The 57,328-nt window shown below is 63.9% G+C and carries 52 protein-coding genes, 1 tRNA gene and 1 riboswitch (2 of these 54 cut by a window edge); of the genes, 36 read left to right on the forward strand and 17 right to left on the reverse strand.

Annotation, left to right across the window (positions count from 1 at the left end):
- From nuoI to LB551_RS16470, 13 genes are all read left to right on the forward strand, one after another.
- A protein-coding gene (nuoI, locus tag LB551_RS16410) for an NADH-quinone oxidoreductase subunit NuoI (RefSeq protein ID WP_140495584.1) crosses the window boundary here: on the forward strand, positions 1-465 show its 3' portion. The gene continues 27 nt to the left of window position 1, outside the view; the window shows 465 of its 492 coding nt (coding positions 28-492); its start codon lies off the left edge, out of view; its stop codon occupies positions 463-465.
- A gap of 226 nt (positions 466-691) precedes the next feature.
- On the forward strand, positions 692-1,312 hold the full coding sequence (locus LB551_RS16415) for an NADH-quinone oxidoreductase subunit J (RefSeq protein WP_140495585.1): 621 nt from the start codon (positions 692-694) through the stop codon (positions 1,310-1,312).
- 1 nt (position 1,313) lies between these two features.
- Positions 1,314-1,622: an NADH-quinone oxidoreductase subunit NuoK gene (gene nuoK, locus LB551_RS16420; protein ID WP_019858930.1), complete on the forward strand. Its 309-nt coding sequence runs from the start codon at positions 1,314-1,316 to the stop codon at positions 1,620-1,622.
- Positions 1,623-1,632: 10 nt separating this feature from the next.
- Entirely contained in the window at positions 1,633-3,606 is a 1,974-nt protein-coding gene (nuoL, locus tag LB551_RS16425) for an NADH-quinone oxidoreductase subunit L (protein ID WP_224659863.1), read from the forward strand.
- Positions 3,606-5,111, forward strand: a complete 1,506-nt coding sequence (locus tag LB551_RS16430) for an NADH-quinone oxidoreductase subunit M (RefSeq protein WP_224659864.1) — start codon at positions 3,606-3,608, stop codon at positions 5,109-5,111. Before nuoL ends, LB551_RS16430 begins: the two co-directional genes overlap by 1 nt.
- A 19-nt stretch (positions 5,112-5,130) precedes the next feature.
- Entirely contained in the window at positions 5,131-6,567 is a 1,437-nt protein-coding gene (nuoN, locus tag LB551_RS16435; protein WP_224659865.1) for an NADH-quinone oxidoreductase subunit NuoN, read from the forward strand.
- 4 nt (positions 6,568-6,571) lie between these two features.
- Positions 6,572-7,393, forward strand: a complete 822-nt coding sequence (locus LB551_RS16440) for a biotin--[acetyl-CoA-carboxylase] ligase (protein WP_224659866.1) — start codon at positions 6,572-6,574, stop codon at positions 7,391-7,393.
- A gap of 93 nt (positions 7,394-7,486) precedes the next feature.
- On the forward strand, positions 7,487-9,157 hold the full coding sequence (locus tag LB551_RS16445; protein ID WP_140495590.1) for a ribonuclease J: 1,671 nt from the start codon (positions 7,487-7,489) through the stop codon (positions 9,155-9,157).
- A gap of 101 nt (positions 9,158-9,258) precedes the next feature.
- Positions 9,259-9,663, forward strand: a complete 405-nt coding sequence (gene mce, locus LB551_RS16450) for a methylmalonyl-CoA epimerase (RefSeq protein WP_224627754.1) — start codon at positions 9,259-9,261, stop codon at positions 9,661-9,663.
- The gene (locus LB551_RS16455) at positions 9,660-9,944 is read left to right on the forward strand and encodes a DUF1467 family protein (protein ID WP_140495592.1); all 285 of its coding nucleotides are present in this window, start codon (positions 9,660-9,662) and stop codon (positions 9,942-9,944) included. The genes mce and LB551_RS16455 overlap by 4 nt, the downstream gene beginning before the upstream one ends.
- Before the next feature lie 633 nt (positions 9,945-10,577).
- Entirely contained in the window at positions 10,578-11,906 is a 1,329-nt protein-coding gene (proS, locus tag LB551_RS16460; protein WP_224659867.1) for a proline--tRNA ligase, read from the forward strand.
- Positions 11,903-13,189: a lipoprotein-releasing ABC transporter permease subunit gene (locus LB551_RS16465; protein WP_224659868.1), complete on the forward strand. Its 1,287-nt coding sequence runs from the start codon at positions 11,903-11,905 to the stop codon at positions 13,187-13,189. The genes proS and LB551_RS16465 overlap by 4 nt, the downstream gene beginning before the upstream one ends.
- Entirely contained in the window at positions 13,189-13,869 is a 681-nt protein-coding gene (locus tag LB551_RS16470; protein WP_140553648.1) for an ABC transporter ATP-binding protein, read from the forward strand. Before LB551_RS16465 ends, LB551_RS16470 begins: the two co-directional genes overlap by 1 nt.
- A 78-nt stretch (positions 13,870-13,947) precedes the next feature.
- On the opposite strand, the gene LB551_RS16475 is transcribed toward LB551_RS16470, so the two are convergent.
- On the reverse strand, positions 13,948-14,145 hold the full coding sequence (locus tag LB551_RS16475; protein ID WP_224627757.1) for a hypothetical protein: 198 nt from the start codon (positions 14,143-14,145) through the stop codon (positions 13,948-13,950).
- Positions 14,146-14,566: 421 nt separating this feature from the next.
- On the opposite strand from LB551_RS16475, the gene LB551_RS16480 reads away from it, so the two are divergent.
- On the forward strand, positions 14,567-15,814 hold the full coding sequence (locus tag LB551_RS16480; protein ID WP_224659869.1) for a site-2 protease family protein: 1,248 nt from the start codon (positions 14,567-14,569) through the stop codon (positions 15,812-15,814).
- Between the two features lie 16 nt (positions 15,815-15,830).
- Here the strand turns inward: LB551_RS16480 and lipB are convergent, their stop codons facing one another.
- Positions 15,831-16,574 carry a lipoyl(octanoyl) transferase LipB gene (gene lipB / locus LB551_RS16485; RefSeq protein WP_140896111.1) on the reverse strand — a complete coding sequence of 248 codons (744 nt, stop codon included), beginning with the start codon at positions 16,572-16,574 and terminating at the stop codon, positions 15,831-15,833.
- A 180-nt stretch (positions 16,575-16,754) separates the two neighbouring features.
- Between lipB and LB551_RS16490 the strand changes: the two genes are divergently transcribed.
- From LB551_RS16490 to LB551_RS16500, 3 genes are all read left to right on the forward strand, one after another.
- Positions 16,755-16,839, forward strand: a tRNA-Leu gene (locus LB551_RS16490).
- A 194-nt stretch (positions 16,840-17,033) separates the two neighbouring features.
- Positions 17,034-18,452: a magnesium transporter gene (gene mgtE, locus LB551_RS16495; protein WP_224659870.1), complete on the forward strand. Its 1,419-nt coding sequence runs from the start codon at positions 17,034-17,036 to the stop codon at positions 18,450-18,452.
- Positions 18,453-18,577: 125 nt separating this feature from the next.
- Positions 18,578-18,964: a MerR family transcriptional regulator gene (locus LB551_RS16500; protein WP_006203215.1), complete on the forward strand. Its 387-nt coding sequence runs from the start codon at positions 18,578-18,580 to the stop codon at positions 18,962-18,964.
- 250 nt (positions 18,965-19,214) lie between these two features.
- On the opposite strand, the gene LB551_RS16505 is transcribed toward LB551_RS16500, so the two are convergent.
- Both LB551_RS16505 and LB551_RS16510 read right to left on the reverse strand, forming a co-directional pair.
- A complete protein-coding gene (locus tag LB551_RS16505; protein WP_224627763.1) occupies positions 19,215-19,691 on the reverse strand; it encodes a methyltransferase family protein in 477 nt (158 codons plus the stop codon).
- Positions 19,688-20,692 (reverse strand): DUF1624 domain-containing protein, encoded by a 1,005-nt coding sequence (locus tag LB551_RS16510; protein WP_224659871.1) that lies wholly within the window; start codon positions 20,690-20,692, stop codon positions 19,688-19,690. Before LB551_RS16510 ends, LB551_RS16505 begins: the two co-directional genes overlap by 4 nt.
- Before the next feature lie 231 nt (positions 20,693-20,923).
- Between LB551_RS16510 and LB551_RS16515 the strand changes: the two genes are divergently transcribed.
- A complete protein-coding gene (locus LB551_RS16515) occupies positions 20,924-22,123 on the forward strand; it encodes an MFS transporter (protein ID WP_140639084.1) in 1,200 nt (399 codons plus the stop codon).
- Positions 22,124-22,126: 3 nt separating this feature from the next.
- On the opposite strand, the gene LB551_RS16520 is transcribed toward LB551_RS16515, so the two are convergent.
- Positions 22,127-23,296 (reverse strand): aromatic ring-hydroxylating oxygenase subunit alpha, encoded by a 1,170-nt coding sequence (locus LB551_RS16520; protein WP_224659872.1) that lies wholly within the window; start codon positions 23,294-23,296, stop codon positions 22,127-22,129.
- A gap of 134 nt (positions 23,297-23,430) precedes the next feature.
- Positions 23,431-23,627: riboswitch (cobalamin riboswitch) on the forward strand.
- Positions 23,628-23,662: 35 nt separating this feature from the next.
- Between LB551_RS16520 and LB551_RS16525 the strand changes: the two genes are divergently transcribed.
- The 4 genes from LB551_RS16525 to cobO are packed head-to-tail and all read left to right on the forward strand — an operon-like array spanning position 23,663 to position 25,779.
- Complete coding sequence (locus LB551_RS16525) at positions 23,663-23,842, forward strand: CbtB domain-containing protein (protein ID WP_224659873.1); 180 nt, start codon at positions 23,663-23,665, stop codon at positions 23,840-23,842.
- 15 nt (positions 23,843-23,857) lie between these two features.
- Positions 23,858-24,655, forward strand: a complete 798-nt coding sequence (locus LB551_RS16530; RefSeq protein ID WP_224659874.1) for a CbtA family protein — start codon at positions 23,858-23,860, stop codon at positions 24,653-24,655.
- Positions 24,648-25,163: a bifunctional adenosylcobinamide kinase/adenosylcobinamide-phosphate guanylyltransferase gene (gene cobU / locus LB551_RS16535; RefSeq protein ID WP_224659875.1), complete on the forward strand. Its 516-nt coding sequence runs from the start codon at positions 24,648-24,650 to the stop codon at positions 25,161-25,163. Before LB551_RS16530 ends, cobU begins: the two co-directional genes overlap by 8 nt.
- A 1-nt stretch (position 25,164) precedes the next feature.
- Positions 25,165-25,779, forward strand: coding sequence for a cob(I)yrinic acid a,c-diamide adenosyltransferase (gene cobO, locus LB551_RS16540; RefSeq protein WP_224659876.1), 615 nt, complete (start codon positions 25,165-25,167; stop codon positions 25,777-25,779).
- On the opposite strand, the gene cbiB is transcribed toward cobO, so the two are convergent.
- Positions 25,776-26,747 (reverse strand): adenosylcobinamide-phosphate synthase CbiB, encoded by a 972-nt coding sequence (cbiB, locus tag LB551_RS16545; protein ID WP_224659877.1) that lies wholly within the window; start codon positions 26,745-26,747, stop codon positions 25,776-25,778. The genes cobO and cbiB overlap by 4 nt on opposite strands.
- Between cbiB and cobD the strand changes: the two genes are divergently transcribed.
- Together cobD and LB551_RS16555 are read left to right on the forward strand one after the other, a co-directional pair.
- A complete protein-coding gene (gene cobD / locus LB551_RS16550) occupies positions 26,746-27,792 on the forward strand; it encodes a threonine-phosphate decarboxylase CobD (RefSeq protein WP_224659878.1) in 1,047 nt (348 codons plus the stop codon). The two genes, cbiB and cobD, sit on opposite strands and share 2 nt — an antisense overlap.
- Positions 27,789-28,298 (forward strand): tyrosine phosphatase family protein, encoded by a 510-nt coding sequence (locus LB551_RS16555; RefSeq protein ID WP_224627787.1) that lies wholly within the window; start codon positions 27,789-27,791, stop codon positions 28,296-28,298. The genes cobD and LB551_RS16555 overlap by 4 nt, the downstream gene beginning before the upstream one ends.
- A 4-nt stretch (positions 28,299-28,302) precedes the next feature.
- Here the strand turns inward: LB551_RS16555 and LB551_RS16560 are convergent, their stop codons facing one another.
- Complete coding sequence (locus tag LB551_RS16560) at positions 28,303-29,103, reverse strand: creatininase family protein (protein ID WP_224627789.1); 801 nt, start codon at positions 29,101-29,103, stop codon at positions 28,303-28,305.
- Positions 29,104-29,158: 55 nt separating this feature from the next.
- Positions 29,159-29,542 (reverse strand): RidA family protein, encoded by a 384-nt coding sequence (locus LB551_RS16565; RefSeq protein ID WP_140639074.1) that lies wholly within the window; start codon positions 29,540-29,542, stop codon positions 29,159-29,161.
- 268 nt (positions 29,543-29,810) lie between these two features.
- On the opposite strand from LB551_RS16565, the gene LB551_RS16570 reads away from it, so the two are divergent.
- From LB551_RS16570 to LB551_RS16600, 7 genes are all read left to right on the forward strand, one after another.
- Positions 29,811-30,815: an ABC transporter substrate-binding protein gene (locus LB551_RS16570; RefSeq protein ID WP_224659879.1), complete on the forward strand. Its 1,005-nt coding sequence runs from the start codon at positions 29,811-29,813 to the stop codon at positions 30,813-30,815.
- An 11-nt stretch (positions 30,816-30,826) separates the two neighbouring features.
- Positions 30,827-31,648 carry an ABC transporter ATP-binding protein gene (locus LB551_RS16575; protein ID WP_224659880.1) on the forward strand — a complete coding sequence of 274 codons (822 nt, stop codon included), beginning with the start codon at positions 30,827-30,829 and terminating at the stop codon, positions 31,646-31,648.
- Positions 31,635-32,483, forward strand: coding sequence for an ABC transporter permease (locus LB551_RS16580; RefSeq protein ID WP_224659881.1), 849 nt, complete (start codon positions 31,635-31,637; stop codon positions 32,481-32,483). The genes LB551_RS16575 and LB551_RS16580 overlap by 14 nt, the downstream gene beginning before the upstream one ends.
- 91 nt (positions 32,484-32,574) lie before the next feature.
- A complete protein-coding gene (locus tag LB551_RS16585; protein ID WP_224659882.1) occupies positions 32,575-33,876 on the forward strand; it encodes a cytosine deaminase in 1,302 nt (433 codons plus the stop codon).
- On the forward strand, positions 33,876-35,279 hold the full coding sequence (locus LB551_RS16590; RefSeq protein WP_224660000.1) for an FAD-binding oxidoreductase: 1,404 nt from the start codon (positions 33,876-33,878) through the stop codon (positions 35,277-35,279). Before LB551_RS16585 ends, LB551_RS16590 begins: the two co-directional genes overlap by 1 nt.
- Positions 35,280-35,484: 205 nt before the next feature.
- Complete coding sequence (locus tag LB551_RS16595; RefSeq protein WP_224659883.1) at positions 35,485-36,066, forward strand: NAD(P)H-dependent oxidoreductase; 582 nt, start codon at positions 35,485-35,487, stop codon at positions 36,064-36,066.
- A complete protein-coding gene (locus tag LB551_RS16600; protein WP_140639067.1) occupies positions 36,066-36,653 on the forward strand; it encodes an NAD(P)H-dependent oxidoreductase in 588 nt (195 codons plus the stop codon). Before LB551_RS16595 ends, LB551_RS16600 begins: the two co-directional genes overlap by 1 nt.
- A 170-nt stretch (positions 36,654-36,823) precedes the next feature.
- On the opposite strand, the gene LB551_RS16605 is transcribed toward LB551_RS16600, so the two are convergent.
- The 4 genes from LB551_RS16605 to LB551_RS16620 are packed head-to-tail and all read right to left on the reverse strand — an operon-like array spanning position 36,824 to position 43,488.
- Positions 36,824-39,283 (reverse strand): FAD-dependent oxidoreductase, encoded by a 2,460-nt coding sequence (locus LB551_RS16605; RefSeq protein ID WP_224659884.1) that lies wholly within the window; start codon positions 39,281-39,283, stop codon positions 36,824-36,826.
- The gene (locus tag LB551_RS16610) at positions 39,280-40,461 is read right to left on the reverse strand and encodes a pyridoxal phosphate-dependent aminotransferase (RefSeq protein ID WP_224627808.1); all 1,182 of its coding nucleotides are present in this window, start codon (positions 40,459-40,461) and stop codon (positions 39,280-39,282) included. Before LB551_RS16610 ends, LB551_RS16605 begins: the two co-directional genes overlap by 4 nt.
- The gene (locus LB551_RS16615) at positions 40,461-42,914 is read right to left on the reverse strand and encodes an FAD-dependent oxidoreductase (protein ID WP_224659885.1); all 2,454 of its coding nucleotides are present in this window, start codon (positions 42,912-42,914) and stop codon (positions 40,461-40,463) included. Before LB551_RS16615 ends, LB551_RS16610 begins: the two co-directional genes overlap by 1 nt.
- Before the next feature lie 31 nt (positions 42,915-42,945).
- Entirely contained in the window at positions 42,946-43,488 is a 543-nt protein-coding gene (locus LB551_RS16620; protein WP_181172510.1) for a helix-turn-helix domain-containing protein, read from the reverse strand.
- A 224-nt stretch (positions 43,489-43,712) separates the two neighbouring features.
- On the opposite strand from LB551_RS16620, the gene LB551_RS16625 reads away from it, so the two are divergent.
- The gene (locus LB551_RS16625) at positions 43,713-44,417 is read left to right on the forward strand and encodes a nitroreductase (protein ID WP_181172497.1); all 705 of its coding nucleotides are present in this window, start codon (positions 43,713-43,715) and stop codon (positions 44,415-44,417) included.
- Positions 44,418-44,445: 28 nt separating this feature from the next.
- Here the strand turns inward: LB551_RS16625 and LB551_RS16630 are convergent, their stop codons facing one another.
- From LB551_RS16630 to LB551_RS16650, 5 genes are all read right to left on the reverse strand, one after another.
- Positions 44,446-45,888 (reverse strand): MFS transporter, encoded by a 1,443-nt coding sequence (locus tag LB551_RS16630; RefSeq protein ID WP_224659886.1) that lies wholly within the window; start codon positions 45,886-45,888, stop codon positions 44,446-44,448.
- Between the two features lie 159 nt (positions 45,889-46,047).
- Entirely contained in the window at positions 46,048-46,635 is a 588-nt protein-coding gene (gene soxG, locus LB551_RS16635; RefSeq protein WP_224627816.1) for a sarcosine oxidase subunit gamma family protein, read from the reverse strand.
- Positions 46,628-49,621 (reverse strand): sarcosine oxidase subunit alpha, encoded by a 2,994-nt coding sequence (locus LB551_RS16640; protein WP_224627825.1) that lies wholly within the window; start codon positions 49,619-49,621, stop codon positions 46,628-46,630. Before LB551_RS16640 ends, soxG begins: the two co-directional genes overlap by 8 nt.
- Positions 49,618-49,914, reverse strand: coding sequence for a sarcosine oxidase subunit delta (locus LB551_RS16645; RefSeq protein ID WP_140551334.1), 297 nt, complete (start codon positions 49,912-49,914; stop codon positions 49,618-49,620). The genes LB551_RS16640 and LB551_RS16645 overlap by 4 nt, the downstream gene beginning before the upstream one ends.
- 50 nt (positions 49,915-49,964) lie before the next feature.
- Positions 49,965-51,224, reverse strand: a complete 1,260-nt coding sequence (locus tag LB551_RS16650) for a sarcosine oxidase subunit beta (protein WP_224627827.1) — start codon at positions 51,222-51,224, stop codon at positions 49,965-49,967.
- Between the two features lie 440 nt (positions 51,225-51,664).
- Between LB551_RS16650 and LB551_RS16655 the strand changes: the two genes are divergently transcribed.
- From LB551_RS16655 to LB551_RS16670, 4 genes are all read left to right on the forward strand, one after another.
- A complete protein-coding gene (locus tag LB551_RS16655) occupies positions 51,665-54,154 on the forward strand; it encodes a mechanosensitive ion channel family protein (RefSeq protein ID WP_224627829.1) in 2,490 nt (829 codons plus the stop codon).
- A 153-nt stretch (positions 54,155-54,307) separates the two neighbouring features.
- Positions 54,308-54,571: a hypothetical protein gene (locus LB551_RS16660; RefSeq protein ID WP_140551337.1), complete on the forward strand. Its 264-nt coding sequence runs from the start codon at positions 54,308-54,310 to the stop codon at positions 54,569-54,571.
- 205 nt (positions 54,572-54,776) lie between these two features.
- Complete coding sequence (locus LB551_RS16665) at positions 54,777-56,210, forward strand: UbiA family prenyltransferase (protein WP_224659887.1); 1,434 nt, start codon at positions 54,777-54,779, stop codon at positions 56,208-56,210.
- Between the two features lie 2 nt (positions 56,211-56,212).
- Positions 56,213-57,328: the 5' portion of an FAD-dependent oxidoreductase gene (locus tag LB551_RS16670; RefSeq protein WP_224659888.1), read on the forward strand. 237 nt of this gene lie beyond the right edge of the window; the window shows 1,116 of its 1,353 coding nt (coding positions 1-1,116); the start codon lies at positions 56,213-56,215; the stop codon falls past the right edge of the window.

The raw sequence follows: 57,328 nt of genomic DNA on the forward strand, positions 1-57,328 counted from the left end.
TCGCTGCTGCTGAAGGATTTCGTCAGTGCTTTCTTCTTGTCGATGCGCCAGTTCTTCGCGCCGAAGGAGACGATCAACTATCCGCACGAGAAAGGGCCGGTGAGCCCGCGCTTCCGCGGCGAGCATGCACTGCGCCGTTATCCCAATGGCGAGGAACGCTGCATCGCCTGCAAATTGTGCGAGGCGATCTGCCCGGCGCAGGCCATCACCATCGAGGCCGGCCCGCGCCGCAATGACGGCACGCGCCGCACGGTGCGCTACGACATCGACATGGTGAAATGCATCTATTGCGGCTTTTGCCAGGAAGCCTGCCCGGTCGACGCCATCGTCGAGGGGCCGAATTTCGAATTCGCGACCGAGACGCGCGAGGAACTCTACTACGACAAGGACAGGCTGCTGGCGAATGGCGACCGGTGGGAGCGCGAACTGGCGCGCAACATCTCGCTGGACGCACCGTACCGCTGATATCGCATGGACAGGGGCGAGGGCCCTTGTCCGGGGATGGCCCGAAGCATTTCAGGCAAAGTCATCCCTCAGGACTTCAGAGTTGCCCATGTTTCTTTGCGCCGGGTCTTTCAACCCGGTTGGAACATGGGCTAGGACAACGCGGCTTCGCACCGGAGGCGGAACGAAGCCACAGACAACAAACAGGACGAACGTCCTGTTTGGACAGGAACCCGGGGGAACCCCAATGCTGAGTGGACTAGAGGCGGCCTTTTTCTACCTCTTCGCCTTTGTCGCCGTGGCGTCGGCGTTCATGGTCATTTCGTCGCGCAACCCCGTGCATTCGGTGCTGTTCCTGATCCTGACCTTCTTCAACGCCGCCGGCCTGTTCATGCTGACAGGCGCCGAGTTCCTGGCGATGATCCTGCTCGTCGTCTATGTCGGCGCTGTCATGGTGCTGTTCCTGTTCGTCGTCATGATGCTCGACGTCGATTTCGCCGAGATGAAGGAAGGCGCCCTGCAATATGCGCCGATCGGCGCGCTGGTCGGACTGATCCTGGCGGCGGAACTGATCGTGGTGCTCGGCGGCTATACATTCGCGCCGCAGCTCGCCTCGACGGTATCGAAGCCGATTCCCGATCTCGCGGCGCGCTCGAATACGGCAGCGCTGGGCGACATCCTCTATACGGACTACCTCTACTACTTCCAGATCTCGGGCCTCGTGCTGCTGGTGGCCATGATCGGCGCCATCGTTTTGACGCTACGTCACAAGGAAGGGGTCAAGCGGCAGTCGATCGCGGCCCAGGTCGCCCGCACTGCGGCGACGGGCATGGAAATCCGCAAGGTCAAGTCGGGCGAAGGAGTCTGAGATGGTCGTCGGCATCGCACATTATCTGACCGTATCGGCGATCCTGTTCACGCTCGGCGTGTTCGGCATCTTCCTGAACCGCAAGAACGTCATCGTCATCCTGATGTCGGTCGAGTTGATCCTGCTTGCGGTCAACATCAATTTCGTCGCCTTTTCGGCGGCTCTCGGCGACCTGGTCGGCCAGGTGTTCGCGCTGTTCGTGCTGACGGTCGCGGCGGCGGAGGCCGCCATCGGACTTGCCATTCTCGTCGTCTTCTTCCGCAACCGCGGCTCGATCGCGGTCGAAGACGTGAACATGATGAAGGGTTGACGGAACCACCATGTACCAGGCCATCGTCTTCCTTCCGCTGCTCGGCTTCCTGATCGTCGGCCTGTTCGGCACGTCGCTCGGCGCCAAGGCGTCCGAATACATCACCTCCGGCTTCCTGGTGATCGCGGCCGCGCTGTCATGGGTCGCTTTCTTCACCGTCGGTTTCGGGCATGGCGAGGTGTTCACCGTGCCGGTGCTGCGCTGGATCCAGTCCGGCGGACTGGAGGCGTCCTGGGCGCTCAGGATCGATACGCTGACGGTGGTCATGTTGGTGGTGGTCAACACCGTGTCGGCGCTGGTCCATATCTACTCGATCGGCTACATGCACCACGATCCGAACCGGCCGCGTTTCTTCGCCTATCTGTCGCTGTTCACCTTCGCCATGCTGATGCTGGTGACGGCCGACAACCTCGTGCAGATGTTCTTCGGTTGGGAAGGGGTGGGCCTGGCGTCCTACCTGCTGATCGGTTTCTGGTACAAGAAGCCCTCGGCCAACGCCGCGGCCATCAAGGCCTTCGTCGTCAACCGCGTCGGCGATTTCGGCTTCGCGCTCGGCATCTTCGGCGTGTTCGTGCTGTTCGGCTCGGTCAATCTCGGCACCATCTTCGCCAATGCGGCGACGTTCATCCCGGCTGAAGGCGCCCCGCAGGGCGCGGCGGTGCTGACCTTCCTCGGCCATGCGCTGGACAAGCAGGCGGCGATGACGATCGTCTGCCTGCTGCTGTTCATGGGCGCCATGGGCAAGTCGGCGCAGGTGCCGCTGCACACCTGGCTGCCGGATGCCATGGAAGGCCCGACGCCGGTCTCGGCGCTCATCCATGCCGCCACCATGGTGACGGCCGGCGTGTTCATGCTGGCGCGGCTGTCGCCGCTGTTCGAGCTGTCGCATTCGGCGCTGACGGTGGTGACCTTCATCGGCGCCTTCACCGCCTTCTTCGCGGCGACCGTCGGCCTCGTCCAGAACGACATCAAGCGCGTCATCGCCTATTCGACCTGCTCGCAACTTGGCTACATGTTCGTGGCGCTCGGCGTCGGCGCCTATGGCGCGGCGATCTTCCACCTGTTCACGCATGCCTTCTTCAAGGCGCTGCTGTTCCTCGGCTCGGGGTCGGTCATCCACGCGGTTTCCGACGAGCAGGACATGCGCAAGATGGGCGGACTGAGGACGCTGATCCCGACCACTTATTGGATGATGGTAATCGGCACGCTGGCGCTGACCGGCGTCGGCATTCCGGTCACCGTCATCGGTACCGCCGGGTTCTTCTCCAAGGACGCCATCATCGAGACGGCCTTTGCCGGGCATAATTCCGTGGCGGGCCTCGCCTTCGTGCTTTTGGTGATCGCCGCCGGCTTCACCTCCTTCTATTCCTGGCGGCTGATCTTCATGACCTTCCACGGCAGGCCGCGCGCGAGCCATGAGGTGATGCACCATGTCCATGAATCGCCGCCGGTGATGCTGGTGCCGCTGTTCGTCCTGGCTGCGGGCGCGCTGTTTGCCGGCATCATCTTCCACGGTGCCTTCATCGGCGAGGGCTATGCCGAATTCTGGAAGGCGTCGCTGTTCACGCTGCCGGACAATCACATCCTGCACGACATCCACGAACTGCCGCTATGGGTCGAGCTGTCGCCGTTCATCGCCATGCTGATCGGCCTGGCGTTGGCGTGGAAGTTCTACATCCGGTCGCCGGAGGTGCCGGTCAACCTGGCCGCCCAGCATCGCGGGCTCTATGCCTTCCTGCTCAACAAATGGTATTTCGACGAGCTCTATGACTTCCTGTTCGTGCGGCCGGCCAAACGCCTCGGTTCCTTCCTGTGGAAGACCGGCGACGGCACCGTCATCGACGGTCTCGGGCCTGACGGCATTTCGGCACGCGTCGTCGATGTCACCAATCGCGTCGTCAAGCTGCAGACCGGCTATCTCTATCACTATGCCTTCGCCATGCTGATCGGCGTTGCCGCATTCGTCACCTGGATGATGCTCTGATGACCGCCTGGCCAATTCTGTCACTGGTCGCCTTCCTGCCGCTGGTTGGTGTGCTGCTCATCCTGTTCATCAACGACGACAGCGAAAACGCACGCCGCAACATCCGCGCCATCGCGCTGCTGACGACGACGTTCACCTTCATCGTCTCGCTGTTCATCTGGACCGGCTTCGACAACTCGCAAGCCGGCTTCCAGTTCGTCGAGAAGGTCGCCTGGCTCGATTCCGGCATCTCCTACCATATGGGCGTCGACGGCATTTCGATGCTGTTCGTCATCCTGACGACATTCCTGATGCCGCTCTGCATCCTGGCGTCGTGGGAAGCGATCGAGAAGCGCGTCAAGGCCTATATGATCGCCTTCCTGCTGCTCGAGACGCTGATGATCGGCGTGTTCTGCGCGCTCGACATCGTGCTGTTCTACGTCTTCTTCGAAGCCGGCTTGATCCCGATGTTCATCATCATCGGCGTATGGGGCGGCAAGCGGCGCGTCTATGCCTCCTTCAAGTTCTTCCTCTACACGCTCGCCGGCTCGGTGCTGATGCTGCTCGCCATCATGGCGATGTTCTACCAGTCCGGCACGACCGATATCCCGACACTGTTGACGCACAATTTCCCCGCCAACATGCAGACATGGCTGTGGCTCGCCTTCTTCGCCTCCTTCGCCGTGAAGATGCCGATGTGGCCGGTGCACACCTGGCTGCCGGATGCGCATGTCGAGGCGCCGACGGCCGGTTCGGTGATCCTGGCCGCCATTCTGCTGAAGATGGGCGGATACGGCTTCCTGCGGTTCTCTCTGCCGATGTTCCCGCTGGCATCCGAGATGTTCGCGCCGCTGGTCTTCGCGCTTTCGGTCGTCGCCATCATCTACACCTCGCTGGTGGCGCTGATGCAGGAGGACATGAAGAAGCTGATCGCCTATTCGTCGGTCGCCCATATGGGCTTCGTGACCATGGGCATCTTCGCCATGAACCAGGAAGGCGTGCAGGGCGCGATCTTCCAGATGCTCAGCCACGGCCTGGTCTCGGGCGCGCTGTTCCTGTGCGTCGGCGTCATCTACGACCGCATGCACACGCGTGAGATCGCCGCCTATGGCGGCCTGGTCAACAACATGCCGAAATACGCCACCGTGTTCCTGATCTTCACCATGGCCAATGTCGGCCTGCCGGGCACGTCAGGCTTCGTCGGCGAGTTCCTGACTATGCTCGGCGTGTTCCGGGTCAATACCTGGGTGGCGTTCTTCGCCGCCACAGGCGTCATCCTGTCGGCGGCCTACGCGCTTTGGCTCTACCGCCGGGTGATCTTCGGCGCGCTGACCAAAGACAGCCTCAAGGGCCTGCTCGATCTGTCGACACGCGAGAAGGCGATCATCTATCCGCTGGTCGTGCTGGTCATCTTCTTCGGCGTCTATCCCGCTCCCGTCTTCGACGCGACGGCCCAGTCGGTCAAGTCGCTCGTCACCAATGTCACCGCATCCATCGGCGCCGCGCAGACCGCGGCGGCGAACTGACCCAGGGGTTTTGCGAACCATGACGCCGGACCTTCTCTCCAGCCTGTCGCTCTCGACGCCCGAGCTGATCCTTGCCATCGGCGCGCTCGCGCTGCTGATGGTCGGGGCCTACTCGCGCGCCAACACCGCCAACACCGTGACCGGCCTTGCCGTCGCCGTGCTGGTGATATCGGGCGCCTGGCTGATCTTCTCCACCGGGCAGGGCAGTGCCTACGGCAATGCCTTCATCCAGGATTCCTTCGCCCGCTTCATGAAGCTGCTGGCGCTGGTGGGCTCGGCGGTGACGTTGATCATGTCGATGCGCTTTGCCAAGGCGGAGCGGTTCGACAAGTTCGAATATCCGGTGCTGATCCTTTTGTGCACGCTCGGCATGATGCTGATGATCTCGGCCAACGGCATGATCGGGCTCTATCTCGGCCTCGAGCTGCAGTCGCTGGCGATCTATGTCTTGTGCGCGATCAACCGCGAGAATCTGCGCTCGACCGAGGCGGGCCTGAAGTACTTCGTCCTCGGCGCGCTGTCGTCGGGCATGCTGCTCTACGGTATCAGCCTGGTGTATGGCTATACCGGCAACACCGGCTTCCAGGAGATCGCGACGGCGCTGGGCGGCGGTGAGCGCCAGCTTGGCCTCGTCTTCGGCCTGGTCTTCGTGCTGGCCGGCCTCGCCTTCAAGATCTCGGCGGTGCCGTTCCACATGTGGACGCCCGACGTCTATGAGGGCGCGCCGACACCGGTGACGGCCTTCCTGGCGGCGGCACCCAAGATGGCGGCTATGGCGCTGATCGTGCGCGTCACCATGGGCGCGTTCAAGCCGATCGCTTCCGACTGGCAGCAGATCATCGTCTTCATCTCGATCGCTTCGATGGCGCTCGGCTCTTTCGCGGCGATCGGCCAGACCAACATCAAGCGCCTGATGGCCTATTCCTCGATCGGCCATATGGGCTACGCGCTGGTTGGCCTTGCCGCCAACAGCCAGGCCGGCGTGCGCGGCGTCGCAATCTACATGCTGATCTATCTGGTGATGACGCTCGGTACCTTCGCCTTCATCCTCGCCATGCGGCGCAAGGAAGGCAATGTCGAGCAGATCAGCGACCTGGCAGGCCTGTCCTCGACCAACCCGATCATGGCGACGATCCTGACCATCCTGATGTTCTCGCTGGCCGGCATCCCGCCGCTCGCCGGCTTCTGGGGAAAGTGGTACGTCTTTCTCGCCGCCATCAATGCCAACCTCTACGCGCTGGCGATCATCGGCGTGCTGGCCTCGGTAGTGGGCGCCTATTATTACCTGCGCATCATCAAGATCATGTGGTTCGACGAACCGGTCGGCGGCTTCGTGCCGATGGCCAGTGAATTGCGCCTCGTACTCGGTGTCTCCGGCGCTTTCGTGCTGTTCTATGTGCTGGTCGGCGGGCCGATCGGCACCTATGCCGAAGCCGCCGCCAAGACATTTTTCTGACGGGATGGCATTTCGGCTGGCTCCAACCTCGGCGTCGGAAGGGTTCCGGCTGGAGGCGCATGACAGTGTCGGCTCCACCAATGCGCTGGCGCTGGATCATGCCCGGGCGGGCGACCCCGGTAGATTGTGGGTCGTTTCCAAGAAACAGGAAAGCGGGCGCGGGCGGCGCGGCCGCGTCTGGGCGACACCCGAGGGCAATCTGGCGGCGACGCTGCTCGTCCTCACCGGGGGCGAGCTTCGACTCGCCGCGACGCTCGGTTTCGTCGCCGGCCTGGCGCTGGCCGATGCGCTCGACGCCGTGGTGCCGAAGGGCCGGATCGCCATCGGCCTCGACGGCGGCAGTGAAGGCAAGAACCGTTTCGAGCTGAAATGGCCGAACGACGTGCTCGCCTCCGGCGCCAAGCTCGCCGGTATCTTGCTGGAATCGGCCATGCTGGACGGCGGCCGTTTCGCGGTGGCGGTCGGCATCGGCGTCAATGTTGTGGCATACCCTGAGGATTTGCCGTATCCCGCGACGTCGCTTCACGCATTGGGTGCGGCATGCGATGCCGAAACGCTGTTCCTGGCGCTGTCGGATGCCTGGAGCGAGAATGCCCGCCTGTGGGACGACGGGCGCGGACTTGCCGCCGTCAGGCGACGCTGGCTGGCACGCGCGGCAGGGCTTGGCGGCGAGGTTGCTGTCAGAATTGACGGTAATGTGGTGCGCGGGGTGTTCGAGACCATTGACGAGGACTGCCGTTTCGTGATCCGCGACGATGAGGGCCGGGTTTTGACGATCGCCGCCGGCGATGTGCATTTCGGCGCGGTCGCATCCGCCCGGGCATAGTTTTGTTTTTGCGCAATTCCAGACGGAAACCGTTACAGACTTTTCGCGGAATTGCTTCAATGGCTTGGCCTGAGGGCCAGGAAGGAAAAAATCATGGCGAAAGCGGAAAACGCCGAACTCGTCTTCGTGCCGCTGGGCGGCGTCGGCGAGATCGGTATGAACTTCGCTCTCTACGGCTATGGCCCGCCGAGCGCGCGCGAGTGGATCGTCATCGATGTCGGCGTCACCTTTCCCGACGCGGCGCATCCGGGCGTCGACCTGATCCTGCCCGACACGCGCTTCATCGAGGAGAACATCGCCAACCTGCGCGGCATCGTGATCACCCATGCGCATGAGGACCACTATGGCGCGCTGCTCGATATCTGGCCGAGGCTCAAGGCGCCGGTGTGGATGACGCCGTTCAGCGCCGGGCTGCTGGAAGCCAAGCGCCAGGGCGAGCAGGGCGCGCCGAAGATCCCGCTGACCATCTACCGCGCGGGCGAAAAATTCACCGTCGGTCCGTTTGAAATCGAGGCGATCCCGGTCGCGCATTCGATTCCCGAACCGATGTCGCTGGCCATCACTTCGCCGGCAGGCACCGTCATTCACACCGGCGACTGGAAGATCGACCCGGCGCCGACGATCGGACCCAAGACCGACGAAGCGCGGTTCCGCGCCTATGGCGACAAGGGCGTGCTGGCGCTGGTCTGCGATTCGACCAATGCGATGCGCGAAGGCGAATCGCCATCGGAAGTCGCGGTCGGCGAGGGGCTGAAAGGGGTTATCCAGGCCGCCAAGGGCCGCGTCGCCGTCACCACCTTCTCCTCCAATGTCGGCCGTATCGTTTCCATCGCCAAGGCGGCGCGCGATGCCGGCCGCCAGTGCCTGGTGCTCGGCCGCTCGCTGAAGCGCGTCATCGATGTCGCCGGCGAACTCGGTTACATGGACGGTCTGCCGGAGTTCATCGCCGAGGAGGATTTCGGCTTCATTCCGCGCGAAAACCTGGTTGTCATCTGCACCGGCAGCCAGGGCGAGCCGCTGGCGGCCCTTGCCAAGCTTTCTCGCGACGAGATGAAGTCGGTGTCGCTGACCGCCGGCGACACGGTGGTGTTTTCCTCGCGCACAATTCCCGGCAACGAGAAGGCGATCCTCGAAATCAAGAACCGCCTGGTCGATCTCGGCATCAAGATCATCGAGGACGGCGATGCGCTGGTGCATGTCTCCGGCCACCCGCGGCGCAGTGAATTGCGCAAGATGTATGAATGGGTACGGCCGCAGATCGGCGTCCCCGTGCATGGCGAGGCCGCGCATCTGGTGGCGCAGGGCTCGCTGATGTCGACGTCGGGCATCGGCCAGGTGGCGCAGGTGCGCGACGGCGACATGCTGCGGCTCGCTCCCGGCCCTGCCACGATCATCGACCAGGTGCCGTTCGGCCGCATCTACAAGGACGGCAGGTTGATCGGCACCGACCAGGCGATGGGCATTCGCGACCGTCGTAAACTGTCCTTTGCCGGCCATGTCGCGGTCAATGTGGTGCTGGACGAGAAGTATGAGCTCGCTGGCGATCCCGATCTGGTCGCAATCGGCGTTGCAGAGGCCGATGCCAGGGGCGAGACGCTGGAGGACCTGATGATCGATGCGGCAATCGGCGCGGTGGACTCCATCCCCCGTCAGCGCCGAAAAGACCTCGACCTGGTGCAGGAGGCGGTACGCCGTGCCGTACGCGGCGCCGCCAACGAAGCCTGGGGCAAGAAACCGCTGGTGACTGTATTCGTCACGCGGTGACGAATAGGGGAATAAGGCAGTAGGGGAGTAGGGAGAATGAGCCGTTGCTTTTCTTCTGTCTTGTTTCCCTACTGCCTTACTCCCCTAAAGCGGAGCGCTCTATGCTTGGACGCCTGAATCATGTCGCGCTCGCGGTGCCGGATCTGGCTGCGGCTGTCGCTTCCTATCGCGACACGCTCGGAGCCGAGGTCAGCGAACCGCAGGCGCTGCCCGGGCATGGCGTCACCGTGGTGTTCGTCAATGTCGGCAACACCAAGATCGAGTTGCTGGAGCCGCTCGGCGAGGGTTCGCCGATCGCGGCTTTCCTCGAGAAGAACCCGTCGGGCGGCATGCACCATCTTTGCTACGAGGTCGACGACATCCTTGCCGCGCGCGACCGGCTCCAGGCCGCTGGCGCCCGGGTGCTGGGCGACGGCAAGCCGAAGACAGGCGCGCATGGCAAGCCTGTGCTGTTCCTGCATCCGAAGGATTTCTTCGGCACGCTGATCGAACTGGAGCAATCATGAGCTGGGTTTCGTTCACCGCACTGTTCTTCGCGACCTGGTGGGTGGTGCTGTTTGCCGTTCTGCCGTTCAGCGTCAGGACGCAGGATGACGATCGTGACGTGACGCTGGGCACGGTGCCGAGCGCGCCGCGTGGGCCACATATGCTGCGTGCGGTGATCCGCACCACCGTCGCCACGGCGGTGCTCATGGGCATTTTCTACGGCCTGACGCACGGGCTGGGATACAGCCTCAACGACATCCCGCACATCGTGCCGGAATTCGGCCAGGCCACGGCAAAATAGCAGCATTCAAATCGGGCTTTTGCGCTTCGGGCGAGGCCGCGCCGCCATTCGGCGTCGGCGCATCCGTTCAGGCTTCAAAAGTCATGACGCGGGGGTAAGGTGGTTTGGCAACGCATTGCGCTAAGCAGATGATTGCACAAAAAAAATGCAAGGCACAAGGCCTTGCAATTTAAACGCGTCCGATCTGTTTCCGGTTTCCGGCGGCAGCGAGTAACCGCGCCTAGATCGCATCCTCCCAAGACTTTGACCGCGTAGGAGAACAGATTTTTCTCTGCTCTCTCGGTTATCGGGGCACATTAGCCCAACGGAAATGAAAATGTCACGAAGAATTTTGCCTTGAAACGGGCATTCTCGTGCTGCACTGCACAATAGTGTGGCAGCCTTTGCTTGGGAAACCATCAGCAGGGTGTTTTATGCAACCGTGGCTCCTTCGATCGTCCAGCATTCGCGGCGCGCGCGAGGGGTGCTCAAAACCTTTTCCTTCCGCGCGCCACGCCGTTCGTAAGCTGAATTTCCGATTTCCGGGTCAATGCGCCCGGGTTCCCATTGCGCCATGAAATGGCTATGAAGCCGGGGCAAGCAAGCCTGCGTCGCACCGATTCTGGCGCGGCCTCCTCATTCACGGACCAGTCCATGCGTCTGTCGCGCTATTTCCTGCCCATCCTCAAAGAGAATCCGCGCGAGGCGGAGATCGTCTCGCATCGGCTGATGCTGCGCGCCGGCATGATCCGCCAGCAGGGGCAGGGCAGTTTTTCCTGGCTGCCGCTGGGCAAGCGGGTCCTGGACAAGGTCTGCCAGATCATCCGCGAGGAGCAGAACCGCGCCGGCGCGCTGGAAATCCTGATGCCGACCATCCAGTCGGCCGATCTGTGGCGCGAAAGCGGCCGCTATAACGACTATGGCAAGGAGATGCTGCGCATCAAGGACCGCCAGGACCGCGACATGCTCTACGGGCCGACCAACGAGGAAATGGTCACCGAGATCTTCCGCGCCTATGTTAAGTCCTACAAGGATCTGCCGCTCAACCTCTACCATATCCAGTGGAAGTTCCGCGACGAGGTGCGGCCGCGCTTCGGCGTCATGCGCAGCCGGGAATTCCTGATGAAGGATGCCTACTCCTTCGACCTCGACTTCGAAGGCGCGAGAGCCGCTTACAACAGGATGTTCGTGTCCTATCTCCGGACCTTCACCCGCATGGGCCTACAGGCGATCCCGATGCGGGCCGACACCGGCCCGATCGGCGGCGATCTCAGCCATGAATTCATCATCCTGGCCGACACCGGCGAAAGCCAGGTGTTTTGCCATCGCGACTATCTTTCGCTCGGCGTGCCCGGAGCCGACACCGATTTCTCCAACGACGCCGAGATATCCGGCATCGTCAAGACCTGGACGACGCCTTACGCGGCCACCGACGAAATGCATGACGAAGGAGCCTGGGCTGAGGTTCCCGACAGCGACAAGGTTTCGGCGCGCGGCATCGAGGTCGGCCATATCTTCCATTTCGGCGAGAAATACTCCAAGCCGATGGGTGCCAAGGTGACCGGGCCCGACGGCAAGGATCATTTCGCCTCCGGCGGTTCCTACGGCATCGGCCCGTCGCGGCTGGTCGCGGCGATCATCGAGGCCAGCCATGACGAGAACGGCATCATCTGGCCGGAAGCGGTGGCGCCGTTCGATATCGGCCTGATCAACATGAAGGTGGGCGACGCCGACTGCGACCGCGTCTGCGATGAGCTCAACGCAGCTTTCACCGCCGCCGGCAAGGATGTGCTCTATGACGATACCGACCAGCGGCCGGGCGGCAAGTTCGCCACCGCCGACCTGATCGGCCTGCCCTGGCAGGTGATCGTCGGACCGCGCGGCGTGGCCGCCGGCGAGGTCGAGATCAAGAACCGCAAGACCGGCGAGCGCGTGACGCTGCCGATCGCCGATGCGAAAAAACGCTTCGGTGCCGCCGCATGAGCGAGGCGGCGGCAGCGAGACCGGCAGGCGCCGGACCGTTTTCCATCTTCGAACGCACGGTGGCGTGGCGTTATCTGCGCTCGCGACGCAAGGAGACGGTAATCTCGGTCATCGCCTCGATCTCCTTCCTCGGCATCATGCTGGGGGTGGCGACGCTGATCGTGGTGATGGCCGTCATGAACGGGTTCAGGGCCGAGCTGCTCACCCGCATTCTCGGCGTCAACGGCCATCTGATCGTGCAGCCGCTGGATTCGCCGCTTGAGGACTATGCGCAGGTCGCCGGCCGCATCAACGGCGTGGCCGGCGTGAAATACGCCATTCCGCTGATCGACGGCCAGGTGCTGGCGCAAGGCAATATCGGCGGCGGCTCGGGCGCGCTGGTACGCGGCATCAGGGGCGAGGACCTTGGCAAGATCGCCATTGTCGCCAGCAATATCAAGCAAGGCTCGATCGCCGATTTCGACACGGGCGAGGGTGTCGCCATCGGCAAGCGCATGGCGGAGAATCTCGGCCTGGCGCTCGGCGACACGATCACCCTGATCTCGCCGGACGGCGACGTGACGCCGCTCGGCACGACGCCGCGCATGAAGGGCTACAAGATCGCGGCGATCTTCGAGGTCGGCATGTCGGAATATGACAGTTCCATCGTCTATATGCCGTTCTCGGAAGCGCAGCTCTATTTCAACATGGATGGGCGAGCCCAGACGATCGAGATCTATGTCGACAATCCCGATGACGTCGACGCGCTGAAACCGAAGGTGGAAGAGGCGGCGCAGCGACCCATCGACCTCGTCGACTGGCGGCAGCGCAACGAGACCTTCTTTTCCGCCCTGCAGGTGGAGCGCAACGTCATGTTCATGATCCTGACCCTGATCGTTCTGGTGGCGGCGCTCAACATCATCTCCGGGCTGGTCATGCTGGTGAAGGACAAGGGGCACGACATCGCCATCCTGCGCACCATGGGCGCCTCGCGCGGTGCCATCCTGCGCATCTTCCTCATGACGGGCGCGGCGATCGGCGTCACCGGCACCATCGCCGGCGTGCTGCTCGGCGTGGTCATCTGCCTCAACATCGAATCGATCCGCGAGTTCTTCTCCTGGATGACCGGCAAGGTGCTGTTCAATCCGGAGCTCTATTTCCTCAGCCAGTTGCCGGCGAAGATGGATCCGCGCGAGACGACCTATGTCGTCATCATGGCGCTCGGCCTGTCCTTCCTGGCGACGTTGTTTCCGGCATGGCGGGCGGCCCGCCTCGATCCGGTCGAAGCGCTGAGGTACGAGTGATGGCGCAGGCCATTATCGAGTTGAAGAGCGTCGAGCGGCACTATGTTCAGGGGCCGCGCAAGCTCACCATCCTGAACGGCGCGGATTTCTCGCTGAAGCGCGGCGAGATGGTGGCGCTGGTGGCGCCGTCCGGCACCGGCAAATCGACGCTGCTGCATACGGCAGGGCTCCTGGAACGGCCCGATGCCGGCGACGTGATTCTCTCCGGCCGGGCCTGCGGCCGGCTATCGGACGACGAGCGCACCTCGATCCGCCGCAACGATGTCGGCTTCGTCTACCAGTTCCACCACCTGCTGCCGGAGTTTTCGGCGCTGGAAAACATCATGATGCCGCAGCTCATCAAAGGGTTGCCGCGCAAGGAGGCAGCCGAGCGCGCGGCGCAGCTGCTCGACTACATGCAGATCGGCAAGCGCGCATCGCACCGGCCGTCCGAACTGTCGGGCGGCGAGCAGCAGCGCGTGGCAATCGCACGCGCGGTCGCCAATGCGCCGCTGGTGCTGCTGGCGGACGAGCCCACCGGCAATCTCGACCCGGTGACCGCTTCCTATGTGTTCGAGGCGCTGGAGGCATTGGTGCGACAATCAGGCCTCGCGGCGCTGATCGCCACCCATAATCACCAGCTGGCAGAGCGCATGGACCGGCGCGTCACCCTGGCAGAGGGCAAAGTGGTGCCGCTCTAACCTTAACAACGTACAGCGAGATTTCCGCGAGTTTGGTTTACCGTCAGGGATACTGATCTCTCCGGGAGTCCCTCAGGATCAGAACCGCCAATGAGCCTTCAGTGCGATCAGGGTGGATGAGATCGCGATCATCACCAGGATGAGCAGCCAGGTTACAAAGTTGCGCGAGAGGCGCCACCGGCGGCCTTGTCTCATGCGCTTTCGCCAGCGATCAGCTTGATTGGCGCCTTCGTGTTGCCCCACGTCCATCACTCGGTAGCCGGACAGCTTACCCACTATTGTCTCGACTAAGATTGAGTGCAAGCAGGCGCTCATCCCATACGCCAAGGGACGATAGCGTCGCCGACATCTTCCTGACCTGTTGATGGTCCCGCGCCGTCAACCTTTTCTTAACCGTGCCGGTTTGATCGCTCAAAAATTCCGGCTGCGGGCGGATTCTGCTCGTTGACTTTGAAACAAAATTAGAACAAATTGCGAACATATCAACAACGGGAGAGAGTTATGACCGATCTGGTTCAGGATGTCGTCTCGCTGGTTTGCATGAGCACCTTCCTCATTTCCATGGCGATCTGGATCGGAGCCATGTGAGGTGACGGTGTCTGCCGTCGCTGTTACGGCGGGCGAAAGTCCGCTTTGCCGTTAAGCCTTTCTTGCCGCCATGGCGCTAGGGTATCGCTCCTGAAAGCAGGAGCGCCGCGTGTCGCCCATCGTCACCGCCTTCCTCGTGGCCAGCAATCTCGGGCTGATTTTTCTCCTGATGAGCGTGCCGCTTGGTTTGCGCACCATCAGGCTCAGCCGCACGGTCGCGGCAGACCGGCAGCGCCTGTGGCAGGCGCTGTGGCCGCTCGGGAGCAATGCCGGCTGGTCCGGCGAAATCCTCTCGGCAGAGATGCTGGGCGAGGGACTGGTCCGCACCAGAATGTCCTGGGAGGGCCGGGACGGCCTGCCGATCGAACGCAAGGCCCTGCTCGAGAATGTCGTGCACGGCAGGTGCTTTTCGATGCGCGTCATCGAGGACACGGCGCTCGATCCGTCTTTCTGGGCGCATTATCGGGAAACCGCGCAGTTGGTCTCGATTGGCGAGGCCACCCGGGTGACGCTCACCCAGACCGACCGTTACCGCGGCGTGGCATTCCTGGTGTTCCGCTATTTCGCCATGCGCCGCGAACTCGCCAAGCTGGATGGCTGGGCAAGGACAGGGCGGTATCGCAAGGGCGGCTGGTTCGAACATCCGCTGAGCCAGCTCGGCTTCGCCGCTCTGTCGGCATTCATCCTGTGGCCGTTCTTCGGGCTTCACCGCGGCGGGCTGGCGCTGGCCGCGATCCTGACTTCCGTTGTCGCCCTGCACGAGCTCGGCCACATGGCGGCATTCCGCCTGATGGGCCATCGCAGGGCGCGCATGATCTTCATCCCGCTCCTCGGCGGCGTCGCCATTGGCGGCCGGCCCTATGACAGCCGTTTCGAAGTCGCGTTCGTGGCGCTGATGGGCGCCGGGTTCTCTGCTTTCCTGGTGCCGTTGGCGATGATGGGCAGTACGTTTGCAAGCGCGGAAGGGTACTGGCTTACCGCGACATTGCTGGCGACACTGGCGGGCTGTGCCGCCCTGTTCAACATCGCCAATCTGGTGCCGGTGTGGAAATTCGATGGCGGCCAGGTGCTGCGCCAAATCTGCCCAGGGCCGGTCGCGCTGGCGCTGGCCTCCTTCTTCCTGCTCTCGGCTTTCCTGACGCTTGGCTGGCAGGCCGGCTTTTCCATTGGCTTTCTGCTCGCGGCCGGCGCGGTCTTTGCAATCCTCAGCCTTCTGACAGCGGGCAGCGGAGTGAAGCCGCGCCACGAACTGAAGCCGATCCGCACAGCCGACCGTTTCGTCATCGCCGGCGCGCTGCTGGCGGTGTTCGTCATCCACGGCTATGGAGTGCTCTGGGCGTCGGCACGGCTGATCTGAGCTGTCTGGGAAGCGTTCAGCCGGCCTCGCGGACTGTTTCCAACGGTAAGGCCGTAGCCGGGCCGAAGACGTCCTCGAACGCTGATTTCAGCGCCAGATCGAGATCGGCCATCGTCACCGGCAGCCCGAGATCGACGAGGCTGGTGACGCCGTGGTCCTGCACGCCGCACGGCACGATACCGCTGAAATGGCCGAGGTCCGGCTCGACATTGATGGCGATGCCGTGAAAACTCACCCAGCGCCTGAGCCGAATACCGATGGCGGCGATCTTGTCTTCGGCGGCAGAGCCGTCCGGCAGGGCAGGGCGATCGGGCCGCACCACCCAGACGCCGACGCGATCCTCACGGCGCTCGCCATTGACGTTGAAGGCGGCCAGCGTGCCGATGATCCATTGTTCGAGGGCGGCGACGAAGGCGCGCACATCCTCGCGGCGGCGTTTCAGGTCGAGCATGACGTAGGCGACGCGCTGGCCCGGCCCATGATAGGTGTATTCGCCGCCGCGGCCGGCCGAAAACACCGGGAACCGGTTGGCGTCGATCAGGTCCTCGCTGCGCGCACTGGTGCCGGCGGTATAGAGGGGCGGATGCTCGACCAGCCAGACCATCTCGCCGGCGGCTCCGCTGCGGATCGCTTCGGCGCGCGCCTCCATGAAGGCGAGCGCTTCGGGGTAGGCGGTGAGGCCGGGCTCGATCGCCCATTCGACGGGCGCCGAACCGGGCAAAGGCAGGAACGACGTGGCGATCTGGCTGCGTTCTGGCATGGGGTGTCTCTTGTTGTACTCCATATGGCGATATCGGGCCGAAACGTCCAGTTCGCGGTGCATTTTGGCGCTTTGATCCGTTATGGCAATTCCCAGCGATTAAATGCTCGGGGCGCACTTGTTTCGCCGGAAACGATTTGCTACACGCCGCGAGCCGGTCGGTTCCGGCTCCTACCACGTGCGGTCGTGGCGGAATTGGTAGACGCGCAGCGTTGAGGTCGCTGTGGGGCAACCCGTGGAAGTTCGAGTCTTCTCGACCGCACCATTCTCTCTTCCCAGAATCTCATTTGTAGCGGCACCTCCAGCCCTACGGCACCGCGCATTTCGTTTGATATTCCCGCGCGTTACGCCAGTTTCTTTTTGAGCGTCGGATTTTCCCGAAACCGGTTTCCACTTTCGGGTCCGATGTTCTAGACCTGAGACGCACCTTTTCCAGGATTGCAATGGCGGGAGGCGCTGGTGGAAGGCCAGGACGAACGGACGACCGGCGCTGGGATCGCTGACGAACACCACGCCGACATCTACGGTGAGGACGGCGCTATCCTTTCGTCCTTTCTCGCCCAGATCGGCGCGGCGATCGCCGACCGCGATACGCTCACGCTCAAGCGTGAGGTCGACGACCTGCACCAGTCGGAAATGGGCGACCTGATCGAGGCGCTGCATCCCGACCAGCGGCGCGCCCTTGTCGAGCTTTTGGGGGCCGACTTCGATTTTTCCGCGCTGACCGAGGTCGACGAGGCGATCCGCATGGACATCGTCGACAATCTGCCCAACGCGCAGATTGCCCAGGCGGTGCAGGAACTCGATTCCGACGACGCTGTCTACATCCTCGAGGACCTCGAACCGGAGGACCAGGACGAGATCCTGTCGCAGCTGCCGTTTACCGAGCGGATCAGGCTCCGTCGCTCGCTCGACTACCCCGAGGAGACCGCCGGGCGGCGCATGCAGACGGAGTTCGTCGCGGTGCCGCCGTTCTGGACCGTCGGCCAGACCATCGACTACATGCGCGAGGACAAGAACCTTCCCGACCGCTTCAGCCAGATCTTCGTCATCGACCCGAGCTTCAAGCTGCTTGGCGCCATAGACCTCGACCAGATCCTGCGCACCAAGCGCTCGGTCAAGGTCGAGGAGGTCATGCATGAGACGCGGCATGCCATTCCGGCCACGATGGACCAGGAAGAGGCCGCGCGGGAGTTCGAGCAATATGACCTTCTGTCGGCCGCCGTCGTCGACGAGAACGAGCGGCTGGTCGGCGTGCTGACCATCGACGACGTCGTCGACGTCATCCAGCAGGAAGCCGAGGAAGATCTCCTGCGCATGGGCGGCGTCGGCGACGAAGAGCTTTCCGACAGCATCTTTTCGACCTCGCGTTCGCGTGTTCCATGGCTGCTTGTCAATCTCCTGACCGCCTTCCTCGCGGCATCGGTGATCGGCCTGTTCGACCATACGATCGAGCGCATCGTGGCGCTTGCCGTGCTGATGCCGATCGTGGCCGGCATGGGCGGCAATGCCGGCTCGCAGACCATGACCGTTACCGTGCGGGCGCTGGCGACAAGGGATCTCGACATCTACAATGCCGGCCGCATCATCCGTCGCGAGATGGGCGTCGGTTTCATCAACGGCATCGTTTTCGCCATACTGATCGGCATCGTCGCCGCCGTCTGGTTCCGCGATGCCAATCTGGGAGGCATCATCGCCGCGGCCATGATCATCAACATGTTCGTTGCGGCTCTTGCCGGCATCCTGATCCCGCTGCTGCTCGACCGCTTCAAGGTCGATCCCGCGGTCGCTTCGGCGGTCTTCGTCACCACGGTCACCGACGTCGTTGGCTTCTTCGCTTTTCTCGGCCTTGCCACGTGGTGGTTCGGCGTCCGTTGATCCGGCTCAATTGACTTTTACGTAAATGCCGTGCGAGGCTCGGCGACAGGCAGACTGCGGCCGATTCCGGCAGGTCTGCGGCGGACGGAGAGCAGCAATCGCCAATCTCCGGCTATGGGGTGAGAATGCGGGAATATTATTCGATCACCGAGCTGACGCGCGAATTCGACGTGTCGACGCGGACCTTGCGCTTCTACGAGGACGAGGGGCTGGTGCAGCCGGTGCGGCGGGGCCGCACGCGGCTGTTTCGTCCATCCGACCGACACCTGATCCGGCAGATCATGCGCGGAAAACGGCTCGGCTTCTCGATCAACGAGATCCGCGAAATCATCCAGATGTACAAGGAGCCGCCTGGCGAGGTCGGCCAGCTGAAGCTGATGATCAAGCGCATCGAGGAAAAGCGCGAGGATCTGAGGCAAAAGCGTCGCGACCTCGAGGAGACATTGGCCGAACTCGATCAGGCCGAGGAATCCTGCGTCGAGCGGCTGGTCGAGCTGGGCGTGAACACGTAGCGGCCTTCCCGGGCACTTCTCCCCGTATAGTGACGGGAGAAGGGGGCTGGCCGTAATCTCGGCCTCCTTCCTGCAACATTGGCGATTGGCGAAACCGCCGATGACAGCGCTCCTCTCCCCGTCACTATACGGGAGAGGATGCCGGTCGGCAGGTGAGGGACGGCGCCGACGTCGACAAATTGTTGGTCTCCGCCACAAATCGGAAACTGTCATCTTCCCGATATGGCTCTGGCAGCCGGCATTCAGATGCTCAAATCCAGCGCCGCACTCGTTTGGCATAGTCGCGGTATTTCTTGCCGAACTTTGCCGCCAGCATCTTTTCTTCCTTTTCCACCGCGACCTTCTGCGTGACGAAGGCGGCGATGAAGGCGAGCGGCAGGAACCAGACGATCCCGGAGATGAAGGCAACGCCGATCAACAGCAGCGTGTTGGCGAGATACATCGGGTTGCGGCTGACGCCGAATGGACCCGAGGTGACGAGATGGTCCGGCACGGCGTTGGGGTTGAGCGTGGTCTTGGCCCGCGTCATGGTGCGGATGGCGGTGAACCAGAGTGCGGCGACGCCGAACAGCGCCACCCAGCCGGCCGCGTAGAGGAGGTCGCCCAGGAGGTCGCCGATCCAGGGCAGGGGAAAGAGCAGGCCGAGCGCGATGCTGATGGCGATGGCGGCGATGTAGATCAGCGGCGGCCACGGTATCAGCCCAGGTTTGGGCGGGGTCTCGGTCATTCGACACCTTCCTCCGTCATCTTGCTGTCGGTCTGGGCCGTGCAGGTGCCGGCGAGATCCGCCAGATGCGCTCTCCATTCGGCGGTCTGGTCGTTTTTGTAGAGCCGATCAAGCGTGGCCTCGCCCTCCAGCGTGTCCAGCATGCACCCACAATAGCTCGAACAGAACTTGCTGTCGCGCTGCTGTTCGCACGAGATCTGGCAGGTCTTGAGAAAGTTCACCTGCGGGGTTTCGACCTTGGCCGGCATTACTTGCGAGAACAACCAGACACTGCCGATCAGCAGCGGCTGATGGATCAGGTAGAAGGCCAGGCTATGCCGGCCGATGAAGACCAGCGGGTAGGACCAGCGCCCGGGTGCCACATCCGCCAGGCGCGCCAAGGCGCCGAAGCCGGAGGCGAGCTTGGTCGCTCCGAGGCCCACAAGCACCGCACCGAACCACGGGAACAACGGGACATAGTCGTTGGAGTGCGGGTTGACCGCGGAAAGGCCGACCCACCACAGCCAGGGGTGATCGAACGATTCCAGCCGAAAATAGAAGGGAATGGCGATGACCACCGCGGCGATCAGCAGTGTGAGCAGCGCCGGCAGACGCAGGAATGCCAGCCCAAGCAGGCTCGCCAGCGCGATCTGGTGCAGGATGCCAAAGAAGATCCACCCGTCCGGCGTGGCGATACGGGTGGCGACCGAAATGGCGATCGCCGCTCCGGCGACCATGGCAAAGCGTCTCCAGAAGCCGCTCCAGCGGATCTCTTTGCCATGGGCGAGATACAGGCTGACGCCGACCAGGAACAGGAAGGTCGAGGCGATGCAGCGAGCATAGAACTTCCACCAGCCGAAGGCGGTCAGGCCGGGATCGGTGTAGCCGAAGAATTCCAGGTCCCAGGTGAAATGGTAGCTCGCCATGGCGATCAGCGCGATGCCGCGCAGCATGTCGATGGCGACGATGCGCTTGGTCTTCGGCAACTCCGCGGCGGGCATGGTCGGCGTCTGGATGCTCATGGTCTCGCGATCTGATTCAGCCCCGCACGAGGACTATCACGGTTACGCCGGACAAAAGAAGGCCGTGAGCTTCGATACGGACGGTCAGCCGGCGCTGTGTCAGGCGCGCCTTTAGGCCAGCAGCGGAAAGCCTTTGACCGGCTTCGTTTTAACCGGGGCACGTCGGTTTCCTGTTACCGGCCGCGAAATGATGGCCGCAGATTTGGCCAGTGATTCTGCTTTGGGGAAGCAATGTCCACGCATGTGCGCCATCCGATCTGGCTACCGGCCCTCAAGGCCGCGGATGCGCGCACCTTCGCCTCGCTCTACGCGGTCGAATCCTTCGCTCGCGCCACGGTGTCGAGCGTCATCCCGATCCAGGCCTACGAGATCCTCCACAACGAGCAGATCGTCTCGATCCTCTACACCATTGTGGCGATGCTCGGCCTGTCGGTGACCTTGTTCATGCCGATGCTGATCCAGCGCTTCGCCCGGCGCTGGGTCTACACGGCGGGCGCCTGCCTGCTGGCGATCGGCTCGTTGTTCTTCGTCACGCATACGCTCGCCGGGCAACTGGCCGGCATGCTGTGCCGTGTCATGGGCGCCAGCGCGCTGTCGATCACGCTCAACCTCTATATCATGGACCACATCCGCAAGACCGATTTCATGCAGGCCGAATCGCTGCGCATGGCGTGGTCGATGTTTGCCTGGACGGGTGGGCCGACGCTCGGCATCTTTCTCTACACGCGCTTCGGCATCTATGCCGCGCATGGCGCGGTCGCCGTATTCGCCTTGGCCCTGCTGGCGTTGTTCTGGACCTACCGGCTCGGCGACAATCCCTCGATCCGGCCGGGCAAGACGCGCCCGGTCAACCCGCTCGCCAATATCGGTCGCTTCGTCGCGCAGCCGAGGCTGAGGCTGGCCTGGCTGATCGCCTTCGGCCGCTCCTGCTTCTGGACGACCTTCTTCGTCTACGGACCGCTGTTCATGGTCATCACCGGTGAGGGCGAACTGGCCGGCGGCATTCTGGTTTCGGCGGGCAACGCGCTTTTGTTCATGGCGATTTTCTGGGGCAAGGCGGGCAAGCGCTTCGGCGGCCGCAGGACCATGACATTTGCCTATTTCGCCATGTCGGCGATGCTGCTGGCGGCGGGTGCCGTCGGCGAAAGCGCGCCACTCATTACCGGCGCCTTCCTGCTCTGCGGCGCCTTCTTCACCATCGCGCTCGACGCGCTGGGCTCGACCGCCTTCATGCGCTCCGTGCGCTCTTACGAGCGGGCGCAGATGGCTGCGGTCTACCGCACCTATCTCGATTTTTCCGAACTGACGCCGCCGCTGGTCTATTCGGTGGTGCTGGCCTTTTTCGGCCTCGGCTCGGTTTTCGTCACGCTCGGCCTGCTTGCGGCGGTCTGCGGCTATGTCACCTGGCGGTATCTGCCGAAGTCGCTGTGAAGCTTACGGCACAAGCGCAGCGTGCCGTTCGCGTACCCAGTCGTGGAAGCGGTGAAGGTCGTATTCCTCCGGCATCAGCACGCCGGCCTTGTGGCGCATGGAGCGCAGCCCTTTCTGGTTGACCTCGCAGATCGCGGCATCCTCCTCCAGCACCTGGGTGCCGAAGCCGACGATATTGTCGATGTCGGTGGCGGCGAGCGCGTCGGGCGCGAACAGCCATTCGGCGGTCAACTCGGTCTGTTCGGGGCCAAGCGGCACCAGCCGAACGGACCTGACATAGTCGACGTGGCCGACGATGAACATCGAGGGCAGGCTGGTGGCATAGGTCTGGCCGGCGGCGCGCTCGGCCGGTGTCAGGCCCGAAAAGACCGGCCCATGCGCCTGACCGTCACGCGACCATGTTTCGGCACCCGCCCGCAGCCCGCCGGAAAACTCCGGCGCGTCATTATCGGCGTGGCGCGTCCATTCAGGATCGTCGTGCCGGCCCATCAGGCCTCGGCCATAGATCGGCACCAGTCGCGACAGGTCCTTGTGGACGCCCGGGCAGTGCAGGCATTCGTTGAAGTTCTCCCAGAAGATCTTCCAGTTGCAATCCATCACCTTGCGCAGCACATGGCCTGACACGAGGCTTTCCAGCGGCCAGTTGCCGAGATCGCCGGAGGCCGGGTCGAAGGATGATTGCGCCGAACCGGCCGCATCCTCGGCGAGATTGACGAAGACGAAGCCGCGCCAGACCGACAGCGCGACGCGATAGAGCGGATGGTCCGCCTTGTCGAAACCGTCGGGCAGCGTTTTCGACGGCACGCGTACGAGATCGCCGCGCAGCGAATAGGACCATGCGTGATAGGGGCAGGTGATCAGCCGCGCCTTCAACCGGCCAGCACTTTCCTGGCAAAGCTGCGAGCCGCGATGCCGGCAGGTGTTGTGGAAGGCGCGCAGTTCGCCGGTGTCGTCGCGCAGCACGACGATCTCCTGAGTGCCGACACGGAAGGTGCGGAAAGCCAGTGGTTGGGCGAGATCAGCTTCACGGCAGACGAGCAGCCAGTTCCTGTACCAGATGGCGTCGAGGTCGCGCTGGTAGGCCGCTGCATTCCAATAGGCCGAGGACGGCAATGTCGGCTCAGCCCGGGTGAGGCCGTTATAGGCGGGGTGCGGGCTCTGGACGGGCTGCATGGCTGGCCTCCTGTGAGGATGGCAGCCGACACCCGGCCACGGAAATTGTCAATTGCAGCGGAGCAGGCGGCCGGACGGCGCTAAAGCGCTTGTCGTCGTCGGAATTTGGTTTGCCGGATGCGGCGATTTTCCCTATAGTCACCTTCGTCGTCGGTTCCGATTGGAGCCAAGAGGGAATGCGGTGCGGGCAGATTTGCTGCCCAATGCCGTGGCTGCCCCCGCAACTGTGTGCGGTAGTCCTCTCCATATGCCACTGAAGATTTTCTTCGGGAAGGTGGGGAAGGGCGCTGATCCGCGAGCCAGGAGACCTGCCGGCGACAGGAAACTGACTTCGATGCCCTCGGGTGGAGGGTGAAAGGACAAGACATGAATACCGCTTCCGTCTCCCTCGGCGCCTCCATCTCCTCGCAGTCGCGCCTCATGCAGCTCGCGCTCGCGGCGCTGCTCGGCATTTTCGTCGTCGGCTTTGTCGGTTTCTCGCATATCGACGCGGTCCACAATGCCGCGCACGACTATCGCCACTCGATGGCGTTTCCCTGCCACTGATAGGGATTTGACATCATGAACCTGTTTCGCAACGTCGTGTTCGTCGCGGCGATCGCAGGGCTCGTGGCCGGCGTCGTTCTCGCCTGCATGCAGGCCTATGCCACCGTGCCGCTGATCCTGAAGGCGGAAGTCTACGAACAGGCGGGCGGCGGCCATCACCACGACCATGCCGCACCGGCCGCGACCGACAACAACGCCATGAGCGCTGCCGCCCCGGCGGGCAACGCCATGAGCTCCGCGGCGCCGGCAGCCGCTGAAGCTGCTCCGGCGGAAGAGGAAGGCTGGGCGCCGGCCGACGGCTTCGAGCGCTTCGCCTTCAGCGTGCTTGCCAACATCGTCACCGGCATCGGCTTCGCGCTGGTCCTGGTCGCGGTTTCGGAATTCGCGGGCGGCATCGGCAACTGGCGCCAGGGCGTGTTCTGGGGACTGGCCGGCTTTGCCGTGTTCACCCTGGCGCCGGGTCTCGGCCTGCCGCCGGAACTGCCGGCCATGCCCGCCGCCGAGCTTCTGCCGCGCCAGATCTGGTGGACGGCAACGGTGGCGGCGACGGCGATCGGCCTTGCCCTGATCGCCTTCCGCAAATCACTGCCGCTGGCGATACTGGGCGTGGTGTTGATCGTCGCGCCGCATATTGTCGGCGCGCCGCAGCCCGACAGTTTCGAGACGCCGATCCCGGAAGGCCTGCACCATCAGTTCGTGGTGGCGGTGACAGTGACCAACCTGGTGTTCTGGCTCGTGCTCGGCGCTGCCGTCGGCGTGGTGCGTGGACGCTTCACCGGCCGCGCGACGAGCCTGCGCGACAGCTTTGCCTGATCGCGGAAGACTGACCTTCATCATCGGTGGTGCGCGCTCCGGCAAGAGCGCGCACGCCGAAACGCTGATGACGGCCTTGCCTTCGCCATGGGCCTACATCGCCACGGCGCAAGCCTATGACGACGAGATGCGGCAGCGTATCGCGCTGCATCGGTCGCGACGCGGTGAAGGCTGGATGACGATCGATGCACCGCTCGACCTTGTCGGTGCGCTTGAGGCCTTGCCCGACAACCAGCCGGTGCTTGTTGATTGCCTGACGCTCTGGCTGACCAATCACATGCTGGCCGATCATGATGTGGAGGCCGAATGCCGGCGGCTGGCTGAGCTGCTGTCGCGGCCGCGTGGCCCCTGGTTCGTGGTAACCAACGAGGTCGGGCAAGGGATCGTGCCCGACAATGCGCTGGGACGCCGGTTCCGCGACGCCGCCGGCCGGCTCAACCAGCAGGTCGCCGCGATTGCCGATACCGTGCTTTTGATGGTGGCGGGGCTGCCGCTCAAGGTGAAGTGACATGACCGACATCGACGAAAAGGACGAAGAGCGCCACCGCGCCAAGATGGCCAAGCGCAAGGCGGTGCAGGATGCCGAGGTGGCGGGCAAGACGGTTGAAAAGGGGCTGCTGATCGTCAACACCGGTCCGGGTAAGGGCAAGACCACGGCTGCCTTCGGTCTGGCGTTGCGGATGCTCGGCTACGGCAAGCGCGTCGGCGTCGTCCAGTTCATCAAGGGCAAATGGCATACGGGTGAGAAGGAGGCCTTCGCTGCGTTCGGCGACCGCGTCGTCTGGCACGCGATGGGTGAGGGGTTCACCTGGGAGACGCAGGATCTGAAGCGCGACATCGCGGCTGCCGAGGCCGCCTGGGCCAAGGCGCTGGAGCTGATGGCCGATCCGTCGATCCGTCTCGTCGTGCTCGACGAACTCAATATCGCGCTGCGCTACGAGTATCTCGATCTCGACAAGGTGGTCGCCGCGCTGAAAGCGCGCCGCGAGGGCCTGCACGTCGTCGTCACCGGCCGCAATGCCAAGCCGGCGCTGGTCGAGGCGGCCGATCTGGTCACCGAGATGGGGCTGACCAAGCACCATTTTGCGGCCGGCGTGAAGGCGCAGCAAGGGATAGAGTTCTAGAACGCCAGAATCGCGAGCAGCGAAACCAACCCGAACAGCGCGATCAGCAGGTAGTCGGCGACCCGGTAGAGTTTCAGCGCCCGCCTTATATCGATGCTCTCGGCTTCGCGCCGGCCGCCTTCGCCCATGAACGCGTCGTCGACCGTTACGCCGCCATAGCTGCGCGGCCCGGCGAGCGCCAGGCCGAGTGCGCCGGCCATCGCCGCCTCCGGCCAGCCGGCATTGGGCGAGCGGTGCTTTTTCGCATCGCGCTGCACCGCAGCCCACGCGTTGCGGGGATCGGCTCCCTTGACCAGGAAAGCCGCCAGCACGATCAGCAGCGCCGTCAGCCGCGAGGCAGGCAGATTGATCCAGTCGTCAAAACGTGCCGCCGCCCTGCCGAACGCTTCGTGGCGCGGCGTGCGATGGCCGATCATGGAATCGGCGGTGTTGGCGGCCTTGTAGGCGGCGCCGCCGGCAAGGCCGCCGACGCCCGTCCAGAAGGCGGGGGCAACGATGCCGTCGGAAAAATTCTCGGCCAGGCTCTCGATCGCGGCGCGGCAGACGCCGGCCCGGTCCAGGGTTTCGGGATCGCGGCCGACGATGCGCGAAACGGCGGCTCGACCCATGTCGAGGCCGCCCGAGTCGAGCGCGTCGGCGACGGCCTCGACATGCTCATAAAGGCTCCGCTGTGACAGGAACGATGTCGCCAGAAGGGCAGTGATGAACAGTCCCAGGGGAACGAACCAGAGCAGGATCTGCACGCACAGGCCAATTAGCGCCGGCACCAGCACGATGACCAGAAGCGCCTGGACACCACGTTGGCGACGCAGTGCGTCGGGATCAGTGGCGCGGTTGAGCCTGCGATCGAGAAAGGATATCAGCCTGCCGAACCACGTCACGGGATGGCCGATGGCGCGAAACAGCCAGTCGGGGTAGCCCAGCGCGGATTCGACGGCCAATGACAGGAAAGCGATCAGGACTGACATGAAGCTTCTTGAAGGAGCGGTGGACCATGGTGGAAGTCTCGGCCGGGCAAGGGCGCTTTTCCCCAATGCCCCCCAGCCTTTCGTCGACCTCTCGACCGGAATCAATCCGCACTCCTACCCGCTTTTCGAGCTGCCCGCCACCTCGCTGTCGCGATTGCCGGAAGCAGGGCGGGCGCGTGAGCTGACGGCGATCGCGGCCGGTACCTACGGCGCGCCGGCGCCTGCCAACGTCGTGGCTGCGCCCGGCACGCAGATCCTGCTGCCGCGCGTGGCTTCGCTGGTCGCACCGGGCAGGGCGCTGGTGCTGGGGCCGACCTATGCCGAACATGCCCGCGCGGCGGCGATCGCGGGGCACGAGGTGACCGAAGTCAGCGATTTCGCTGATCTGGCGAATGCCGACCTTGCCATCGTGGTCAATCCGAACAACCCGGATGGGCGCATCGTCGAGCGCGATCGGCTGCTGGCGCTGGCCGCCGGTTTGCGCGCCAAGGGCGGGCTGCTGGTCGTCGACGAGGCGTTCATGGATGTCGGCCCGCGCGAACACAGCCTTGCCGGCGATGTCGGCCAGGGCGGCATCGTCGTGCTGCGCTCTTTCGGCAAGTTTTTCGGGCTGGCCGGCCTGCGGCTTGGGTTTGCGCTTGCCGATGCGCCGACGGCCCAACGGCTTGAAATGCAATTCGGACCTTGGGCTGTCGCCGGCCCGGCGCTGGAATATGGCATTCGCGCACTTGGCGATATCGGCTGGCAGGACGAAATGCGCGCGTCGCTGGCGGAGGCATCGGCTCGACTCGACGCACTGTTCGGTCGTTTCGGCGTGCCTGTCGCGGGCGGCACCACATTGTTCCGCTATTTCAGCCTGCCGGAGGCCGCCGGCTTGTTTGCAGCGCTTGGCGAACGCGGCATCCTGCTTCGCCATTTCACCGACCGCCCACACGTCCTGCGGGCCGGCCTGCCGGGAAACGACGAGGAGTGGGCGCGACTGGAATCCGCCCTTGCCGAATGGGCGATGCGGCGCGAGGATCGAGCAAAAGGCATCAAACCATGATCCATGTCTGCTCGCTGGCAAAGGTAGAGGAAACGGTGGCGAGGACCGGCGCCGAGCGGCTGCTGTCGCTGTTGGCCGCGGGTACCGATGTGCTCCGCCCAGCCTCGATCATGAGGGAAAATCATCTGCACCTGGTCATGCACGACATCGCGGTGGCGCAGGATGGCATGACGATGCCGGGCGAGGAGCATGTGCGAAATTTGCTTGATTTCGCGCGCCGCTGGGACCGGGCGAGACCGATGGTGGTGCATTGCTATGCCGGCATCAGCCGCTCGACAGCCTCCGCCTATATCATCGCCGCCGCGCTGGCACCGAAACGCGACGAGGCCGAACTGGCCCGGACGTTGCGGATGCTGTCGCCATCGGCGACGCCCAATCCGCGGCTGATCGCGGTGGCCGATGCCTTGCTCGCACGCGACGGCCGCATGATCGCGGCGATCGAAGCGATCGGGCGCGGCGCCGACGCTTTCGAGGGCACGCCCTTCGAACTGAAGATCGATATTTAGGCGGCTACTTCAGCCAGTCTGCCAGCTTCGCCTTGTGAACATCCCGCAGCAGGCCGATGAAGCCGTCGGCCTGATATTCCGCGGTCAGCCGGCCTTTTTCAGGGGTCGCGATGCTGGCATCGCCGACCACGCCGTTCGGATTCAAGTCGCTGGCGATCCACGCGAAGGCATGGGTGCCGGTGTGGCGCAGCAGCGAGAATTCCTTCTCGGCCTTCGCGACATTGGACACGAAATTGTCGGCCTTGCTCACGTCGACCAGATCCGGCCGGAAATGCAGCATCAGCGACGTCTCGACGTCGCCGCCATGGATGCCGTGGCGGTCTTCAAGTTCGGTGTACATGCCGGCCGGGCGGCCAAAGCGCTGCCAGCTGGTCTTGACCGCCAGCATCCTTTCGCGCACCCGCAATTCGCGCGTGACGATGCCCATGATCTCCTCATTGCCGCCATGCGAATTGACGACGACCAGCTTGCGCACGCCGGCCCGCGCGATCGAAACGCCAAGCTCGGTCCAGGCCTCCACCAGCGTCGTCGCTGGCAGAGTGAGGGTGCCCGGCGCATGCAGATGCTCGTTCGATTTGCCCACCGCCTGGATCGGAAGGATGCGGATGTCGAGATCGTCGGGCAGGCGAGCGATGACCGTGTCGAGCATGCCGTTCATGATCGAAGTATCGGTCGAGACAGGCAGATGCGGTCCATGCTGCTCGATCGCCGCCACCGGCAGCACGGCGATTGTCGCCTCAGGATTGATCGAGGCATATTCGGTTGTCCGGTAGTCGCCCCACCACACGCGTTTCTTCGCAGTCATGTCGTGCCTCTTCAATTGTCCGGGCAGACCTAGCGCGGGACGGACTGCCTGTCGATCACCCTGCCGCCAGCACTTCCACCTCGACCTTGAATTCCGGCCGGGCAAACCCCGATACGATCATCAGCGTCGAGGCCGGTGCGGGATCGGAGAACAGGCTGTTGCGGACATCCATGTAGGATTGGAGATGAGCGCGATCGGTCACGAAGGCGTTGATGCGCACAATATCCTTCAGCCCCAATCCGGCCTCGGCCAAAATGGCGATTATGTTGGCGAAGCAAAGCTCGGCCTGGGCGCCGGCGTCTTCCGGAACGAAATCGTCGAAACGGATGCCGAGTTGGCCCGAGCACAGAATCAGACGCTTTCCAGCCGGCACCTCGACGCCGTGGCTGTAGCGCGCAAAGGGCGGCTTGATCGACTTTGGCTTCAGAAATTTGAACATGGCAATCTCCTGTCTGTGGCAGCCTAGGACCGGATGCCTCGTACCATCAAGATGGCGGTGCATGTCGCCGGTGCGATTGTGGACAGGCGTTTAAAAAATAGGCACGATGCCTCCGGTGCAGCACGACCTTTCCGGCGTTCGCAGATGGCTGTGGTGCAGGCGGGCGGGTCCCGGCGCGAGACGCCGGTGGCATGTGTCTTGCTTCTTGAATCTCTGGTGTCGAGCCTGGCGCGTGGCGCGCCGGAGCAAACAAAGGGTGGTGGTGTCGATGTACGGAAAACTGAAGATGTCGGTAGCGGCGGTGGCCGTGCTTGCGGCGAGCACGCTTGGTGCCGCGGCAAATGAAAAAGTCACCTTCGGCACCAACTGGCTGGCCGAGCCGGAACATGGCGGCTACTACCAGGCCGTGGCCGACGGCACCTATGCCGCCTGCGGCCTCGACGTCACCATCATGCAGGGCGGCCCGCAGGTCAGCGGCCGGCCGATGCTCCTGGCCGGCAAGATCGATTTCTACATGGGCGGCAACCTGCTGTCGGCCTTCGACGCCGTCCAGCAAGGCATTCCGATGCGCGTGGTGGCGGCCGATTTCCAGAAGGATCCGCAGGTCATCATGTCCCATCCCGGCGAGGGGCTGGACAAATGGGAGGACCTGAAGAACGCCGAGCAATACATTCTGGGCGACGAGGGCGCGCAGACCTTCTTCCAGTGGATGATCATCGAACTCGGCTTCGACGCGGCCAAGCGCGTGCCCTACACCTACAACACTGCTCCCTTCCTCGCCAACAAGAAGTCGATCCAGCAAGGCTATGTCACCTCCGAGCCGTTCGCGGTCAAAAAGGAAGGCGGCTTCGTGCCCAACCAGTTCCTGCTCGCCGACTATGGCTGGGACACCTATTCGACGACGATCGAGGTGATGCAGGACACGATCGACAAGAAGCCGGAGGTGGTCCAGTGCTTCGTCGATGGCTCGGCCAAGGGCTGGTACAAATATCTCTACGGCGACAACAAGGCCGCCAACGACATGATCAAGAAAGACAATCCTGACATGACGGATGAGCAGATCGCTTTCTCGATCGAGCAGATGAAGAAGTTCGGCCTGGCCGATTCCGGCGACACCGAGAAGCTCGGCATCGGCGCTATGAACGAGGCGCGGATCAAGAGTTTTTACGACAAGATGGTCAAGGCCAAGGTCACGCCCGCCGGCATCGACATCACGAAAGCCTACACGGTGGCCTTCGTCAATAAGGGCGTCGGACTCGAACTGAAGAAATAGGCCGTTCCGGCATGATGCAAGAAAAGGTGGCGCAAGCGCCGGTGAAGGCTTCGGCCTCCTTGCTGGCGCTGCGCGGCGTCGGCAAGGTCTTTTCCAATGGCGTGACGGCGCTCGCCGACGTCGACCTGACGATCCGGGAAGGGGATTTCCTCAGCCTGCTCGGGCCGTCCGGCTGCGGCAAATCGACGGCGCTGCGGCTGATCGCCGGCCTGGCGACGCCGACCTCCGGCATGCTCGACTGGCGTGCGGGCGGTTCGCTCGACCGCTCCAACATCGGCTTCGTATTCCAGGAGCCGACATTGCTGCCCTGGGCCAGCGTCTTCGACAATGTCTGGCTGCCGCTTAGACTGAAAGGCGTCAGCCGCGCCAAGGCGGCACCAGTGGTGACCGAGATGCTGGCAAGGGTTCATCTCACCGGCTTCGAGAACGCCGTGCCGCGCGAACTGTCGGGTGGCATGAAGATGCGTGTCTCGATCGCGCGGGCCCTGGTGACCAAGCCGCGCGTGCTTTTGATGGATGAGCCGTTCGCGGCGCTCGACGAAATCACCCGCTTCAAGCTCAACAACGATCTCCTGGAGCTATGGCAGGACGAGCGCTTCACCGTGGTCTTCGTCACGCATAGCGTCTTCGAAAGCGTTTTTTTGTCCAACAGGGTTGTCGTGATGGCGGCGCGGCCAGGCAGGGTGTTCGACGAGCTTGCCATCGATGCGGCCTATCCGCGCGACGAGGCCTTTCGCACCTCACCCGATTATGCGGCGCTGTGCCGGCAGACTTCCGACGTGCTGGTCAAAGCCATCAATTCAATTGCAGGCTCGCATCATGACGGCCATTGACAGTGCGTTGAAACTCGACCCCGAGGAAGCACGCCGCGCGCGCCAGGAGCGGCTCGAGCGGATCGGCCGCTGGGTCCTGCCGCTGGCGATCATGATCCTGGCGATCTGGCTGTGGGACCGTATCTGCGTGTGGAACGAAATTCCGCAATACATACTGCCGCGACCCGGCGTGGTGCTGGCAACGCTCTACAACGACGCCGGCCTGCTGTTCTCCGCACTGCTGGTCACCTTGCGCATCACCTTCCTCAGCCTGCTCCTTGCCGTCATCGGCGGCGTCGGGCTGGCAGTGCTGTTCGCACAATCGAAATGGGTGGAGATGTCGTTCTTTCCCTTCGCCATCGTGCTGCAAGTGACGCCGATCGTGGCCATCTTCCCGCTGATCAACATCTATGTCGACAACCAGACAACCAAGCTTCTGCTCTGCGCCTGGATCGTCGCCTTCTTTCCGATCCTCTCCAACACCACCCTCGGCCTCAACTCCGTCGACCGCAATCTGCGCGACCTGTTCAAGCTCAACGGCGCGACGCGCTGGCAGCAATTGCGCTATCTCAGGCTGCCGGCGGCGATGCCGTATTTCCTCGGCGGGCTGAAGATCGCCGGCGGCCTGTCGCTGATCGGCGCCGTGGTGGCCGAGTTCGTGGCCGGCGCTACCGGCCAGTCGTCAGGGCTCGCCTCGCGCATCATCGAGGCCGGCTACCGGCTCAACGCGCCGAGGCTGTTCGCGGCACTGTTCCTGATCTCCCTGACCGGCATCCTGATCTTCCTCGTGCTGTCGCTGATTTCCCATCTCATTTTGCGGCGCTGGCACGAGAGCGCACTGAAGCAGGAGCGGTAGGGGTGTGTGACGTGATTGAGATGCTGGCGCGAGGCGCCCCCCTCTGTCCTGCCGGACATATCCCCCTCAAGTGGGGAGAGGGGGGCAACGCTTGATACCAACCTTCGGCTCTTACCATCTCGCCAATGTTCGCCTGCATCGCTCACTGACGCCAGGATTTGTCGCGCCCTTCGACGGTGACGGCTTTGCGCTCGCCGATATCTCGGTCGCCGACGGCAAGATCACAGGCATCGCCGCGCATGCCGGATCGAAGGCGCCGCCCGGTGCCGTCGACCTTGCCGGCCGGATCGTGATGCCCTGCTTCGTCGACTGCCACACACATATCGACAAGGGCCATATCTGGCCGCGAAAACCCAATCCCGACGGCACTTTCATGGGCGCGCTGAATGCCGCAGGTGCGGACCGCACTGCCCGCTGGAGCGCCGAGGACGTGGCGCGGCGCATGGATTTCTCGCTGCGCTGCGCCTACGCGCATGGCACCAGGGCACTGCGCACGCATCTGGACAGTGTCCCGCCGCAGGAGGAAATCTCCTGGCCGGTGTTCGAGACGATGCGCGAGAGGTGGCGCGGCCGCATCGAGTTGCAGGGCGCCTGCCTGATCGGCATCGAGGGCGTGCGCGACAAGGAGTGGTTCGACAGGCTGGCAAAAAGGGTGGCCGCCGCCAAGGGCGTGCTTGGCGTCGTCACCTACATGGTGCCGGATCTGGAAGAACTGCTCGACCATGTCTTCGCCCAAGCCGTCAAGCATGGCCTCGATCTCGATTTCCATGCCGACGAGACCGACGACGTCGCGGCCATCTCGCTGAAGAAAATCGCCGAGGCGTCGCTGTGGAACGGCTTCGAAGGCAAGATCCTCGTCGGTCACTGCTGTTCGCTGGCGCGCCAGCCCGACCTCGAGGTGCTGGACACGCTGGACAAGGTGGCGAAGGCCGGGCTGGCAGTGGTGTCGCTGCCAATGTGCAATCTCTATCTGCAGGACCGGCGGAGCGGTCAAACCACGCCGCGCTGGCGCGGGGTGACGCTGCTGCACGAGATGAAGGCGAGAGGCATTCCGGTCGCGGTGGCTTCCGACAACACGCGCGATCCCTTCTATGCCTATGGCGACCTCGACATGCTGGAGGTCTACCGCATGGCGACGCGCATCCTGCATTTCGATCACCCGGTCGCCGATTGGCCGCAGGCCGTCACGGCGACGCCGGCTGATGTGATGCGGCTCGATGGTTTCGGCATGCTTGCCGCCGGCGGCGATGCCGATTTCATTGTCTTCAAGGGCCGCAGCTGGACCGAATTGCTGTCGCGGCCCGAATCGGATCGCATCGTTGTGCGCGCCGGGCGCGCGATAGACCGGCAACTGCCCGACTATGCCGAACTCGACGAACTGATGGTGGAATGATGGATATCGCCGCGCTGAAACGCGACCTCGAAGGGATAAAACTCGACGACAATCCGGCCATCGTCCAGCAGAAGAGCCGCGACTTCTATTGGTGCAGCCCGGTGCTGAAGCGGCAGCTCGATCACGTCACCGGCGACATGGTCGTGACACCGAAGACCGAGGCCGAGCTGATCCGCGTGCTCGCCGCCTGTCACCGGCGCGGCGTCCCGGTGACGCCGCGCGGCAGCGGCACAGGCAATTACGGCCAGGCGATGCCGCTCTCGGGCGGCGTCGTGCTCAACCTTGCCGAGATGAACGAGATCAAGTCGATCGCGCCGGGGCGCGTGGTGACGGGGCCGGGCGCGGTGCTGGCCGACATCGACAAGGCAACGCGGGCGCATTCCGGGCAGGAATTGCGGCTCTCACCCTCCACCTACAACACCGCCTCGATCGGCGGCTTCATCGCCGGCGGTTCGGGCGGCGTCGGTTCGATCAATTTCGGCGGCTTGCGCGATTTCGGCAATGTGCTGCGCCTGCGCGTGGTGACCATGGAGGCCGAGCCGAGAGCGCTGGAACTCACCGGCGAGGACCTGCACAAGGTGACGCACGCCTACGGCACAAACGGCATCATCACGGAAGTCGAGCTGCCGCTGACAGCTGCCTATGAGTGGGTCGATGTCATCGTGGGCTTCGACAAGTTCATGGACGCTGCGCGCTACGGCAATGCGCTGGCCTGCCAGGACGGCATCCTGACCAAGCTGATCACGCCGATCGCGGCACCCGTGCCGCAGCTCTATTTCAAGCGCCACCAGAAATTCCTGAAGGATGGGCAGAGCATCTGCGTCGTCATGGTGGCGCGGCACGGGCTGGACGCCTTCCTCGCTTTCACTCGCCGGGCTGGAGGCGAGGTGATCTTCAATGCCGCCATGGCGATGGCGGAGGAGCAGAAGGGCCTGCCGCCGGCCTATGAGCTGGCCTGGAACCACACAACGCTCAGGGCGCTGCGTGTCGATCCCTCGATCACCTATCTTCAATCGCTCTATCCCTTTCCCAACCAACTCGCGCTGGTCGAGAAAATGGACGCGATGTTTCCGGGCGAAGTGCTCTCGCATCTGGAGTTCGTGCGGCTGGACGGCAACATCACCTGCTTCGGCCTGCCGCTGGTGAAGTTCACCACTGAGGCACGGCTCGACGAGATCATCCGCCTGCATGAGGAGAATGGTTGTCCGATCTTCAACCCGCATCGTTACACGCTGGAAGAGGGCGGCATGAAGCAGACCGATGCGGTGCAACTCGCCTTCAAGCGCGAGACCGACCCGCAAGGCCTGCTCAATCCCGGCAAGATGATCGCCTGGGAAAACCCGGATTATGACTACCGTTCTGGACGGACTTTTCTGTTCAAGGGGCTGCAGAGGGTGGGATGAGGAGAGGTTCGCGCCTGAACGCCCCCCTCTGGCCTGCCGGCCATCTCCCCCTCAAGGGGGGAGATTATTCGCGCCACCGCTTTCGCCTGTCTCCAACGTTGGAAGCACAGGCGCGGCATAAGGGCTGCCAATCTCCCCCCTTGAGGGGGAGATGCCCGGCAGGGCAGAGGGTGGCGCCTCGCGCTGACCTTCGGGATATCTTCCCGTGAACATCCTCGTCCTCCACGCCCATCCGGTCGAGACCAGCTTCAATGCCGGCCTGCACCGGACGATCGTCAAGCGACTGACGGCTGCCGGCCATGCGATTGACGACTGCGATCTCTATGCCGAGGATTTCGACCCGCGGCTCTCTCGCCAAGAACGGCTGGACTATCACAATCCGCGCGGCTCCGCCGACCCTGCGGCGCCGTATGTCGACCGCCTGCTGCGCGCCGATGCGCTGGTGCTTTCCTATCCGGTCTGGAATTACGGCTTTCCGGCAATCCTGAAAGGGTTCTTCGATCGCGTCTTCCTGCCCGGCGTGTCGTTCAAGCTGATCGAGGGCAAGGCGCAGCCGTCGCTGCACAACATCAGGAAGATCGCGGCGGTCACCACCTATGGCGGCAGTCGGTTCCGCGCCATGCTGATGGGGGACCCGCCGCGCAAACTGATCAAACGCGTGCTGCGTGCCACGGTCAAGCCCGGTGCTTCCGTTTCCTATCTGGCGCATTATTCGATGAACATTTCGACCGACGAGACGCGCAAGGCGTCCTTGGCCAGGGTCGCGGCCAACATGGACAGGTTCTGATGCGAGCGCTGGTGGTCTATTGCCATCCGGTTCCGGAGAGTTTTTGCGCCGCTATCCGCGACACCGCTGTGGAGGTGCTGACGCGAAGGGGCTGGGAGGTGCGGCTGCTCGATCTCTACGCCGAGAAGTTCGATCCGGTGATGAGCTGCGAGGAACGGCGTTTCTACAACGACCAGGCGCCGCAGGACCTTGCGCTGAAGCCGCATTTCGAGCTGCTCAACTGGGCCGAGGCGATCCTGTTCGTCTATCCGACCTGGTGGTACGGGCTGCCGGCGATGCTGAAGGGCTGGCTCGACCGGGTGTGGGCGACGGACGTCGCCTTCAAGCTTCCGGCCGGCAAGGGGCGGATCAAATCGCTGATGCGGCATGTGACCAAAGTTGGCGTCATCACCACCTGCGGCGCGCCGACCTGGTGGAGCGTCGTCGTCGGCCAGCCCGGGCGCAAGACCTTGCTGCGCGGCATGCGGGCGCTGTGCGCCACGCGCTGCCGGACCTTCTTCCTGGCGCATTATCTGATGGACGCCTCGACGCCGAAGACGAGGGCGGCGTTTCTGGCGAAAGTGCGGACAAAGCTGGAGCGGTTTTGAGGGCAGGTCTTCCTTCTCCCCTTGTGGGAGAAGGTGGCCTCGCGAAGCGAGGTCGGATGAGGGGTGTTCCAGGGAACGCCAGCGTCTCACTCCGCTGGAACACCCCTCAACCGTCTCGGCGCTGCGCGCCGATCCACCTTCTCCCACAAGGGGAGAAGGAAAAAGCGCCGCTACATCTTCACCCGCTCCGCCTTCGGGTCATACATCGGCTTCAGCGATGCTTCGGCTGCGAAACGCTCGCCGGCGATCTCGATCTCATAGGAGGAGGCCAGCACATCCGCCTCGCTCTCCCCCTTGCAGGGCACATAGCCCAGCCCGATCGCGCCGCCGAGATGGTGGCCGTAATTGCCTGAGGTGATCGGGCCGACGATCTTTCCGTCGCGCAGGATCGCCTCATTGTGGAAGAGCAGCGGCTGCGGGTCCTTCAGGCGGAACTGGACCAGCCGGCGGTTCAATCCGCTTTCTTTCTTCTTCAACACCGCATCGCGGCCGATGAAATCGCCTTTGGCCGTCTTCACCGCGAAGCCGAGACCGGCTTCCAGCACGTTGTCCTCGTCGGTGATGTCGTGGCCGAAATGGCGGAAGGCTTTTTCGATGCGGCAGGAATCGAGCGTATGCAGGCCGCACAGCTTCAGCCCGACATCGGCACCGGCCGCATCGATTGCCTCGAAGACATGGGCCGCCTGGTCGGTCGAAACATAGAGCTCCCAGCCAAGTTCGCCGACATAAGTGACACGGTGGGCGCGGGCGAGGCCCATGCCGATCTCGATCTCCTGGAAGGTGCCAAACGGGTTGTTCTCGTTGGAGAAGTCGTTGGGGCTGACCTTCTGGATCAATTTTCGCGCATCCGGGCCCATCAGGCAGAGCACGCTTTCGGCAGCGGTGACATCGGTGATGACGACGAATTCGTCCGTAAGGTGCTTGCGCAGCCAGGCGAGGTCGCGCTGCAGCGTCGCACCAGGCACGACGAGGAAATAGGCGGTGTCCGACAGGCGCGACACTGTGAGATCGCTCTCGATACCTCCGCGCCGGTTGAGCATCTGCGTGTAGACGATCTTGCCGGGCGCCACGTCCATGTCGTTGGCGCACAGTTTTTGCAGGAAGGCGCAGGCGTCGCGGCCCTCGACGCGGATCTTGCCGAACGAGGTCATGTCGAACAGGCCTACCTTGTTGCGGACGGCGAGGTGCTCCTCGCGCTGGTTGTCGAACCAGTTCTGCCGCTTCCAGGAATAGCGGTATTCGCGCTCCTGGCCTTCGCGCGCGAACCAGTTGGCGCGCTCCCAGCCGGCGACTTCGCCGAACACGGCGCCGCGTGCCTTCAGATGTTCGTGCAGGGGCGAACGGCGCACGCCGCGCGACGTTACCACCTGGCGATAGGGGAAATGATCGGCATAGAGCAGGCCGAGCGTTTCGGAGACACGCTCCTTGAGGTAGCGGCGGTTCTTCTGGAAAGGCTGGGCGCGGCGGATGTCGACTTCCCACAGGTCAAACGGTGCCTCACCGTCGTTGATCCACTGCGCCAGCGCCATGCCGGCGCCGCCTGACGAGACGATGCCGATCGAATTGTAGCCGGTCGCCATCCAGTAGCCCCGCAGTTCCGGCGCCTCGCCGAGATAGTAGCGGTCGTCGGGCGTAAAACTTTCGGGGCCGTTGAAGAAGGTATGGATGCCGGCGGTGGCCAGCATCGGCATGCGGTTGACGCCCATTTCCAGGATCGGCTCGAAATGGTCCATGTCCTCAGGCAACTGGTCGAAGCAGAAATCCTCGCTTATGCCGTCCATGCCCCACGGCTTGGCCACCGGCTCGAAGGCGCCGAGCATCATCTTGCCGGCATCTTCCTTGTAGTAGGCACACTCGTCGGGTACGCGCAGCACCGGCAGGCGGCTCAGCCCCGGGATCGGCTCGGTGACGAGGTAAAAATGCTCGCAGGCGTGCAGCGGGATGGTGACGCCGTTCTGGGCGCCCAGTTCGCGCGCCCACATGCCGGCGCAGTTGACGACGATGTCGGCCTCGATCGTGCCTTGCTCCTCGCCCTGCGCCCAGGACACGCCGGTGACGCGGCCGTTCCTGGTGTGGACCTTAGTGACCCTCACATTCTCCACGATGGTGGCGCCGCGCTGGCGCGCGCCCTTGGCCAGCGCCATGGCGATGTTGGCCGGGTCGCACTGGCCGTCGAGCGGCAGATGCACGGCGCCGACGACGTCGGACACGTTGAGATGCGGGTACATCTCCTTGACTTCCCTGGGCGAAATCTCGCGCACGTCGACATCGAAGGCGCGGGCGAGTGAAGCCTGACGGTAGATTTCGTGCTTGCGCTCCTCGGTCAGCGCGACGGTGATCGAGCCGACCTGGCGCATGCCGGTGCCGACCTCGGTCTCGGCTTCCAGCTTGACGTAGAGGTCGGCCGAATATTTCGCCAGACGCGTCATATTCTGCGAGCCGCGCAACTGGCCGATCAGGCCGGCGGCGTGCCATGTCGTGCCCGAGGTCAGTTGCTTGCGCTCCAGAAGCACGATGTCGGTCCAGCCGAGCTTGGCCAGGTGATAGGCGACCGAGCAGCCGGAAACGCCGCCGCCGATGATAACCGCACGGGCTTTGGCGGGAATGGTCCGGGGGGAAGCGATGTTCATGCGGCCTCGCGGCGATAGCTGGAGACAAAGCGGCGCAGCCGGAGTGCTGCTTCCCGCAGGACGGGTTCCGGCTGGCACAGGCTGATGCGGATATGGCCGGCTGCGGCCTCGCCGAAGCTGGAGCCGGGCATGACGCCGACCTTCTCCTTGTCGAGGAAGGCGAAGGCGAACTTCTCGTCGTCGGATTCGACGGCCGATATGTCGAGCATGACATACATGCCGCCTTCGGAGCCGCGCACGCCCACATCGTTCATGCCGCGCACGGCGTCGAGCAGGACGGCGCGTCGCGCCGCATAGCGTTCGGCGATTTCCTTCACGCCATAACCCTTCTCCAGCGCCTCGGTGCAGGCTATCGAGATGAAGGCCGGCAGGCCGTAGGTCGTCACCAGATTGAGGTTGGTCAGCAGCGAGATCATCTCGCTCGGGCCGGTCAGCCAGCCCATGCGCCAGCCGGTCATGCCGTGGCTTTTGGACATGGAATTGACGACCAGCGTGCGCTCGGCCATGCCGGGCAGGGAACGCGGCGAGATGTGCTCGCCGCCGCCGAGCGTCCAATAGACTTCGTCTGACAGCAGCCACAAATCGTGCTCGCGGCAGACCTCGGCCAGTTGTTCCAGCCGTTCGCGCGAATAGACGGCTCCGGTCGGATTGTTCGGCGTGTTGATCAGGATGGCACGCGTATTCGGCCGCAATGCCGCGCGGATCATGTCGGCGCGGGGCTGAAAACCGTCCTCGGCCGGCGTCTCGACAACCGTGAAGGTCGCGCCCGCGGCGCTGAAGGTGTTGGGGTAGGTCGCGTAGTATGGCGCAACCACGATGGCGTGGTCGCCCGGGTCGAGCACGGCCTGCACGGCGGCGTAGAGCGCCGCCTGGCCGCCCGGCGTGGCGATGACCTGGTCCGGCGTCGTCTCGACCCCCGTGCAGGCGCCCGAGGCGGCCGCCATGGCCTTGCGCAAGCGCGGCAGGCCGGGCAGGGGGGTGTAGTGGTGATTGCTGCCGCGAACCGCGGTCACGCAGGCCTCGATCGTTTCGGAAGGCGTATCGAAATCGTGATCGCCGACCGACAGCATGATGATGTCCTCGCCGGCCTCCTTGCGGGCCCATGCGGCGAAGTGGACTTCCCAGCCATCCTTGCCCGACGGCACGATGCCTGAAATGCGCGATGATGGTTTTGGCATCAGGCTCTCAACCTTTCGTTCTTCGGATCCCACAAGGGCTCGTCCTTCTGCACGACCGCCTTGAAGCGGTCGCCGAAGATCTCGACTTCGACCGATGTGCCGGGCTCCGCCAGGTCGGCGCGCAGCATGCCGAGCGCGATCGACTTGCCGACGCGGTGGCCCCAGCCGCCTGACGTCGTCTCGCCGACGATCTGGTCGTCATGCCACAGCGTCGACATGTAGGGTGCGTCGCAATCGCCGGGGTTTTCGACCACCAGCGTGACGAAGCGCTTCCTGACGCCCTGCTGCTTCTCGTTCTGCAGTGCCACCTTGCCGCGGAAACCGGGCTTGTCCCATTTGACGAAGCGCTCGAGCCCGCCTTGCAGGATCGAGTAGTCGGTCGAGAGGTCGCCTTTCCAGGTGCGGTAGCCCTTTTCAAGCCGCAACGAATCCAGCGCGTACATGCCGAACGGTTTCAGGCCGTGCGGCTGTCCCGCCGCGCAGATGGTGTCGAAAACGGCGGCGGTGTCGTCGACCCTGGTGTGGATTTCCCAGCCGAGTTCGCCGGCGAAGGAGACGCGTACCAGCTTCGCCCAGCGCCCGGCGATATCAGTTTCCTGATGCGTCAGCCACGGCAAGGTCAGGTCGGCCTCACAGACGGCTGCGAGGATTTCCCGCGACTTGGGTCCGGCCAGGATTTGGGTGGAGAATTCCTCGGTCCGGTCGATCAGCTTGAAAGTCGCATCCTTGGGCATGTGCGATTCCAGCCATTCGAAGTCATGCCATTGCGCAACCGCCGCAGTGATCAGCGTCATGGACTCCTCGCCATGGCGCACGACCGACATTTCAGTGACGATGCGGCCCTTGTCGTCGGAGAAATAGACGAGACCGATGCGGCCGGGCTTCGGCACGAGGCCGGTCACTTGCCGGCTCAGCCATTCGGCGGCGCCCGGACCTTCGAGGTTGAAGCGCGAAAAACCCGGCAGGTCGAGTATGCCGGCGGCGTCGCGAACGGCCAGGCATTCCTCGCGCACGCGGTGCTGCCACGACCCGTCGCGACGGAAGGTGAGCGTTGCTTCCTCGGAGACGTCGTCGCCATCCTGCGCATACCAGGTGGCGCGCTCCCAGCCATTATAGGCGTCGAAGCGGGCGCCGAACGCCTTGATGCGATCATGGATCGGCGACAATTTCCTGTCGCGTCCCGCCGGCCAGGCATGGCGCGGAAACTGGATGGCGTATTCGTTGCCGTAGATCTCCATGCCTTTGGCAACGCAATAATCCGGCGCCGAAGCGAAGGATGTGAAGCGGCGCGGGTCGCAGGACCACATGTCCCATTCGGTCTGGCCCTCAGTGATCCATTCGGCCAGCACCTTGCCTGCACCGCCGCCTTGCGCGATGCCGAAGGTGAAGACGCAGGCCTCGAACGCGTTGGGGACTCCCGGCATCGGCCCGATCAGCGGATTGCCGTCCGGCGCATAGGGGATCGGGCCGTTGATGACCTTGGACAGGCCGGCGGTACCCAGGATCGGCACGCGAGCGACGGCATCTGCCAGATAATGCTCCAGCCGGTCGAGATCGTCGGGGAAAAGCTGGAAGGAAAAATCCTCCGGCATCGGGTCGTTGTGACCAGTCCAATGCGCGCGGCAATTGCGCTCATAGGGGCCCAGATTCATCCCGTTCTTTTCCTGGCGCAGATAGTAGGAAGTGTCGACGTCGCGCAGCAGCGGCAGCTTTCTGCCCTGTTCCTTCGACCATGCGGCGAGTTCGGGGATCTCCTCGAACAATATGTACTGATGGCTCATTACCATCATCGGCACTTCGCGGCCGAACATTTTTCCGACTTCGGCGGCACGGTAGCCGGCGGCGTTGACGACGATCTCGCAGCGGATCTCGCCTTGCGCTGTTACAACCACCCACTCGTCCTTGTCGCGGCGCACGCCTGTCACCGGGCAGAAGCGTATGATCCGGGCACCCATGTCGCGCGCGCCCTTGGCCAGTGCCTGGGTCAGCTGCGCCGGGTCTATGTCGCCGTCGCTCGGGTCGTAGAGGGCGCCTTTCAGCTCATGCGTCTCGATGAAGGGATACCGGCGCTTGATCTCGTCCGGGCCGACAATCTCGATGTCCATGCCCTGGTAGCGGCCCATGCCCTTGGCGCGCTGGAACTCCTGCATGCGCTCTTGCGTGTGGGCAAGACGCAGCGAGCCGGTGACATGGTAGTTCATGGGATAGTCGACGGCCTCGGCCAGCCCGCGATAGAGCTCGGTCGAATAGCGCTGCATGTTCATCAGCGACCAGGACGAGGAGAAGGTCGGCACATTGCCGGCGGCATGCCAGGTCGAGCCGGAGGTGAGTTCGTTCTTTTCCAGGAGAACGCAGTCGGTCCAGCCCGCCTTGGCGAGATGGTAAAGCGAGGAGGCGCCGACGACACCGCCTCCGATGATCACCACGCGTGCCGTGCTCGGCAAACCGGCCATGTTCTTCTCCAACCCTTGGTCCAATTTTCATTCAATAAACCGGCGGCGAAACCACCCAGATGACGACCGCCGGCTCCATTCCCGGATTGCGCCAGCGGAAAGGCTTGCCCTCGAAGCGAAAGGAATCGCCTTCGCCGAGGCGATGCCATGTCCCCGATATTTCGATGTCGAACGTCCCCGACACGACATATCCAGCCTCTTCGGTCGGCCGACGCGCCTCCGTCCTGAGTTCGGCGCCCGGGGCGAAGACCGAACGCAGCATCTCGAAGCTACCGCCGAGATCGGGCGACAGAAGCTCCTCCATGAGGCCGGATTCGCTTGTGCCAAGGGTGCGGCGGCTGCCGGCGCGCACGACCGCGCCGCGCTCGCTTTCGACGGGGACGTCGTGGCCGAAGAACAGGCTGACCGGCACGCCGAACAGTTCGCCGAAGGCCCTGAGGTCACTGAGCGACGGTGTCGACAGGCCGCGTTCGACCTGGCTGACCCAGCCGACCGACCGACCGAGTTTCAGGGCGATCTCGGCAAGCGTCAGGCCACGCGCCTTGCGCAGCGCCCTGATATCGCCGGCCAGCAATCGCTCGTAATTTCCCTGCAATGCTTTCGCTGTAGCTGGAGGCAAATCGTGCCCTCGTGAAAAAATCCAATCAAATTTCATGAGATGCCGGAGCGGTGAAAAAATCAAGCGGATTTTCACGGGTGCACAAGATTTGCTTGCGCGATTTTGGCGGTTCATGCAAAGGCTCGGCCGCGAACGGCGAGTGGGGACGTCCGATCGGGACACAGGGTAAGGGACGGCCCATGCTGGAAAAGAAGGCTCGAATCGCTGACGATGCCGATATCGTCGACGACGCGATCGTATCGCGCCGGTCGGTGCGCGCTTTTCTGCCCGACATGGTCGACGACGATACGATCCGCGACATACTGGCGGTTGCGGCGCGCGCGCCCTCCGGCACCAACATGCAGCCATGGCGGGTCTATGTCACCAAGGGCGACACCAAGCAGCGCATATCGGATGCCATCCTGAATTCCGGCATCCGCGCCGAAAAGGCCGACTGGGACGAATATCGCTATTATCCCACGCAGTTCTTCGAACCCTACCTGACCCGCCGCCGCGCCAACGGTTTCGGGCTCTACGGCGCACTCGGCATCGGCCGCCGCGAGGTCGACAAGATGCGCGCCCAGCACGACCGCAACTTCGTCTTCTTCGACGCACCGGTCGGCATGATCTTCACCATCGACCGCCGCCTCAACCAGGGTTCCTGGATCGACTACGGCATGTTCCTGCAGAACATCATGGTTGCCGCGCGGGGCAGGGGCCTGCACACCTGTCCGCAGGCGGCGTTCGCGCCCTATCACCGGCAGATCAGGCCGGTGCTCGGCATCCCCGACGAGGAGATCGTCGTCTGCGGCATGGCGCTCGGTTATGAAGATACGTCGAAGCCCGAAAACGCCTTCCGCACCGACCGCGTGCCGCTGGAGGAATGGGTGACGTTCAGCGAGTAGGCCGATTGTGCCTGCGCTGCGACATCCGCTATTCCGTGTTCATCCGGGCGCCATGGCCGCTGACATGGGCGCCATCCTGCGGCGTCAGCTTGAGATAGGCTGATAGCGCGCACAGTGTGATGACACCCTCGATCACGAACAGTATCCGGAAGTCATTGGCGACGGCCGGACCGCCGCCGGCCAGAAACGATAGTGCCGCGGCGGCGAGGCCGACGCTGATCGCCACCGCCAGTTGCCACAATATGTAATAGAGCGCGCTGAAGCGGGCGAGCTGCTCGGGCGCGATATCGGAATAGGCAAGGTTGCCGGTCGACGCCCATTGCGCGGAACGGAAGACGCCGAAGATGAAGATATAGGCAAGCACGATCCACACCGGTGTGGTCGCCTGCATCAGGGCAAAGCCCGCAACCATCGCGGCAACGACTGGGGTATTGAAGACCAGCACGCGGCGGAAGCCGAAGCGGTTGAGGAGGCGTGGCATGAAGACACGCATCACCACCGACCCGACCGCGGCGACGAATGTCAGCGAGCCCGCCTGCACCGCGCTCATGCCGAAGCCGAGCTGGAACATCAGCGGCAGCAGGAAGACGACGGAGCTGAGGCCGATCGTGTCCAGACCGCCGCCGGTGAGGAAGGAGATGCGGAAGGTGCGGATGCGCAGGAGCTTGAGGTCGAGCAGGGGGTTGCGCACGCGCAGGCAATAGAACGAGGCGACCGTCAGGATGACCAGCGCCAGGGCAAGCTCGGCCGCGATCACGCCGGCGGCCGCATCTTTCGCCGCCAGCGAATCCATGCCGAAGACCAGCAGGACCATGCCGCTGCCGACCAGCAGGAAGCCCGGGAAATCGAACGGCGTGCGCACGGGTTTGGTCACCGTCGGAAACAGCGAGGCGGCAAGGACAGCCGCCGCCAGCGCGAAGGGCACGTTGATGAAGAAGATCCAGCGCCAGGAGATGTAGGTGGTCAGCGCGCCGCCCACGAGCGGACCGACCAGCGGGCCGGACTGGCCGGCCAGCGAGATATACATATTGATCTTCAGCGTCCGGCTTCGAGGGAAGGTCGACAGGATGACGACCTGGCCGAGCGTGCCCATCAGCGCGCCGCCGAACCCCTGCAGCGCGCGGGCGCCGACCAGCGTCCAGATATTGTTCGACAGGCCGCACAGCGCCGACGAGGCGGCGAAGACCAGCAGCGCAAAGCAGTAGACGTTGCGCAGGCCGAAGCGGTCGGCGGCCCAGCCGCCAAGCGGCATCGAGATGATCAGGCTGGCGACATAGACGGTGATCAGCAGGCCAAGCTGGCTTGGTGGACGGCCAAGGCTTTCGCTGATGCCGGGCAGCGCGGTCACCACGACGTTCTGGTCGAGGCTGGTCATGAACACGCCGCACGCAACCGTCAGCGGCAGCAGGAGCGTGGCCCTGGCCGACACATCGGCGCGATCGGTGGCGCCGGCGGATATTTCTGCGGTCATGGAGATATTCGAACCAAACGGATGCGCGGATTCTGGAGATGGGTTTTGTTACCCTTCGGACCGGCTTGACGGTCGTATCCTGCCAGTATGAGGGCCCCCGGCGCATTGCTGTAGCGTCAGAGCCGGCCGGCCTTGATGCCAGAATCCGTCGAGGCGCGCTTACTGCACCTCGTAGCCGACTTCCTCGCTGGCGTGACACAGCGCCTTCCAGAATGAGCGCGCGAAGGAGCGGAAGACGTAGATGTCGAACTGGTCGCCGCCGGTGCGCTGGATCTGGGCGAAGATATCGTGATGGGTGGTCGAGCGGCCGGCGCCGAGCGGGAAGGCCGGCAGCGCGAAATCGATGGCGAAGAATTTCGCCAGCACCCACTCGGCCTTCGGTCCGGCGATGCGGATCACGGCGCGGCCATGCGAAAGATCGGTCACCGTGCCGATGGCGGGGGTCACCACGCCCGCGAAAGCCGCGGCCAGCCCCTCGGCTTCGTCGGCTACGGTAAACTTTCCCGGTGCGAAACCGAATGCCGATTTGGCGCCATTGGTGGCGCCGCCGCCGGCACCGTCGGGCAACGTAAGCCCGGTGACGGCGCGGATGCCCGATATCAGTTTCTTCTCTTCGCCCGGCCAGGCGGCGAGCTGCACGATCGAGCCCGGCCTCGTCTCGGTCAGGATGACTTCGACACCATGTTCGAAATCGCCGTGCGAGCCGACATGGAATTCCGGTTCCAGCGGTGAAAGGCGCTCAACCATGCATGCGGCTCCCGTCCGGATCGTAGAAATGGTTGGAAACGATCTCGACCGGCCCGAACCGGTTGCGCAGCGGATCGGAGACATGGGCGCGCGAGCCGTGCCTGGCCTTGCCGCCTTTGACCAGCGCCAATGCGATGTGCTTGCCGAGCGCCGGCGAATAGCAGCAGGCCGTGATGTGGCCGATGGAGCCGTGCGGGTTGGACTCGTCAAGCTCCTCGACGATATGCGCGCCTCCGTTGAGCGGCCTGTTGTCGAGCGCGACCAGGCCGACAAGTTCCAGCCGGTCGGGGGAGATGAGGCCCTCGCGGTCCATCATCGCCGAGCCGATAAACGGCTTCTTCTTCGACAGCATCCAGTCGAGATGCAGGTCGCGCGCCGTGGTGCGGCCGTCGATCTCGGCGCCCGTCACGTGGCCTTTCTCGATGCGCATCGTGCCCAGGGCTTCCAGTCCGTAGGTTACCAGGCCGAACGGCTTGCCGGCCTCGACAAGCGCTTCCCAGACATGGGTGCCATGGTCGGCGCCGCAATAAACCTCGAACGCCATTTCGCCGGAGAAGGACAGCCGGCAGATCATCACCGGCACGCCAGCGATCTGGCCATGCACGATGCCCATGAACGGCAGCGCCGCGTTGTCGACAGCGGTGCCGGCGACGCAGCCGGCCAGGATCTGCCTGGCTTTAGGCCCGCCGATCGCTGCACCCGCCCACTGGTCGGTCACGGAGGTGACATGAACCTTGAGCTCCGGCCAGATCACATCGAGGAAATATTCCAGATGCTGCATCACCTTGCCGGCATTGGCCGTGGTGGTGGTCATCAGGAAATCCTGTTCGCCAAGCCGCCATGTGGTGCCGTCGTCGAAGGCCAGCCCGTCCTCGCGCAACATCAACCCGTAGCGGGCCTTGCCGATGGCCAGCGTGGAAAACATATTAGTGTAGACACGGTCGAGGAATTCGGCGGCGTCCGGACCTTGCACGGCGATCTTGCCCAGCGTCGAAACATCGACGATGCCGGCGCTTTCGCGCGTCGCCCTGGCCTCGCGCACATAGGCCTGCTCGACCGTCTCGCCGGCAAGGCCATAGATCATCGGCCGGTACCACAGGCCGGCGGAATACATGGTCGCGCCATTGGCGACATGCCAGTCATGCATCGGCGTCAGCCGTTCAGGCTTCAGGTCGCCGAAGCGCTCCGCCGCCAGCGATCCGATCGAAACCGGCGCAAAAGGCGGCCGGAAGCGCGTGGTGCCGACTTCCGGGATCGGCGTGCCCAGCGCCTCGGCCATGATGGCAAGGCCGGCAACGTTGGAATTCTTGCCCTGGTCGGTCGCCATGCCGAGCGTGGTGTAGCGTTTCAGATGCTCGACCGAGACGAAGCCTTCGCGGTGCGCCAGCCGCACGTCCTCCGACGTCACGTCGTGCTGGAAGTCGACGAAGCTCTTGCCGCTGGCCTTGATCTCGAACACCGGCGCCGGGTCGGGATCGCAAGGTACGGCTTCGACCGAAGGCAGCGCGGCCGGCGTGGCTTGCGCGCCTGACGCGGCAAGGCCCGCGGCGCGGCCCTCGCTCACCGCTTCGGCGGTGGAAAAGCTGCCGGTGAAGGCGCCTGCGCCAATCCAGTTCTGTGTCGGCTTCGGCGGCAGGAAGGCTTGCCGGGCGGCATTCCACTCCGCCTTGGCGCCGGCCTGGCTGGCCAGATGGATGGTTGGCGACCAGCCGCCCGACATCAAGAGGCAGTCGGCATGGATGCTGCGGGCGTCGCCGGTGAGCGCGCCGTTGGCCATGTCGAAGCGCTGCAGCTTGACGCCGGAGAGCGCCTTGCCCCCCTCGGTGGCGATCACGGCATGGCCGGGAAAGATCTCGGCTTCGGTTTCCTCGGCCAGCTTGCGCATTTCGCCCGAAAGCTCGGGGCGGACATCGACAATCGCGGCAATCCGCGCGCCGGCCTTCTTCAGCGCCAGGGCGCAGCGATAGGCGCTGTCATTGTTGGTGAACAGAGCGATCGTCTGCCCCGCCAGCACGCCGAATTCGTTGGCGTAGCGCTCCGCGGCATGCGCCAGCATCACGCCCGGGCGGTCATTGCCCGGGAATACAAGCGGCCGTTCGAAAGCGCCGGTGGCCAGCACCACCGATCGGGCGCGGATCGCCCAATAGCGATGGCGCGGTTCGCCCTTGCCGGGTGTCTCCTTGTGATCGGTGACCCGCTCAAGGGCGGCGAGCGTATTGCTGTCGTAGTAGCCCCAGACCGTGGTGCGCGGCAGAAGCCGGACATTATCGTAACCCTCGAGCTGGGCCACGGTTCGCCTGGCCCAGTCGGCCGCCGGCAGGTCATCGATCGTCTCGTTCGACCAGTTGGCCGAGCCGCCGAAACGCGGATCGAGTTCGGCAAGTATGACACGCGCTCCCTGGTCAGCGGCGGCCTTGGCTGCCATCAGGCCGGCGGGGCCGGAGCCGACCACCAGCACGTCGCAAAAGGCGTTCATGCGCTCATAGCGCGCCGGGTCGGCTGCGGAGCCGGCACGGCCGAGCCCGGCGGCGCGGCGGATGAAATGCTCGCAGAACATCCAGAAGCGCGTGCCCTTCAGCGGCCCGATCACCGGACCCATGAAGGTCTTGTAGTAGAAGCCGGCCGACAGGAGCTTGCCGCCGAGCTGGTTCACGGCGCTGACGTCCCAGGCCAGCGAGGGAAAACGGTTCTGGCTGACGGCGACCAACCCGTCATGAAGCTCGACCATGGTCGCCGCGACGTTAGGCTCGCGAACCTCGCCCTTCAGCACCGTCACCAGCGCGTTCGGCTCTTCCACGCCCGATGTCAGGAGACCGCGCGGGCGGTGGTATTTGAACGAGCGCCCGTAAAGCGTGACGCCGTTGGCCAGCAGCGCCGAAGCCAGCGTATCGCCGGCATGGCCGGTGTAGGGCTCGCCATCAAAGGTGAAGCGGATGACCTTCAGCCGGTCGATGCGGCCGCCGGTCTCGGTGCGGCGCGGGCTCACGATTTGCCCTCCGCCTTGCGCCGCGCGACCGAGCCGTGATCGCCGCGCGCGAAGGCGACGCTGGAAATCTCGTGCGTCAGCGTGTTGCGCACGACCCTGAGATGCACGCGGCAGCCGCCGGAATGCTGCCAGATCTCGTTGTGGTCTCCGGCCGGGTTCAGCCGGTCATAGACATAGGCATTCCAGGCTTCGAAGTTCTGCGAGGCGGGGTCGGGACGCTCGCGGTTGCCGTCACCCTGGTAGGTGAACTCGATGACGTCGCGCGGGCCGCAATAGGGACAAGTGATCAACATCGGATATTCCTGGTGCAGCCTTGCTCAACGGAGCCTTAGTGAGATCTTGTTCAGTGCAGTCTGGGGTTGGCGCCCTGGCCCTTGTCGTCGATCACCAGGCCGCGATGGAAGCGGTCGAGCGTGAAGGGGGCGTTGAGGTCGTGCGGCTCGTCCTTGGCGATGGTCCAGGCAAAGCACCAGCCGGAGGCGGGCGTCGCCTTGAAGCCGCCATAGCACCAGCCGCAGTTGAGATACATGCCCGGCAGCGGGCCGGTGGTGATGATGGGCGAGCCGTCCATCGACATGTCGCAGACGCCGCCCCAGGAGCGCAGCATGCGCACGCGGGCAAGCCCCGGGAACAGCGCCAGCATCTCGCTCATCACCTCGTCGACGATGGGCAGGTTGCCGCGCTGGGCGTAACTGTTGTAGCCGTCGATGTCGCCGCCGTAGACGAGGCCGCCCTTGTCCGACTGCGACATGTAGAAATGGCCCATGCCGAACGTGACGACCGTATCGATGAAGGGCTTCAGCGATTCGGTGACGAAGGCCTGCAGCACATGGCTCTCGATCGGCATCGTCTCGATGCCGGCAAGCTGCATCACCCGGCCGGTGCTGCCGGCCACCGCGACCGCCACCTTCTTGGCGCGGATGTCGCCGCGTGATGTGGTCACGCCGGTGATGCGGTCGCCGTCGCGCAGGAAGCCGGTGACCTCGCAATTCTCGATGATGTCGACGCCGCGCCGGTCGGCGCCGCGCGCATAGCCCCAGGCCACGGCGTCGTGGCGGGCGGTGCCGGCGCGCCGCTGCATCAGGCCGCCGACCACGGGGAAGCGTGCATCATTGGAAATGTCGAGCGCGGGGATCAGGCGCTTGATTTGCGCCGGCGTCATCAGTTCGGCGTCCACGCCGAGATGGCGCATGGCGTTGCCGCGTCGTGCATAGTCGTCGAACTGGGCCGGCGTGTGCGCCAGGTTCAGGCAGCCGCGCTGCGAGAACATGACGTTGTAGTTGAGATCGTGCGACAGGTTCTCCCACAGCTTCATCGAATGCTCGTAGAAGCGGGTGTTGGCGGGCAGCAGATAGTTGGAGCGCACGGCGGTGGTGTTGCGGCCGACATTGCCGGAGCCGAGCCAGCCTTTTTCCAGCACCGCGACGTTGGTGATGCCGTGTTCCTTGGCGAGATAATAGGCGGTCGACAGCCCGTGTCCGCCGCCGCCGATGATGATGACGTCGTAGGATGCCTTCGGGTCCGGCTTGCGCCAGGCCGGCTTCCAGTCCTTGTTTCCCTTGAGCGCGTTCGCGAGCAGCGAAAGGGCCGAGTACTCTGCCATGGATATGATGTCCGTTTCGGGCGATGCGGCAGACTATAGAGCAGGCCGCACGCGCAAAGCCAATATTGCGCCATCGCCTTTCGACTGGCCGACGCTCCGGCCACCGCCAGATCAGCCCAGGTGGCGGTCGGATCAGGCGACGAATCCGGGTGACGGAGTCCTCGTCGGCGCGCTGTTGAACGAAAAAACCCGCCTGTGCGGCGGTCCCTGGCGCGAGTCAGCACCATGGCTGAATATCTACCATAGCTGCCTTCACCCAGTCAAGAAAAAATTCCTATCGCAAAAGCTGCCGGCGCAGAGGGACTGGCCGTCGTCAGGTCTTGGTTGCCCCGGGTTCGGAGCCCTGGCGGTCGGATGCGACGGCTTGCCCCATGATATGGCCGTCTTTATCAAGGACAGGCAAATTCATTGCCATTGCCGCCTTGAGTCGCCAACAAATCATGTTTTTCAAATTGCTTCGCCTCGTTCTGATCCTGACGCTTGTCGTTTCGGCGCCGCTCTCCTTCGACGCGTCGGCGCAGGGGCTTGGCCAGGCGCCTGCCGGATTGGTCGCCGACCAGCAGAAAATCCTCCAGGACCTGACGACCAAGACCGACAATCTCGACAAGAAGATCCAGCAGGACGGCGATGACGACGCCACCCTCGTCGATATCCGCCTTCAGCTCGAGGAACTGTCGCGGCAATCGCTGAATAGCGCGCTGGCCTTCCGCACCCGCCTTAGCGAGATCAACAGCCGGCTCGAGCAGCTTGGCCCGGCACCCGCCGCCGGCCAGCCGCCGGAACCCGATATCGTCAGCTCCGAGCGCCAGGCGCTGGTCTCCGAAAAGGCCGAGATCAACGCCGTCATCGCGCAGGCGCAGACGCTGTCGATCCGCATCAGCGGGCTGATCGACAAGATCGGCAACATGCGCAGCGCGCTCTTCCGCAATCTCCTGACCAAGCGCTATGTGCTGTCGGATGCGCTGAGCCCACAGGTCTTTTCCGACGCCCGCGACGAATTCGGCAATTTCTACAAGGCGGTCTCGTCCTGGCTGAGCTTCGCCTTCAGGTTCAAGTTCCAGGCCATTCTGGCGGCAACGTTTGTTGCACTCGGGCTGGCCCTGGTGCTTCTGGTCGGCGGCAGGCGGTTGTTTGGACGGGTGTTCGAAGCCGATCCGTCCAACGAGGACCCGTCCTACCTCAGTCGCCTTTCGGTGGCCTTCTGGTCGACCTTGCTGCCGACGCTGGCGGTCGGCGCATTTCTTGGATCGACGATTTTCTTTTTCAACTATTACAACGTTTTGCGCGGCGACATTGGCCTCTTCCTCAATGCGCTGGCGACCGTCATCGGGGTGGTGTTCTGCGTCAACCGGCTGGCCAATGCGGCGCTCGAGCCGCGGCTGCCGAACTGGCGCCTGATCCCGGTCGAAACCGGGCCGGCGCGCTGGCTGGTGCGGCTCACCACCGCCATGGCCGTGGTCATCAGCGTCAACACCTTCCTGTCCGTCATCAACGACAAGATGGGATCGCCGCTGTCGCTGACGATCGCGCGCAGTTTCGTGGCCACCATCGTCGTCGGCATCATCCTGATCCTGATGGCGATGCTGCGGCCGTTCAAGGCCCGTGACGGCAGCTGGCGGCCTTGGCCCGCATGGCTGCGCTACCTGGCGCTGGCTTTGGGGTTCTTCACCATCATCGCGGCGCTGCTCGGCTATATCGGCCTTGCGCTCTTCGTGTCGCTGCAGGTCGTGGTCACGGGCACCGCCCTGGTCACTGCCTATATCGGCTTCCTGTCGGCACAAGCGATCGGCGACGAGGGCGCCTTCGCCAACACATCGGTCGGACGCTGGCTGTCGGCCAATTCCAGCTACGAGGACACCGCGCTCGACCAGCTCGGCCTTGTCGTCAGCGTGGCCATCAATGTGATGATCGTCCTGGTCTTCCTGCCGCTGATCCTGTTGATGTGGGGCTTCCAACTGGGCGACATCCAGGCCTGGGCCTACAAGCTGGCGACCGGGATCAATATCGGTTCGGTGACAATTTCGGTCACCGGCATCCTGTCGGGCATCGTCGTCTTCATCATCGGCTATTTCCTGACGCGCTGGTTCCAGGGCTGGCTCGACGGTTCGGTGATGGCGCGCGGCAAGGTCGACACGGGGGTGCGCAACTCGATTCGGCTGGCCGTCGGCTATGCCGGCGTGGCACTTGCCGCACTGATCGGCATCTCGGCGGCGGGCATCGACCTGTCCAGCCTCGCGCTGGTCGCCGGCGCGCTTTCCCTCGGCATCGGCTTTGGCCTGCAGAACGTGGTGTCGAACTTCGTCTCGGGCCTGATCCTGCTGGCCGAGCGGCCGTTCAAGGTCGGCGACTGGATCGTCGCCGGCGACATCAGCGGCACCGTCAAGAAGATCAGCGTGCGCGCCACCGAGATCGAGACCTTCCAGCGGCAGTCGGTGATCCTGCCCAATTCGAACCTGATCAACAACGCCGTCGGCAACTGGACGCACCGCAACAAGCTCGGCCGCATCGACATCAAGGTCGGCGTCGCCTATGGCAGCGACGTCAAGCAGGTGCACGCCGTGCTGCTCGAGATCGCCCGCGGTCATCCGCTGGTGCTGAAGAACCCCGAACCGTTCGTGCTGTTTTCCAATTTCGGGCCTGCCGCGCTGGAATTCGAGATCCGCGTGTTCCTGGCGGATGTGATGAACGGCAACATCGTGCAGAACGATATCCGCTTCACCGTACTGGCAACATTCAGCGACCAGCATATCGAGATACCCTCGACGCCACGCGCGGTCGTCGAGCCCAAGAATGCGAAGGCCTGGCCGACCGACGACGACAAGATCGAGGCCGATTTCGCCGAGCAGGAACAAGCGAAGCTGGAGGCCGCGGCCGAGGCCAAACGTCTCGCCAGATCGGGACGCAAGGCGAAGAAGCCTGACCCGGATTAGATTGGCGATCGGAAGGTTTCAGGCGGTCAAACCAATTGCGGCATGAATGCGGCATTCAGTTGCGGTTCAGCTTCCATCTCATATAAGCTCCCATGCAAAGGCGAGGATGCCTTGCGAAATGCAACAGAGGCGGTGGGAACACCGATACTGCACATGTGGAAGTCGCTCGTCGCCGCCGTCGCCTTGCTCGCCGTGAGCGGCCCGGCCCATTCCGCCAGCGCGGTCAACAAGGACGCCGAGACCCGCACGCTGATCGTGACGGAAGGCGGCAGCAAGACCGACCTGGCGCTGGCCGCCGGTGAAACCGTGGAATTCTGCCCGAATGGCTGCTTCGTCACCTTGCCCAATGGCGACCTCGAAGCCCTGACCGGATCGGAAACGGTCGAGATCTCGGGCGGCGTCGCCCGCATCAAGTAATTTCGACGGCATGCCTTGAAAGGCCGGGCGTTTGTCCGGCCTTTTATTGTTTCCCGTAGCGGTTGTTTAACAATGACGCGGGAAATACCGCGGCGACAGCCGCCCACAACCGGGCGTTTTAACGTTCGTTACGCCACCTCCCCGCTATACGTCCTGCGAAGACGCCGACAAACGGCGCGACGGGTTCGAGGCAGGACAGGACGACATGGACGCGCGGTCGGACGGAAACGCAATACCGCTTGCGGTCGATCTCGACGGCACGCTGATCGCGACCGACCTGCTATGGGAAGGGCTGTTCATCCTTCTCAAGAAGAACCCGCTCTACATTTTCCTCGTGCCTTTCTGGGCCGCCGCCGGGCCGGCCCGCCTGAAGCAGGCCATCGCCCAGCGCGTCGATATCGATCCCGCGTCGCTGCCTTACCGCCAGCCACTGCTCGACCGCATCCGGGCCGAGCATGCCGAAGGCCGCAAGATCGTGCTGGCGACAGGCACGCCGCGCAAATTCGCCGACGCCATCGCTCGCCACCTCGGTGTCTTCGACCGGGTGCTGGCCACGGACGGGGTCGACAATCTGACTTCCGGCAAGAAACGTGCCTCGCTTATCGCGGCCTATGGCGATGGCGGCTTCGACTATGCCGGCAACAGCCGCCATGATCTCAAGGTTTTCGATGCGGCACGCAGCGCGATCGTGGTGGCGCCGGATCGCCACGCCGCGCGCTGGCAGGCGGCGCATGGCGCCGAAACCATGTCGGCGCCGAAACCGACATTGCGGACCATCGTCAAAATGCTGCGCGTGCATCAGTGGCTGAAGAATTCGCTGATCGCGGTGCCGATGGTGCTTTCGCACGAATATTTCAACGCCGGCATGATCTGGGAGTGCGTGCTGGCGTTCATCTCGTTCAGCGCGGTGGCCTCGGCCATCTATATCCTCAACGACTTTTTCGACCTGGCGCTCGACCGCAAGCATGCCACCAAGCGTAACAGGCCATTCGCCAGCGGCGCGCTCTCCATCCCGTTCGGGATCGGCGCGATCGCGGTGCTGCTGGCGATCGGCATCGGCACAGGATTGTTTCTGTCGCCCGAATTCCTCGCCGTGCTCGGCGGCTACATGGCTGTCACCACGGCTTATTCGCTGTCATTCAAGCGCATGCTGCTGGTCGACGTGCTGACGCTGGCCGGCCTCTACACGATCCGCGTTCTGGCGGGCGCGGCCGCGACCGGCGTCGAGGTCTCGTTCTGGCTGCTCGCCTTCTCGATCTTCTTCTTCCTGTCGCTGGCGCTGGTGAAGCGCTTCGTCGAATTGCGCACCACGGCCATTCCACCCGGCGAGCGCATTGCCGGGCGCGGATATCGCACCGAGGACCAGGAGATCGTCGCCCAGGCCGGCATGGCTTCGGCCTTTTCCTCGGCACTGGTGCTGGCGCTCTACATGGACAGTGTCGCGGTGCGTGAGCTCTATCCGCATCCCTGGCTGATCTGGCCGCTGCCGCCGATCGTGCTTTATCTCACCATGCGGGTCTGGATCCTGGCGCGTCGCGATGAGATGCATGACGATCCGGTCGTGTTCATCATCCGCGATTGGCGCAGCCAGATCGTGGTGCTGATCGGCGCCGTGCTGCTGGTGATCGGGGGCTGGTAGACATGGCCGGCGAGCGCTTCGACAGCTTCGGGCGCGCGACGCCGCCCGCGCCGCGCGCCATCGGCGTCGATGATGCTATCGTGCTGCTGAGGCGCGGCCAGGCCAGGCACGCCTCGCTGCTTGCCTATGGCAATGGCAGATCCTATGGCGATTCCTGCCAGAACGAGGCCGGCGCGGTCGTCGACATGCGGCCGTTGAACCGCATCCGCGCCTTCAATGCCGAGACCGGCCTTCTCGAAGCGGATACGGGCGTTCTTCTGTCCGACATTATTGCCCACGCCGCGCCCTACGGCTTCTTCCCGGCAGTCGTTCCGGGCACGCAGTTCGTCACGCTCGGCGGCGCCATCGCCAACGACGTCCACGGCAAGAACCATCACCGGCGCGGCACGTTCGGTTGCCATGTCGAAAGCCTCACGCTGCTGCGGTCCGATAGACGGACCTACCGCTGCTCCGCGACGGACAATCCGCGGTTGTTCCGGGCGACGATCGGCGGCATGGGGCTGACAGGCCTGATCCTGTCGGCCTCGATCCGGTTGATGCGGGTGCATTCCCTCGACATCATCGAGAAGGTGACGCCGTTTCGCGACCTGGGCGAGTTCTTCGACCTGGCCGAGGCGGCGGACCAGGCCAATGAATATGCGGTCGCCTGGATCGATCAGCTCGCCGGCGGCCGGGGCAGCGGGCGCGGCCTGCTGTTCACGGGAAATCAGGCCGAGCATGGCTCGCATACCGCCGCGCGCGCCCGCGGCAATTTCGCGGTGCCGTTCCAGCCGCCGTTCAATGTGCTCAGCCGACCGTTCCTGAGCGCCTTCAATGCGGCTTACCGATGGAGGAAGGGCCGCTCTGTCGCGCCGCGCCAGGTCGGTTACCAGGGCTTCTTCTTCCCGCTGGACGGCGTGCGCGATTGGAACCGGCTTTACGGCCCGAACGGGCTGTTCCAGCATCAGAGCGTCGTGCCGGAAGAAGCCGCGCGTGAAGCGGTGCCGACGCTGCTCGCGACTGCCAGGCGGGCCGGGCAGGGCTCGTTCCTCACTGTCCTGAAACGCTTCGGCGGCGTCCGATCCCCGGCGCTGCTCTCCTTCCCGCGGCCTGGCTACACGCTGACGCTGGATTTCCCC

Origin of the sequence: Mesorhizobium sp. BR1-1-2 (assembly GCF_020165435.1) — a bacterium.
In the GTDB taxonomy this organism is placed as follows: Bacteria; Pseudomonadota; Alphaproteobacteria; order Rhizobiales; family Rhizobiaceae; genus Mesorhizobium.

Excerpts from the sequence above, each read along its gene's own strand:
- lipB (WP_140896111.1), bottom strand. The coding sequence starts at position 16,574 with ATGCCAGAACGCAGCCAGATCGCCACGTCGTTCCTGCCTTTGCCCGGT.
- soxG (WP_224627816.1), bottom strand. The coding sequence starts at position 46,635 with ATGGTTGAGCGCCTTTCACCGCTGGAACCGGAATTCCATGTCGGCTCG.
- mce (WP_224627754.1), top strand. The coding sequence starts at position 9,259 with ATGCTTGGACGCCTGAATCATGTCGCGCTCGCGGTGCCGGATCTGGCT.
- LB551_RS16555 (WP_224627787.1), top strand. The coding sequence starts at position 27,789 with ATGATCCATGTCTGCTCGCTGGCAAAGGTAGAGGAAACGGTGGCGAGG.
- LB551_RS16600 (WP_140639067.1), top strand. The coding sequence starts at position 36,066 with ATGCGAGCGCTGGTGGTCTATTGCCATCCGGTTCCGGAGAGTTTTTGC.
- LB551_RS16665 (WP_224659887.1), top strand. The coding sequence starts at position 54,777 with ATGGACGCGCGGTCGGACGGAAACGCAATACCGCTTGCGGTCGATCTC.
- LB551_RS16445 (WP_140495590.1), top strand. The coding sequence starts at position 7,487 with ATGGCGAAAGCGGAAAACGCCGAACTCGTCTTCGTGCCGCTGGGCGGC.
- LB551_RS16605 (WP_224659884.1), bottom strand. The coding sequence starts at position 39,283 with ATGAACATCGCTTCCCCCCGGACCATTCCCGCCAAAGCCCGTGCGGTT.
- LB551_RS16560 (WP_224627789.1), bottom strand. The coding sequence starts at position 29,103 with ATGACTGCGAAGAAACGCGTGTGGTGGGGCGACTACCGGACAACCGAA.
- LB551_RS16470 (WP_140553648.1), top strand. The coding sequence starts at position 13,189 with ATGGCGCAGGCCATTATCGAGTTGAAGAGCGTCGAGCGGCACTATGTT.
- LB551_RS16590 (WP_224660000.1), top strand. The coding sequence starts at position 33,876 with ATGGATATCGCCGCGCTGAAACGCGACCTCGAAGGGATAAAACTCGAC.
- LB551_RS16520 (WP_224659872.1), bottom strand. The coding sequence starts at position 23,296 with ATGCAGCCCGTCCAGAGCCCGCACCCCGCCTATAACGGCCTCACCCGG.
- LB551_RS16565 (WP_140639074.1), bottom strand. The coding sequence starts at position 29,542 with ATGTTCAAATTTCTGAAGCCAAAGTCGATCAAGCCGCCCTTTGCGCGC.
- LB551_RS16525 (WP_224659873.1), top strand. The coding sequence starts at position 23,663 with ATGAATACCGCTTCCGTCTCCCTCGGCGCCTCCATCTCCTCGCAGTCG.
- LB551_RS16625 (WP_181172497.1), top strand. The coding sequence starts at position 43,713 with ATGCTGGAAAAGAAGGCTCGAATCGCTGACGATGCCGATATCGTCGAC.
- LB551_RS16570 (WP_224659879.1), top strand. The coding sequence starts at position 29,811 with ATGTACGGAAAACTGAAGATGTCGGTAGCGGCGGTGGCCGTGCTTGCG.
- proS (WP_224659867.1), top strand. The coding sequence starts at position 10,578 with ATGCGTCTGTCGCGCTATTTCCTGCCCATCCTCAAAGAGAATCCGCGC.
- nuoL (WP_224659863.1), top strand. The coding sequence starts at position 1,633 with ATGTACCAGGCCATCGTCTTCCTTCCGCTGCTCGGCTTCCTGATCGTC.
- cobD (WP_224659878.1), top strand. The coding sequence starts at position 26,746 with ATGAAGCTTCTTGAAGGAGCGGTGGACCATGGTGGAAGTCTCGGCCGG.
- LB551_RS16575 (WP_224659880.1), top strand. The coding sequence starts at position 30,827 with ATGATGCAAGAAAAGGTGGCGCAAGCGCCGGTGAAGGCTTCGGCCTCC.
- LB551_RS16655 (WP_224627829.1), top strand. The coding sequence starts at position 51,665 with ATGTTTTTCAAATTGCTTCGCCTCGTTCTGATCCTGACGCTTGTCGTT.
- LB551_RS16580 (WP_224659881.1), top strand. The coding sequence starts at position 31,635 with ATGACGGCCATTGACAGTGCGTTGAAACTCGACCCCGAGGAAGCACGC.
- LB551_RS16430 (WP_224659864.1), top strand. The coding sequence starts at position 3,606 with ATGACCGCCTGGCCAATTCTGTCACTGGTCGCCTTCCTGCCGCTGGTT.
- nuoN (WP_224659865.1), top strand. The coding sequence starts at position 5,131 with ATGACGCCGGACCTTCTCTCCAGCCTGTCGCTCTCGACGCCCGAGCTG.
- cobO (WP_224659876.1), top strand. The coding sequence starts at position 25,165 with ATGACCGACATCGACGAAAAGGACGAAGAGCGCCACCGCGCCAAGATG.
- LB551_RS16630 (WP_224659886.1), bottom strand. The coding sequence starts at position 45,888 with ATGACCGCAGAAATATCCGCCGGCGCCACCGATCGCGCCGATGTGTCG.
- LB551_RS16615 (WP_224659885.1), bottom strand. The coding sequence starts at position 42,914 with ATGGCCGGTTTGCCGAGCACGGCACGCGTGGTGATCATCGGAGGCGGT.
- LB551_RS16610 (WP_224627808.1), bottom strand. The coding sequence starts at position 40,461 with ATGCCAAAACCATCATCGCGCATTTCAGGCATCGTGCCGTCGGGCAAG.
- cbiB (WP_224659877.1), bottom strand. The coding sequence starts at position 26,747 with ATGTCAGTCCTGATCGCTTTCCTGTCATTGGCCGTCGAATCCGCGCTG.
- LB551_RS16530 (WP_224659874.1), top strand. The coding sequence starts at position 23,858 with ATGAACCTGTTTCGCAACGTCGTGTTCGTCGCGGCGATCGCAGGGCTC.
- LB551_RS16455 (WP_140495592.1), top strand. The coding sequence starts at position 9,660 with ATGAGCTGGGTTTCGTTCACCGCACTGTTCTTCGCGACCTGGTGGGTG.
- LB551_RS16645 (WP_140551334.1), bottom strand. The coding sequence starts at position 49,914 with ATGTTGATCACTTGTCCCTATTGCGGCCCGCGCGACGTCATCGAGTTC.
- LB551_RS16505 (WP_224627763.1), bottom strand. The coding sequence starts at position 19,691 with ATGACCGAGACCCCGCCCAAACCTGGGCTGATACCGTGGCCGCCGCTG.
- LB551_RS16500 (WP_006203215.1), top strand. The coding sequence starts at position 18,578 with ATGCGGGAATATTATTCGATCACCGAGCTGACGCGCGAATTCGACGTG.
- nuoK (WP_019858930.1), top strand. The coding sequence starts at position 1,314 with ATGGTCGTCGGCATCGCACATTATCTGACCGTATCGGCGATCCTGTTC.
- LB551_RS16415 (WP_140495585.1), top strand. The coding sequence starts at position 692 with ATGCTGAGTGGACTAGAGGCGGCCTTTTTCTACCTCTTCGCCTTTGTC.
- LB551_RS16515 (WP_140639084.1), top strand. The coding sequence starts at position 20,924 with ATGTCCACGCATGTGCGCCATCCGATCTGGCTACCGGCCCTCAAGGCC.
- LB551_RS16465 (WP_224659868.1), top strand. The coding sequence starts at position 11,903 with ATGAGCGAGGCGGCGGCAGCGAGACCGGCAGGCGCCGGACCGTTTTCC.
- LB551_RS16440 (WP_224659866.1), top strand. The coding sequence starts at position 6,572 with ATGGCATTTCGGCTGGCTCCAACCTCGGCGTCGGAAGGGTTCCGGCTG.
- LB551_RS16510 (WP_224659871.1), bottom strand. The coding sequence starts at position 20,692 with ATGAGCATCCAGACGCCGACCATGCCCGCCGCGGAGTTGCCGAAGACC.
- LB551_RS16650 (WP_224627827.1), bottom strand. The coding sequence starts at position 51,224 with ATGGCAGAGTACTCGGCCCTTTCGCTGCTCGCGAACGCGCTCAAGGGA.
- LB551_RS16660 (WP_140551337.1), top strand. The coding sequence starts at position 54,308 with ATGTGGAAGTCGCTCGTCGCCGCCGTCGCCTTGCTCGCCGTGAGCGGC.